We start from the raw sequence: 52387 nt of genomic DNA, 5'->3' as shown, positions 1-52387 counted from the left end.
GGTTCTTGGCCCGCTGCATCCATGCGGGCAGGCGCGCCACCACGGTCATCCTTCGGCCGTGGTCGTGCCAGGGAATCCCTTCACGCAGCGGTGCCTGCACGAATCGTCTGATCAGGTCCAGGTGTTCCAGGTTGTACGCCCATACCCACCCATGCCGGGTCTCGGTCTGCAGCCAAAGGCACACATCGAAGTAAGGGTCTGTGGCCGGTGCGTACCGGTCCCGGTGCAAGGCCACACCGCCACGGCTCCAGTCCTTCGCCATCCCGCAGCTCCGACAAACGAGACGCCTCCGTGCGAAGAGGAAACGCGGTTGAGTGGGCCCGGAGCGCTCGGCGGCCGTCAGGACCTGGTGCGCGGACACCATCTGGTCCGGCAAGGGGCAGGGTCGCCCAGATCAGATCTCGTTGCCGGGCCAGCCGAGCAGCCGGGCGCCGATGACGGCGGTCTGCAGGGTGTAGCGGTGGACGGGGTCGGCCGGGTTGGTGCCGGTGAGCTTGTGAATGCGTTCCAGGCGGTAGGTCAGTGCGCGCACGCTCAGGCGCAGGCGGCGTGCCGCCTCGGCCGCGATGCATCCGGAGTCGAAGTACGCGGTGAGGGTGTCGAGGAGGGGCTGGGCGCCGCCGCGCGGCCTGGAGTGGGCCCAGGGCGCTGCGTACGAGGTCGGCCATGGCCTGCCGGTCGCGGGTGAGGACCGGGTAGAACAGCAGGTCGGCCGAGCGCACCACCGGCTCCTCCAGCTCCAGGCGGTCCGCCAGGTCGAGGGCGTTGAGGGCCTCCTCGTAGGAGTGGACGACCCCGCCGGCGCCGGGATGGACGCGGCCGAGGGCGACCCGGCCACCGTCGGTGGCCACGTGTGCCTGCTTGGCGAAGAACGCGAGCACGTCGTCCTGGTCGCCGGGCAGCCGGTTTGTCGTCGCGGCGCTCAGGGGCGGCGCCGGCGGCCGGCGATCCGTACGACAGCCCCCGTGGCCGTGACGATGAGGCCCAAGACGACAATCGAAGACCGGGGCCCAAGAGGACGTACATGAGAGCTCCGGTCACGGTGGCGGCGGCGCCGACCGACATGAGCGCGACGCCGAGAGAGGAGGGCCAAGGCCATCAGCCGCCGGCACGGCCAGATCCTCGAGCGCTCGGGTTGCACCATGTCGTCCTGCCCGAGCGCGAGATGGGTGAGCGCGTCGCCCACCCGGTCACCGGCCGGATGCTGAACTTCATTGAGTTCGACGACGACTACGCGCTTGTGAAAACCGTCGCCCCGGACATCGCCACCGGGATGCCGCTCGGCCAGAGCCAGGTCCGCAGCCGGTACGGCGTCACCGTGGTCGGCATCAAACGGCCGGGAGCGGGCTTCACCTACGCCGCCGCCGAGACGGTCGTCCAGAAGGGCGACGTCATCGTCGTCACCGGCAAGACCCGTGCGGTGGAGGCGTTCGCCGAGCTCACCTGAAGCCCCGTTCCGGGGGCTACTTGTCCGCGCGATAGAGCTTGAGGTCCCTGTTCACGAAGAGGTGCACGAATCCGCACCGCCAGCAGATCAGCCCGGTCGCCGTCTCGTCCGCCCACGCCATCTTCATGAATTCCAGGCCGACGCTGTTCAGCAGCACGTCCCGTTCCCGGAACACATCACTGCCGCAGACCTGGCAGGTGATCCGCATCTCCCCGATCGCTGCCCGGACCGGCTTGGCTGCCATGGCGGTCTCCTCTTCCCCCGGTGGTCACCAGCCTGGTCGAGGCCGGTGACTACGGAGGCTATCCCGCACGTGGGTGCGGCGGCTCTGCGGATCCGCCGGCTCATCAGCCGTTGATGTCGCGGTGGTTGAAGCGGTACGTCCCTGCGGCCATCAGCACACGGCGGCTGCCGCGAAGATGCCCGCGTCGGCCCACTGAAAGCCGTGCTTGAGCGGCTCTCCGCCGATGTAGTAGTGGAACGGTGACAGGTACGCGGCCCAGCCGGCGCCCAGCTGGTCGGCGAAGGTGTGCGCGGCGTAGGTGAGGACGCCGACGCCTGCGGTCGCTGCGAAGACCACGGCACGGCGGCCGGTGGCGGCGCCGAGGCCCATGGCGAGCGCGCCGAATGCCACAGCCAAGAGGGCCAGGTTGAGGCACTGAGCCAGGAAATCGGCCGGACTGATGGAGGTGAGGTCGGCACTCTCCCTGATGGCGAGCATCGCGACCACACTGCGGCGGCGATTCCGCAGGCCCCGGCGGTCAGGGCCCCCAACCGCCGCAGGATCAGACGGGTCCGGGTGACCGGGTGGGCGAGGAGAAGGTCGAGGGTGCCGGAATCCTCGCCTCCCGCCGTGGCGCGCGCTCCGGTCGCCGCCCCGTAGAAGAGGGCGGGCAGCGGAAGGAGGACTGCAGATATCCCGCGGCCGAGGTCAGATCGTCGAGGTGGAACGCCTCGCGCATCGCTTCGGAAGTCCTGGACGGACTCGGCCCCGCCGGTGGCCATCTGGGGGTAGAAGCTCGCGTACATGGCGGCGGCCAGGTCGTGCCGATCGTCCAGCCGATGAGCAGGCGGCGGTTGTCCCGGAGGTTCTTGGTGAACACGGTGGTGCGCATGGCGGGTTGGCTCCTCGGTGAGACGGCTGAGCAGGTGATGGTGCGGCAGGTCAGATGGTCACGGCGGTCGGGCGGGGCGCGGCCTCCGCGTCGGCGTAGTAGGCGTGGAAGAGGTCGTCGAGGGCGGGCTCGGTGGCCCGCAGCGCGGTGACGTGGTGCTTGGCGGCGGCCTTGACGGGGGCGTCGGGCTCGCCGGTGAGCTGTCCGCGCAGGGAGGTCCCGTCTGGGTCGAGCACGAGGTCGTGTACGCCGGGCAGCTGGACGAATTCCTCGGCGGTGACCGGCTCGGCGAAGCTGATCTCGATCTCCCGGACCGCTCCGGCACGCAGCAGGGCCACGGTGTCCAGTGCCACCAGACGCCCGTCCCGCAGGATGCCGACCCGGTCGGCGACCGCCTCGACCTCGTCCATGATGTGGCTGGACATGAACACCGTCTGGCCGTTCGCGGCAGCCTCCGCGACCAGCTCCAGGAACGTCTGCTGCACCAGCGGGTCGAGTCCGGAAGGCCCCGAGCTGCGCTGCGTTCCCCGGCCTGCTGAGAACGTCCAGCCCGTGCTGGAAATGGAGCATCTTGAGGCGTACGCGTGGGCCATCCTGAAGAACCGCATCAAGTACCAGCAGCGCAAGCGGCAGCGGCGGCCGGAGCCGATGCCGCGCAGCAGCGGGCCGAGCGGGAAGCCCGCCGCCCCGCGTGCGCCAACTGCGGCACCCGGTTCACCGACGAACGGTGGAAGGCCATCGAGCCCGCCGGGTGGGACGCCCCACGTGAGACCCACCCGCACCTGTGCGAGGACTGCAAGCAGCGAGCGATCACCGCCGAACGCCAAGCCGAGCACACCGAGCAAGGGCACCAGGAGCACGACCAGGCCCTGCCCGAGCTGAAGAACGGCGGCACCTGGATCTCGCGCTTCCGTAGCTGACACGACCGGACCCGAGCTGACACGACCGGACCCGGCTGTCAGTGGCGGCTGCAAGGCTGACCGGATGGGCCGTGACGACGACCAGCTGCTGCGCCGCCGGGTCTACGGCGCCGATCACGACCACCTGGGCCCGCGGCCGGTGCGGCACGTCGTACTGGGGCTGGGGGAGGGGTGTAGAGCATCGCGGCGCGGTGGGCGATGTCGGGTGGCTGGGGTCCGGTGGTTTGGAGGCGCAGGTTCCACTGCTCACCGGGCCCCAGCTATGAGGCCCGGTTCCCGGGAAGGTGGTAGTTACACCGTTTGACCGGAGAGATGTCCTGATCCGGACATGCTTGTGGGCTCCGGATGCATCCGGAGCCCACAAGCATGCTGCAGCTTGGCTTACCAGCGATACCAGCGTCCCTTGCGGCCGCCTGTGCCCGCGGAGCGCATGACGAAGCCGAGCAGCCAGACGACCAGCACGATGACGGCGATCCACCACAGCGCCTTCAGCGCGAAGCCCGCGCCGAAAAGGATCAGAGCCAGCAGAAGAACGAGAAGCAGGGGAACCATAGTTATCAACCTCCGTCGCTCCTCGTGCCCGGCGAATGCAAGAACACACGGTCGATTTCCCTGGTTTCTCCACTGCTCTTGCGGGCACTGAACTCAGTTCCTCCGCGGCGTTCACCTCACCGCCGGGTCGGTGGGCGGCTGTCGGTTCAGTTGAGTTCCACGCAGAGTGGCCGCAGGAGGCCGGATGGTGGGGCACTGGCACGGTCGGCCCTGGGGCGTGTTCTTCGTGCTGCGCGTCAGGCTGCGCGGGGCGGTGCCGTAGTCGTCCCCGAGCCGGCTGCGGCACCCGCTTTGGCTGCCAGTCCTTGCCTGTACCGACCGTGAGGGGTGTGAGCGCGGGCACGGTGGCCACTCGGGTGGACAAGGGTTGGGTCTACAGCCCTTGGGGGCTCTTCACCGTCCCTTTGGGCGGCGAAGAGCCATTCCCCTTGTGTTGATCTTCACGCCTCGGTGGGGGTGTCTTGCCGTTGAGGTTGGGGGCAGGCGTACAGGGATGCCTTGCCCCTGTATGGAGACCAGCATGACGACTTCCCGCGTGCCGCGGTCCTTGCCCGGCGGGACACGTGACGACGCCAGAAACGCCCGCCTGGAGGAGGAGAACGCGCAGCTGCGGCAAGCCGTCAACTCGCACGCGACGGTGGATCAGGCCATCGGTGTTCTTGCCGCGATCCACCGGCTTGCGCCAGCTGCCGGGTTCGAGGTGCTGCGTGAGGTGTCCCAGCGCACCAACATCAAGCTGCACACGGTGGCCGAGTCGGTGATTGCCCGGACGCTGGGGCAGACGCTGCCGGAGCCGGTGATGCGGGAGCTGGACGCGGCTGTGCACCGGCGGTCACGCCAGTAGGAGGCCTCAGGGAAGCAGGCTAGAACGCCGGGTCCGGGCACGCCCCGGGTCAGGCGGTCAGGGCCTGTGCGACGGTGGGATGGCAGCCGATGACCTGGTCCAGGCCGACGAGCTGAAGGAGCCGCAGTACCGGCGCATGGGCGCCGGCCATACGCAGCCACCCCTGAGCGTCGCTCATGCTCTTGTGGGCGGCGACGAAGACGTTGATGCCGCTGGAGTCCATGAAGGTCACGCCACTGAGGTCCACCACCGTCCGTGGCATCGCGCCGTCAAGGGACAGCAGCGCCTCACTGAGCACATCCTTGACATCGTGGTCGATCTCGCCGCGCACGGTGAGCACCCGGATGCCATCGACGGCGGTGTGGTCGATCGACAGGCCGGACCGGGCCGCTCCGTGGGTGTCTGTCACCGTGTCCTCGGCTGCGCTCGATGGTGGGGGACCTCAAGGCTCCGACGCGATAGTGCGCCGGTACCCCGCCTCGATGCTACGGCGAACGCGTGTGCGGCACGTTACCCGGTCCTCACGGGACATGTGCGGCATAGTGCGGGGTACGCGCGGCGTGTGAACGGGGGGAAGCAAGGGTGGACCCGGCGAGAGCAGTCCCCGATGGCGAGGGTGGCGTGATGTCTGACGCCGATCCGATACGGGACACCATCGCTCTGGATGGTGACGGGTCCTGCATTGCCGAGGCGCGTCACCGCGCGGTGGACTTCCTTGCCCGTGTCCAGGCTGAGTACGGCCTGCCGGTGTCCGCGCGCGCCTTGGACCTGACGCAGCTGGTGGTCAGCGAGCTCGTCACCAATGCCCGCAAGTACGCGCCCGGACCGGTGCTGATGGAGCTGCGCATCGTCGGGGACCTGGTGGAAGTGGTTGTGTGGGACAGCGATCCGGTCCTCCCGGTGGCCCGGGGCGCTGATGCGGGCAGAGTCGGCCAGCACGGCCTGGAGATCGTCATGGCCGTCGCCCAGAGCTACGAGGTCCACCGGGAGCCGGTCGGCAAACGCATCACCGCCCGCATCGCCCTGCCCGACGACCCGGGCGGTGACATCACCGGACGCCGCCCCCAGTAGCAGCCGGCGTTCCCCCTGTCCTCACCGGCCTTTCCTGGCGGGCCTGCCGTGAAGCGGCGGCCTACACGGGGCGACGACGGCCCGCTGGGACTGGGGCGGCGACAGCCCCTGATCACCCGCACTCGGTCGGGTGAAGACACTGATGCGGCGGAACCCTCAGGACCCGATCAACGAGACGCACGTAAGCCGGCCTGGCCTGGTCGTCGTCGACGTCGCGGCAGCGGACGATGACACCGCACTCGCCTTCCAGGCGGCGCTCGCCGGACGCTGGGCAATCGCGACAGCCGACCGGACTGCTCGGACGCCCGGCGAGCCCGGTGTCCGGGTGCGCTGCTACCTGGACCTGCGCCAGTAACTCGGTGCCGTAGCGCGACCGACCACGGATCCAGCCGCGGCTGAAGGCGACTCATGAGGAGGCGTTGCTGCTGTCCTCGCCGAACAGCGGCACCTGGTGGCGCGCAGCCCGCCTCCTGAAAGCGGGAGGCTAACGACCTCGTGCACGGTTGGCCGTGGCTCGGTGCTTGGGTGGCTCGTTGCACTGTGCATGGTGGGGGCTGGGGCGCGTGAGTTGATCGTGGCGGAGTGCCGAATCACCGGGCTGTCGCTGGATGTAGTCGCTGAACTCATCGCGGAGGTGGGGCCGTGGTGGCACGAGCAGCATCACACTCGCCTCACGGCTCGGCAGCGGCGGCGGGCTGTAGGAGCCGGAGCGAAGCACAAGCTCGTCTTCGTCGACCGGCTGCTGGCGACACTGGTGAATCTGCGGCATGGAACCACTCATGACGTGCTTGCCTGCTGGTTCGGCGTGGACCGCTCCACGATCACACGTGCCATCGGCGAGGTGCGGCCGCTGCTGGCGCAACGAGGCTGCACCGTCGCGCCGGGCCTTCGGCTGTGCACTCTCTCCGAGGTCATCGAGCACCTGGGCGCCGACAGCGGGACCGGGGTCATCGACGGCACGGAGATCCGAGTGCGCCGCCCGGCCGCAGGCCGCAAAGACCGGGACAAGTTCGTCTCCGGCAAGACCAAGCAGAACGCCGTGAAGTCCATGGTCCTCACGGACGCCAAGGGGCGGATGCTGTTCTGCAGCCCCGTCCAGCCGGGCAGCTGCGCCGACATCACCCAGGCCCGCCAGCTCGGACTGGTCAAGCTCCTGGCCGACGGCCCGTTCATAGAGATCCTCGCCGATGCCGGCTATCAGGGCATGGGCACGCAGACCGGCGGACGGGTGGTGACACCGCCCCATCGCAAGTTCAGGAAGAACGCCCCCGCCTGCTACGAGGAGCGGCACGAACTCCAGCGCAAGGCACACTCCTCACGACGCATCCCCGTCGAGCACGGCATCGCACACCTGAAGAACTGGCGGGCCGTCACCCGCCACCTCGGCCGTCGCGAACACATGAGCGACATCGTCCAAGCCGTCGCCGGACTCCTCTCACACCAGCAGACCGCCACCCGGTTCAGCGGCTCTCGGGTGTGAACCCGAGGCGGATCCGCGGGCTTCGACGTGACACGGCCAACCGTGCACGAGGTCGTTAGCCGTTGTGTGGAGTGTTATCAAGGAACGACACGCTGGCAGCGGTGTGAAGGAGCGTCAGCCCGGCCCCTCGGGTGGCTCAACTTCCTTGCCAAGTCGCTCTCATTTTTGGCTTTCTGATGGGTCATCACAAGAGGGGCCCTGGGTCTTTCAAACACCCGATCGGCCCCTTTTTGTCACCCCTCCGTCATTTCTGAAGTGGCGTCATAAATAGGGCTTGAGTATGTTCATTTCTGGTCGGCCGCTCAGTTGGCATCCCTGAGAGATGGAGAAACGGAATGTATCAGAGAAGGAGATACGGAGCGCGTAGGTGTGCCGTTGTCGCGATCGCAGCGTCGGTAGGAATTACAGCCCTGGCTGCAACCTGTGTGCACAATGCCTCGGCATCCGCTCCGAAGTCCGCCCCGTCCGTGCAGGATGCCGCTGCCTCTGTTCCCCTCGGAGGCGACGGCCAGACGAACTTCGGAGGTGACGGCCGGACGGATCACCACGACAGGAACGACGACGATGGACGGATCCATGTCAACGAGCGAACGTATTCAACAGAGCCGGGTGTGTGCACCGCTGTGATCAGTAGTCCCGCCAGCAGCTTCAACGTCCGAAACGAGAGTGACAAGACCGTCGAATTCTTCAATGGGATTACCTGCGACGCCGGCGCTCCAATTGCGACTATTGGGCCCCGAGGCTCCAGCAGCGCAATCCCCGGCACGACGGTCTTCGATGGGGCCGTGGTGCCATTCGCGCTTGTAGGCAGCTTCCGAGCAATCGACAAACACCACTGACCCCACGCGGACCAAGGGCAGCGACAATCCTGCCTGTGGCACTCGGAGCCCGGCCCGCCGCAATCGGGCCGGGTCTGTGCCCATCGAGCAGTGGCTGGCAGTGGATGCGATCCTCCGATGTGGGCCGCTCCATCCAGATTTGAAGCGACCTGGCCGCAGTGTGTCGACGCAGCCTTTCCCGGAAGGCCTTCATGGGAGTAGTAATCAAAGGCCTTTTCTCGGCGTTTCCCGCGGGCTGGTTGCCGGCCCGTACAGGCCCGCCTCCCAGGAAGAGGCTGACCTCCTGCTTCACGCGCTTAGAGGTGATCTCAGTTGGCGTTGCGCAGGGCTGGGGTCGCCAGGCGGAGGCCACGGGCTGGGCCGGTGGCCTCCCAGCCGAAGGTGGTCAGCGAGAGTCGTTGAGGAGGTTGCTGATCTGTTCGTGAAGTTCGCGCGGCAGGTGGGTGGTCCAACGATCGGCTGCCTCGGCGGCCAGGTCGCGGCTCCAGCGCCAGCTGTTGAGCGCTGCCGTGCGCACGTCCTGGTCGCGGACGGCGGCCGTGGTGGCGGCGTAGCGGTGGCGGTCGGTGTCGGGCAGGTCCTGTTCGAGCGCGCGGCTGGGGGTGAGCCAGTGGGCCGCGCTGTTGCGCAACAGGCGGCAGAGCTGGGGTTGTTGGGGTGCGATGACGGTGTGCAGCAGGGCGTGGGCGGGCGATCTCGCCGCGGGCCAGTACGTGGGCGAGCATGAGCGTCCAGTTGGTCAGCTCGTTGGTGAGCTGCTGGGCGGTGGTCACCGGCTCGGGCGGCTGGAAGGTGTCCAGCTACTCGCCTCTGGCGCCGAGCTCGTCCAGGACCAGGCGGTGGAGTTTGCTCCACACTCGGGCCCGGCTCCACTCGGTGAAGCGGCGGTGAGCGGTCGGCTCGGACGGGCCGAAGCCCGGCGGCAGATGCCGCCATGTGCAGCCTGTCGTGGCCACGAACACGATGGCCGCCAGCACCTGCCGGTCCCCATACCGACGCCGGCCCCCGCCCTGCGGCCTCACCGGAGCGGCCGGCACAACCCGCTGGAACAACTCCCACAACGCGTCCGGTACCAGACGCTCCACCATCGCCATCACGGCACCCAACCTAACGATCACGCCAGTTGAGACGACCTCTTAGTTGCCGCCCTTCCCACGGAGAAGCCCTCGGCCACTGATGCGGTGGCCGAGGGCTTCGGCTGGTTATGGTCCGGCGGTCGGCGGTGCCGGAAGGGGCGCCGTGTCCGGAGCGCTGTCGGTGGGCTGCGACTTCAAGCCGCCGGTGCTCGGACTGGGCCTGACATGCTGCTGCTCCTCCACGGTGGGGTGGATCGTCCACCACACCACGGCCACCAGACCAACGGCGCACACACCACCGACGAACAACCCAACCGGCGGGCGTCGCGGTAACCGCACCAGGCGCAGGCCCAGCCAGCCGACGCATGCCCCTGTGAAGACTGCGATCGTCGGGGTGAGGTCGCCGTTCTTGTAGGTGACCAGCAGGGCGTCGTAGTCGGTGAACAACGTCAAGAGCGTGGCATAGAGCACCGCGATGACCGCGCACGCTCTTTCCAGCAGGCGCACGCGCGTACTCCTTTGCTGTTCAGGTGAGTTGCTGTGACCGCAGAGACACTAGGTGGGCGAGAGGTTCTGAACGAGCGAAACCCGTTCCGGAAGGGCTCATTTCGGCGTCCGTGGAATCGAGATGCCGCATCTTCGAACACAACATCCAGTAACTTCTTTCGAATCTTCTCCCTGGACACCCTCACGTCGCAGAAACCAACCGCCCTGTGGCGAGCCGTCGCCCGCCAGGTGCGCGAACTGGCCGCAACGGTATCCACGCATCCGGATGCCGGACATCGCCGGCCATGGGACAGGCCGAGGAGACACCGTCAGCGCCGACCGCGGCGAAGTCGAAGTCGCAGGTGCCGGTGTGGCGTGAGGGGCTGGACAGGTCGGTGCTGTCGGTGGACTACCAGCGCATCCTGCAGGCGCTCGCGGACCGTTTCCGGCTCCATCAAGGGTCGCTGACCTGCCAGGAGATGGCCGTCTTGTTCGGCCTGGACGTGGTGCCGGCGCGGGTGGAGGCATTCATTGGACGCCTGCCGTGCCTGTCGTCATTCGATCGTTTGCCGACACTCAGGCAGTGGTTCCGGCGACCACGTCGACGGCGTGGCGCCGGTGTGCTGCGAAGAGGTCGAGGGCGGTGTCGGTGTCCCGGGCGCGCAGTGCGGTGACGAGTCCGTGGTGCTCGCGCGGGATGCAGTCGAGGTAGCCGGCGGTGCTGCGGCTGATCCGGGTCAGCAGGAACAGGTGGACCTGGCACCGTATGCCGTCCCAGGCGTCGGCGAGGCGCTGGTGCCCTGCGGCGGCGAACACCGCGTCGTGGAAGGCGATGTCCAGGCGCACCATCTCGTGCGCATCGCCGGCCCGTTCCATCATGTCGGCCGTCTTCGCGATGGACGCGAGGTCCTCGTCCGAGGCGTGGGCGATCAGCTGGCGGACGGCGAGGTCCTCCAGTGCGCCGCGCAGGCTGTCGAGCTCAGCCACGTCCTCGGCGGACAGCGTCGTCACCGTCGTGCCCCGGTGCCACGCACAGTGCACCAGACCCTCACGCTCCAGCAGCCGCAGCGCCTCGCGCACCGGGCCGCGGCTGACGTCCATCTCGCCGGACAGCTCCACCTCGCGCAGCTGCTCGCCGGGGGCGTAGGCCCCGTTGAAGATGGCCTCGCGGATACGGTCCGCAACCTCGTCGGCCAGACCTCGGCGGCGAGCCGGGGCCACCTTGCCCTGATCACTCATGCCCGCATTACACCTCCTCCACCAACGACCTAATGTTAACATTCAGACGTTGTCGTGATGTCAACATTAGGACAAGTCGAGCAGGATCGCCCACGGGCCGCTCCGCTCCCCGGCAGGAAGGCAGTGCCATGACCGTTCTCGACTCCCCGATCCCCCGCTTCCACCTGGCCGTGCCGGTCGACGACCTGGCTGCCGCGCGCCGCTTCTACGGCGACGTCCTGGGCCTGGAGCAGGGCCGCAGTGCGGACACATGGGTGGACTGGAATCTGCACGGCCATCAGTTCGTCACGCACCTCGCGCCGGAGCGCGCGCAGCGCATACACAACCCGGTCGACGGCCACGACGTACCCGTGCCGCACTTCGGTCTGGTTCTGACGGTCGAGGCCTTCCAGGAGTTTGCCGAGCGGCTGCGGGCGGCGGGCACCGAGTTCGTCATCGAGCCGTACGTGCGTTTCGCGGGCCAGAAGGGCGAGCAGTGGACGATGTTCCTCCTCGACCCGGCCGGCAACGCGCTGGAGTTCAAGGCGTTCGCCGACGACTCGCAGGTGTTCGCCGCCTGACCGGCGGCCGGCACCACCCACCCCCACACGCGAAAGACGGGATGAGCTCATGAAGGTGTTCCAGATCGGCGCCGCCGGAGGAATCGGCCGCCGCCTCACTCAACTCCTCACCGTACGCGGTGACTTTGTGACCGGCATGCACCGCGGGCCCGCTCAGGGTGAGACGGTGCGGGCGGCCGGCGGGACTCCGGTGGTCGGTGATCTCATCGCCGACTCGGTCGAGGATCTGGCCGGCAAGATGCGCGGCCATGACGCCGTGGTCTTCTCGGCCGGCGCACATGGCACCGGTCAGGACAAGACGACCCTGATCGACGGCCGTGGCCTTCAAAAGGCCGCCGACGCGGCCGCGCTGGCCGGGGCGGCGCGGTTCGTCCTCGTCTCGGTGTTCCCCGACGCGCTGCGCGACGGGACACGGAGTGAGGGCTTCGAGCACTACATCAAGGTCAAGAAAACCGCCGACGTCTATCTGACGCGCACCGATCTGGACTGGCTGATCGTCCGTCCCGGAACCCTTCTGGACACCCCCGGCACCGGCCGGGTCACCGCCGGTCCCGCCGTTGAGTACGGCGACGTGCACCGCGACGACGTCGCCGCGTTCCTCGACGCCGCCCTGCACGCACCGGCCCTCAGCCGCGTAATCGTCGAACTCACCTCCGGTGACACCCCCGTCACAGACGCCGTCACCCGCCTCGCGGCCGCCTGAGCTCACACTCACGCCTCAACCGCAGCACCATCAGCAAGGAGAAGCACCATGACCGCCATCGATTTCTACAGCCACGACGTCTCCGGTGAGAAGGAGTTCGGTTTCGCCCAGGCCATCAAGGTCGGCGACACGATCTACGTCTCCGGGCAGCTCTCGCACGACGAGCAGGGCAACTTTCTCTACCCGGGCGACTTCGACGCCCAGCTGTAGCAGTCCTACGCCAACTTCGAGAAGGTGCTCGCCCCACTACGGCGCCACCCGCAACCAGGTCGTCTCCGAGGCCCAGTTCATCGTGGACCTGCCGCGGTACAACATGGCGATGGCCGCGGCGAACCTGGCCTACTTCGGTGACCACCGCCCCACCAGCTCCACCATCGGCGTCGCGTCGCTGTGGAGGAGGCCGGGGCCCAGGCCCGGCCCGTGGATCTGGAGAAGGCCACCGGCGACGAGGTCGCCCGGCATCTGACGGGTGCCGACACTGTGGTGTTCGCCGACGGGGCGGGTCCCGGGAGTTCGGTGGGCCGTAAGGACAGCGTGGACCGCGGCGCGGCGATCCTGCTGGCAGACGCCGCCGAGACCGCCAGAGTCGGACGCTACCTGCTGCTCTCCGCCATGGGCGCCGATCTGCGGGCCGTCGAGAGCCTCGACCCGGTCTTCCGTACCTATCTGCGGGCCAAGCTCGCGGCCGAGAACGCCATCCGGTCCCGGACCGCGCTCCAGACGACGATCGTCCGCTCGACGACACCCCCGGAACCGGCCGGGTCACGCTCGCCGAGCAGACCGGCCCGGGCCCCATCTCCCGGGCCGATGTCGCCGCCATCCTGCTGGCGCTGCTCGACGAACCGCTTCTGGACGGCCGGACCGTCGAGGTCATCGGGGGCGCCCCCCCATCGCGGACGCCGTGGCAGCCCACGCCGCCCGCTGAACCGGCGCTCCGCATCTCAACTCATCTCCCCGTCGACGGCGTTGTCCCGGCCGGCGATGCCCCACCTGAAAGGAAACACCGTGAGCACTCTGTTCACCCCCCTCAAGCTGCGCTTCCTCCAGATACCCAACCGGGTGTGGATGTCGCCGATGTGCATGTACTCCGCCGCCCCCACGGGCCCGGAGACCGGCGCGCCGACCGACTTCCACCTCGCCCACCTGGCCTCGCGCGCCGCCGGTGGCGCGGGCCTGGTCATGGCCGAGGCCACCGGGGTCCGTCCCGACGGGCGGATCAGTCCCTGGGACCTGGGCCTGTGGAATGACCACCAGCAGGAGGCGTTCTCCCGGATCACCGCGGCCATCAAGGCGCACGGCGCCGTCCCGGCGATCCAGCTCGCCCACGCGGGCCGTAAGGCGTCGGTGGACAAGCCCTGGCTGTCCGACCGGTGCGTACCCGAGAGCGAGGGCGGCTGGCAGACGGTGGCGCCCAGCGCGGTCGCGTACGACAGCCTGCCCGCCCCGCACGAACTGACCGTGGCCGAGATCCGGCAGCTGGTAGCTGACTTCGCCGATTCCGCCCGCCGCGCGCTGGCCGCCGGCTTCGAGGTCGCCGAGGTGCACGGTGCCCATGGCTACCTGATCAATTCGTTCCTCTCCCCGGCCTCCAACCACCGCACCGACGCCTACGGCGGCAGCTTCGAGAACCGGATCCGCTTCGCCCTGGAGGTCGTCGACGCGGTGCGCGCCGTGTGGCCCGCCGAGCTGCCGGTCTTCTTCCGCACCTCGGCCACCGACTGGCTGACCGAGAACCCCGAGGACAAGCGCGAGGGCTGGACCGGTGAGGACACCGTCCGCCTCGCCAAGGAGTTGACCGCTCACGGCGTCGATCTGCTCGACGTGTCCACCGGCGGCATGGTCCGCGACGCCAAGATCGTCGCCGGGCCGAGCTACCAGGTGCCCTTCGCCGCCCAGGCCCGCCAGGCCACCGGCATCCCCACCGCCGCCGTCGGCATCATCACCGACCCCCACCAGGCCGAAGAGATCATCACCTCCGGGCAGGCGGACGCCGTCCTACTCGGCCGTGAACTGCTGCGCGACCCCTACTGGCCGCAGCACGCCGCCCTCGCACTCGGCGCCGAGCCGCGCTGGCCCGACCAGTACGCCTACGTCGTCAAGCGCCGCAAGCACTGAACCCTGCCCCGGCCTGCTCCGCACCCGGCCGTCCAGCCCTCAACAGGGGCGACGCGCTGCCCTCCCACTGGGAGATCCCCATGATCCACCTTGAAGGCAAGGTCGTCATCACCGGCGCCTCCTCCGGTATCGGTGCCGTCAGCGCCAAGTCCCTCGCCGCCCGCGGCGCAAAAATCGTCGCCGCAGCCCGCGGCCAGGAAGCCCTTGACCAGCTGATCACCGACGGGAACTCCCATCCCCCGCACGACAACCAGAGAAGACGGCGGGCGGCCGCCACACGGTCGCCCGCCACCCTGAAACGTGAGGACTACCCCGCCATGGCACAGGCATACTGGAGCTCGGCCTTCACCAGCTCCGCAGATGCCATATGGGCCGTCGTACGACGGTTCAACGGGATGCCCGACTGGCACCCGGGCGACCCTAAGGCTACTGGCGGGTTACTTGTCACTTGGTTCGCCGCTCGTTAACGGCACCCCGGGGCTGAGCGTCCTGTGACATCGCATCTTGAGCGTGTGCCACCGAACCTCCCCCGATCCCGGAGAAGGACCTAGGGAAGTCTGAGCGATAGACGACACCGAGGGGCGTCAGGGGGTGAGCGTGCTGACCGCCCACGACCACGCGGCTGCCCGAGGCCGTGTTCCGCGGGATAGGTAGGTTTGGGGCACCGTCTAAGGAGATGCACGATGCCCGAGCGCCGCAGAGTCCTGTTCGTGACCGACCTCGCCTACCAGGCCCGGGGGCGACGCTACTGCGACGAGGACATCTTCCTGGCCTCCCGACTGCGTGACGCCTTCGACATCGCCCTGTGCCACCCGCTGGATGCCGCCGCCCTGATGGACACCTTCGACGTGGTCGTGGTCCGCAACAGCGGGCCCGTGCTGCACTACCAGAAGGAGTACGACGCCTTCCGGGAGCAGGCCGTGACCCGTGGCATCCGGGTCTACAACCCGCTGTCCGGCCGGGGCGACATGGCCGGCAAGCAGTACCTGCTGGACCTGACCGCCGCCGGATACCCGGTCATCCCCACCATCGACCGGCCCGAGGACCTGCACCTGCTGCCCGAGGCCGGCCAGTACGCGGTCAAGCCGAAAGCGGGCGCGGACTCCATCGGCCTGACCTTCGTGCCCCGAGAGCAGCTGAGCGACCTCGCCTACGGTGACGTCCTCGTCCAGCCGCGCATCGACTTCCGCTACGAGGTGTCCTTCTACTACGTCGACGACACCTTCCAGTACGCCCTTCACGCCCCCGACCCCGAGCGGCGCTGGGTCCTCGAGCCCTACGAGCCCACCGACACCGACCTGGCCTTCGCCCGGCGCTTCATCGACTGGAACACCCTCGACCACGGCATCCAGCGCGTGGACGCCTGCCGCACCCGGGAAGGCGAGCTGCTCCTCGTGGAGTTGGAGGACCTCAACCCGTACCTGTCCCTGGACCTGGTCTCCGACCGGACCCGTGGGTCGTTCGTGGCGAGCATGGCGGCATCCCTCCACCGGTTCCTGGACGCTCAGCCCCGCGTCTGAGGTGGCATACCAGCCCTCAAGAGCGATCGCTCAGACTTCGATGGCACGCGCTCAAGATTCGTTGTCACAGGACACTCTGACCGCCACGGCCGACTCGCTCCGCAAACGGGCCGGGGCCAGGCTGGAAGGCGTGACCAGCGCGCCGATCGTCGTGCACCGGCCGTCCATCTCGGGCGGCCGGAGGGTCACCGTGCACAGCGGCGGCCGGGACGAGATCCTCGACACCGCGTACAGCGACCACGACCTGGTCGTGTTCCTCGAAGACGCCGACGTCGCCGACCCCGAGGCCGTCCTCGACGACCCGCAGTGGGTGGAATGGCGCGGCGGCCCCACCCACGAATGCCCCGGTGCGACCGGAACCCGCACGGCAGTGCGGTCGGGGCGTCAGAACGAGTGGTCCGCGGTGACGCCCCGGGTGTCAGCGCACGGCGTGACTGCCGGGTGCGTGCCCGACGGCGGTCACGACGCGCGCGGCCGCGGTGCCGGATACGACTCCGCAGGTTTTCCCGTTGAGGGTGAAGCTCTTCGGTGCAGGGTTGGCGCCGTTGTAGGCGGCGTTGAAGCCGATCGTGGTGGAGGCGCCGGTGGGCAGGGCCGCGTTCCAGCCGGCGTCTTTGACGGTGACCGCCGCGGCGTTCTGCGACCAGGTGCCGTTCCAGCCCTGGGTGATCTTCTGGTTGCCGGTGAAGGAGAAGCCGAGCTGCCAGCCGTTGATCGGGGCGCCTTGGTTGGTGATCTTGATGTTTCCGGTGAAGCCGCTGTCCCAGTCGGTGTTCACGCTGTAGCCGACGGTGCAGCCGGTGGGGGGCGCGCTCGCGGTGGTCAGCGATACCGGGGCCGACGCCGGCGAGCTGCGGCCGGCGGTGTCCTTGGCCACGACCCGGAAGGTGTAGGCGGTGCCCGGGCTCAGTTCGGTGATCGTGGCGGTGGTGGCCGGGGCGTTCACCGTGGCGATCGGGGCGGATCCGGCGGGGTCGCCGGAGAACACCTGGTAGGACGCTACCGGGGCGGACCCGGCGGTGGAGGCGGCCCAGGTCAGGGTGGCCCGGTCGGTGCCGACCGCGGAGGCCGCCGGTGTGCCGGGGGCGGAAGGCGGCGTGGTGCCGGTCGAACCGGCCGGGATGACGTACTCGGTGATCGAGTACGCCGGGAAGGTCCCGGTGAAGGCACCGCCCGACAGCGGCTGGTCGGCGGCGTGCTGAACCTTGGTCAGGTCGCTTTGGCCGTAGCGGTAGACCTGCGCGGTGGCGGGGAGGGCGGTGCGGCCGGTGACGGAGACGGGTGCGGTCAGGTCGCCGGTGGTCTTGTTGATCACCATGATCGTCGTCGCGTGGTCGGAGCTGCGCTCGGCAGCGTAGACCGAGAGTGTGTCCTGGTCGGCGCTGGCGGCCTGGACGGCGGTGTCGCCGAAGGCGCCGCCGTTGCCGTCGTAGTTGAGGAACATCCGGAAGGCGTAGGCACCGGGGTCGGTCGCCTTCGGCGGTGACCACAACGTGGCCAGGTCCAGGCCCTCGCGTCCGAAGATGCCCAGGACGTCGGCCTGCGCCAGAGCGCCGTTGATGTGGTTCAGTGCACCCCAGTTGTACTCGGTGACGGCCAGCTTGGTACCCGGGTAGTTCTGGTCGACCAGCGAGCGCATTCGGGGGATGAACTGGATGGGCTGGTTGATCCAGCTCTCGTCGACGTAGGACGGGTCCCACAGCTGCCTGGTGGAGCGCAGCCGCAGCGCCTGGGTCGTGGCGTCACCGGCGTCGGCCAGCGCCACCCCCGTCTGCTGCGGGTAGATGTGCTCGTCGAAGTAGTCCAGGATCCGGCGGCCGTGGGCTTGGTCGTACGCCTTCATCTGTTGCAGGTACCAGGGGGCGAACTGCACGCCGCCGTGGGCTGCCCGGTCCGGCGGGTCCGACCAGCAGTTGCCGCCCTGCTTGCTGCAGACGTCCTGGTCGAGGCCCGAGTAGATCAGGGAGTTGAAGCCCCAGCCGACCGGGCCGAGGGTCTGTGCGCCGGCGTCGGCGTCCTTGATGGCGGCGCCGGTGGCGTAGGTGCTGTCCCGTAATTCGTCGTAGCTCGCGCCGGTCGGGTGCACGTCGCGGTGGGTGGCATGCCATAGGTCGGGTTCGTTGTCGAGGTTGTAGAAGCGCACTCCGCCGTTGCCGGCCTTGCCGTAGGCGCCGTTGAGGTACTGCACCCAGCCCTTGGTGAAGTCCGCGCCGATGGGGATGCTGGTGTCCGCCGGGTTGTTCCCGGTGATGTCGGTGCCGTCGGGCTTCTTGCCGTTGCCGCAGTCGGGCCGCCACTGGGCGTCGCTGCCCTGCTGGGGACCGTACTTGGCGATGCTGAAGCCGCAGGCGTCGTTGCGGGCCGCCGTCGTCCGGCCGATCAGCGGCACGGTGAGCACCGAGTCGGTGCCGGTCCTGTGGTTCTGTTCGACGAACTTGTCGGCCTGGGACCCGGCGGGCAGAGTCGCCGGGTCGTTGTTGTAGTGCAGGTTCTCGAAGTACCAGTCGGAACCCGCGTTGTAGGCGTCGAGTTTGTAGTTGTACCGCGTCGTGGCGTTGCCGCCCCAGCGGCTGAGTGGCAGGCGCAGTTCCTGGGCCAGCGCTTCGTCGGCGAAGTTCATGCCGTAGATGTGCGGATCGATGGCATGCCGTCCGGTGGTGGCGTCCACGCTGATCGCCGGACCCGCGGCGTCGGTGGCGGCGATGGCGCGGGCGCGGGCGGCCTGGTCGGTTTCCGGTCGGGCCACGCCCGCCTGCGCGGGACCGGCCAGGCCGGCGCTGGTCACCAACAGGGACAGCGCCGCGAGAGCGGCTCTCGGTGCTGTACGCATGGTCTCCTTCTCAACGGCCATGCGGTGCTCGCCCGTTGGCCGCATGGCGCACGTGGACGTGCGACGACGTACCCGGTGATGGCACCGAGCGGGAGAACACGGAACGGCCTGACGTGGGGGATGGCTCGCGGTGGTGCGGCGGTGCGGTCGTGCTTGGTCGTCGTGGCCCGGCGCGACAGCGAGGTGCGATGTACATGCGCGGGCGCGCGGCTGTGTGATCACGGGCACCGGCGAGTGGGAGCGCTCCCACTTCTCACCGGACGGGTCCGCCGATCCTCTTTTTTGCCGGACGGGAGCGGTACGAAGATCGACCGGCATGGGTCCCGCGCGGCCCGCGGTCGAGCCGGGCCAGGTATGAACCACACCGATCCGAAACGTTCTCATCACTGGGTGATGATTTCTGCTCCGGGACTCTAGGGTCGACTTACGAGGGGCGTCAAGAAGCCGTGCAGCCTGGGATGAGACGAGGTCGCGGACGAGGCTCTGTGCGGCGGGCGGCGGGACGACGGCTCCGAAAAGTTCGGACCGGCGGCCGCAGACTTTGTTCATGAACACGACCGGCGAGGCTCGCCCGTCCGGTGCCACGGCCGCCGGACCGCTGACCGTCGCACAGTTCGCCGAGCCGGCCGGGACCTCGATGGCCATGGTCTCCAAAGTCGTCAACGGGCGGACCGATGTCGCCGGCGAGACCCGGGCCGGCCGCCCTTCGGCGGACGGGGCTCAGGGCCCGGACCGCAAGACGGTCCGCCGCTACGCGCACGCGGCCCCCCCGAGGACGTGATCAGACCCGACGATCACAGGAGCCACAACTTCCATGAACGCGATCACGAGACACTAGACCGTCCTCCGGAGCCACTCCGCGCACAGGGACGTCCAGGCGCCGACGGGCGTCATGCCCTCGGCCAGCCCGGCGCCGTGGCCGCCGGTGGGGAAGACGTGGAGCTCCACCGGGATCTCCATGGAAGCCAGGCGCTGGGTCAGGGACAGGGCATGGTCAACCCCGACTATGTCGTCGTCCGCGCGGATGCGGCGCGCACGGAGGGCCGCATGGAACCTAGGCCGCGGGCCCGGCTGGAGGTGTCCGACCAGGCGTGGGAAGTGCTGGCGCAGGCGGGCGGGAACGTGGCGGCGCTGCACCGGCATCTGAAGGAGGCCGGGGGCGAGGTGCCCTCGCCGGCGTCGCTGCACGGGGTGGTGTGCCGGGACCTTCTGGCCGGCAGGGTTTTGCCGGATCGTGCGGTGGTGCGGCGGGAGCGGGATGAGCAGCAGACGAGGAAGGCGCTGGCTGACCTCGCCCTGGCCGGGCCGCCAATGAGCGGGCCGTCCGGCCAGGGCGGCGCGGCGAAGGCGGCTGCGCCCCGGCTGTCGCGCCGGTGGCAGGCCGGGGTCCGGAATGCCGTCTGCCCGGACGGAGTTGGGTTGCCCGCCGTACTGCCGCCGTCACGCACGCGCGAGCGAGAGCAGACCGCACCGCCCGCCGTAGTTGCTGGGGAGCAGCAGCTGCCGCGATGTGGCCCAGCCCGTCGTGGGCGCTCCGCTCAGCGCGCCGCCGCCGTGGTGACCCGCCCGGCGAACTCACTGCAGGGGCGAGCGCGCCGGCGCTTCCTGCTTTCCGCCCTCAAATGGGGGCCCGTTCCCATTACTGTGACAGTGCAGGTCAGAGCGATGGAGGCGACCAGATGCGGTTGGCGGTGACGCCAGCGAAGTTCTGGTCATGTTCTGGTCGAACATCAACCCGTACGACACCTTCCGCCTCGCAATGGCAAGCGGCTCGATCAGGGGCTTTTTGTCAGCTTGCCTCGGCAGCGGCCGGCTGAGGCGGCCTCAGTGTCCCGGGGCCCCCTGAGGGCGCGGCGGCGATGATGGTGTGGAGGATCGCGCGGGATGCCTGTAGATCTTCGATGGCGCGGGTGATTCGCTCGCTCTCCCGGCGCAGTTGGGCGAGCAGGTCCGGGCAGGTGGGCACGAGGTGCTCGTCGTCCGCCCGGATGCAGGGCAGGACCTGGGCGATCAGAGCGGTCGGAAGGCCTGCTGCCAGCAGACAGCGAATGCGGCGCACTGTCTCGACGTCCGACTCGCCGTAGATGCGGTAGCCGCTGGGCAGCCTGTCGGGCGTCAGGAGTCCTTGCTGTTCGTAGTAGCGCAGCAGCCGCTCATGGACCCCGGTACGCCGCACCATCTCCTTCATGCGCATGCCGCTCGCCTCATTCCTGCCTCCTTGCCCACGCCGCGACTTGACTCTGACACTGATGTCGGAGTTTAGCTTCGGCTGCATGAACACCGATCACTCACTTCCCACCCCTCACCTCGACGTCATCGTGAAGGGCAGTGGCCCCGCACTGCTGCTTGCGCACGGCGCCGGCGGCGGCATCGAGGGGAACTTCGGCCTGGTCCTCGACGACCTCGCTCGCGACCACACTCTCGTCGGCCCGCACTATCCGGGGGCCGGTGGCTCTGCCGTAGCCATCGAACCCCTGGACCTGGACGACCTCGCCGACCGCCTGGTCGCGGCCGCCGTCGCGGCCGGCCAGGACTCGTTCGCCGTCCTCGGCGAGTCCCTCGGCAGCGCCGTGGCCGTCCGGATCGCCACACGGCACCCCGACCGTGTCCGGGCCCTCGTCCTCACCGCCGGCTTCGCTGCCGCCGACCCCGTCCTGGCGCTCGCCGCCCAGCTGATCAAATCCCTGGCAGCCGCGGGTCAGTGGGAGGACGTGGCACGGCTCGCCCTTTTGTCCTGCATGTCCCCGGCGGACCTGGCGGACCTCGAACCGGCCGCCCTCGACGAACCGGTCGCCCAGACCCTGACCGCGATGCCGCCGGGCATGCTGGACCACTTCGACCTGGTGTCCCGCGTCGACGTCCGGGCCGACCTGGCGAACGTGTCCGCCCCCACCCTGGTGGTGGCGCCGACCGGCGACCGACTGGTGCTGCCCGAGAGCTCGTACCGTCTGGCGGCCGGCATCCCGGGCGCCCAGCTGATCGAACTGCCCGGCGCCGCCCACATCCTGAACCCGGCAGACCGGGCGACCTGGCTCCGCCACGTACGCGAGTTCCTCGCCGCGCTCCCCGCCACGTCGGCGTGAGCGCACCACTCCTCACGGAACAGGCCGGTCCGCCCACGACGTTGCCGGCCCGGCGCCGGGCCGGCCTGCTGGTTCTCGCCACCACGACCTTCGTCGTCGTCACCACAGAGCTGCTGCCGGTCGGGCTGCTGACGCCGATCAGCGACGATCTGGGAGTCGCGCGATCACGGGTGGGGCTGCTGGTCACCGTGTACGCCTTCACCGTCGGCCTGACGGCAGCTCCGCTCACCCACTGGACCGCCGGCTGGTCGCGCAAACGTCTCTACATGACCGTGAGTGCGGTCTTCTCCCTCGGCACCGTGCTCTCCGCGGCCGCGGAGAGCTACCCGATACTGGCGATCGGCCGGTTCCTGTGCGGAATGGCGCACGGAGTCTTCTGGTCGATCGTCGCCGGATACGCAGCCGCGCTCGCCAAGCCCGGCCGCTCGGGCCGCACAACAGCTGTCGTCTTCGCCGGCAACTCAACGGCCCTTGTTCTGGGCGTCCCCATGGGCACAGTCCTCGGCGGCGTCGTCGGATGGCGCGGTGCCTTCTGCGCCGCGGCGGCCCTCGGTCTCGGGGCACTGGCCGCCGCCCAGCGACTCTTGCCCGACATTCCCAACCGCCCCGCCCCGCCGCAGTCGGCAGGACTCGGCGGCGCGCTGCGCCTGCCCGGCCTACGACGCATGGTGACAGCAACCGCGCTGCTCATCCTCGGACACTTCACCGTATACACCTACGTGACCCCCCTCCTGCACGACGCCGCTGCCTTCAGCGAGGCCGCCACCAGCATGCTCCTGGCCTTGTACGGACTGGCGGGCTTCCTGGGGACATGGCTCGGCGGTGTCCTGGCGGACCGTCGCCCGCACACCGTCCTGCTCGGCACCATCGCCCTGATGGCCGGCTCACTGGTGCTGCTCGGTGCGAGCATCCGACTGCAGCCACTCGCAGTGGCGGCCGTGGCCCTATGGGGCGTTGCCTTCGCTGCGCTACCGGTGACGTTGCAATCGAGCGTTCTCCGCCTGGGAGCCACCGCGCCCGACGCCGCGTCCTCCTGGTACGTCTCCGCGTTCAACCTGGGCATCGGAGGAGGAGCCCTGGCCGGGGGGCTGCTGAGCACCTTCCCGGTAGGGATGCTCCCGTGGATGGCACTGATCCCTGTGGTACCGGCCTTCGTCTTTGCCTGGACCACACGGGCAGAGATGTGACCGTCAGCGAGATAGAAGCAGGATTGCGCGCCGACGGCCGGCGTGACAGTCGTCAGCGTCCATACGGTCTGTCGGCGCCGCAATCTGGCCCGGGCGGGATTATCACTTCTGGCGCTTGGTGTCGAACGGGGATGAGTGGCTTTGGGGTCACAAGCCAGGTGGCACTCGCTACGCCCAGCTCGCTGCCGGGTTCGGTAGAGGAACCACCACCGCCTACCGGTGCGTCGTCGAGGCCGTCGACGTCCTGTCCACCTTCGCTCCGACGCTCGCCGAAGCGGTGAAGACCGCCTCCACCAAGGTCGTTCGTGGTTCCCTACTCGGCTTCCTGCTCAGCGGAGGGGACGGGGATGAGAGTCCATCCGTGGTAGATGGTGGGCTGGTTGTTCCACATGCGGATGAGGCGCATCTCGGCGTCGAGGCTGAGGACGTTGTCCACCATGCCGATGGCGTAGGAGGTGCCGCGGGCGACGACTGCGCGCACCGGTGCCTGTCCGGGCGTGTCGGCGAGGCCGGGGATGGGCACCAGGTCCCAGTGCTGGCTGGGGGAGCCGTCCTCCTTCGGGTACAGGCGGATGGGGGTGTTGCGGGCGGCTTCGCCGACGCGTGTGACGTGCTTCCTGTCATGGGTGCTGCTGATGCGGTAGGCGCCGTTTCGCAGGCGCGTGAAGCGCCACAGCACCGCCGCGTTGTCCCACAGGGGGTCGGCGGTGAAGTTCTGCAGTTCGTCCCTGTCGTTGGTGTCTTCGTCGTTGACACGGTCGGGCATCCAGTAGGAGTTCGTCACGGCGTGGACCACCATGACGTGTCCGTCGGGCACCGGGATCGGTGCAGGGTACTCGACTTCCTGGTTGGAGGTGGGCATGACAGATCGACCTCTCTGTGTGTGTGCGGGCTGAATGCGCGGAAACGGAATCGGCGATCGTCTGCTTGAAGAACGGCCACTGGGCGAAGTGGACAATCAGGCCGCTGCCCAACCTTTCCCCGCGACTGCGCCGAGTACCGGGGAAGCTACGCTCAGCTACCAATGGTCTGCCCGGCCTCAGATGCCGACACTCGCATCCCACCCTTGTGAGCGACAAAAGACAGATCATCACCATGCCCAGCGTCGGCCCGGCCAGCATCCTGCGCACGGTGCTGCCCAATCTGCGACCTTGGTCTGCGTAGTGCGTTGACCTGCATGGCCGGGGCTGTGATCGGAGTCGTAGCGGTCGTAGTCGGGGTGGGGCGCACTGAGGTGCGAAGGTGCTGCTGTTCCGGGTTGCCCGTGCGCAATGCGTGCTCCTCCGGCGCGTGGGGCGGGTGATTGCGCAATCCGCTGCACTGGTCTGCGCACTGCGCTGGCCTGCTTGGTTGGGGTCGTGGTAACCGTGGTCGGGGCCGTGGTTGGGATCTGCGCAACGCCTGGTCGGCATCCTGTCGCGACGAAGGTGATCGCGAAGGTGGCGGTCACTCCGCATGAGCCGGCACGTGACGCGGTGCTGGTGGCGCTGCGGACGGGGATCAGCCGCGCCGGGCCTTACGGGCCGTGTGGTGGTCTGCCCACCAGGGTGCGGGTCGACCGTGGCAAGGAGTTCCTGTGTAAGGCGGTGTCGCGGGCGCTGGGCGGCTTCGCGGTGCCGGTGGAGGATCTGCCGGCCTACAAGCCCTACCGAAAGGGCACTATCGAGGCGCTGAACAGCGTGGTGGAGGAGACGTTCCTGGTCTCCCTTCCCGGCTACACCCGCCGCGCCCGGCCCGCGGGCGCCTACCGCCCCGACGGCCCCCGCGTCACCCTTTCCACCGCCACCTTCGAAGGACGCCTCCGCGTCACCGACCCCGACACACTGCGCGCCTCCCTCCTCGGCGGCATCGGCCCCGCCAAGGGGTACGGACAGGGCCTGCTCACCCTCGCCCCGCTCCACACCACCGAGGCGGACCATGGCTGCACCCTGGTGGCGGACCGCGTCGTACGTGAAGACGACATCGGCCGGCGTCAGCGGCTCGCCGTCGCTGAACTTCACGCCGTCGCGCAGGGCGGCTCTCAGCTCCTCGAGTCTCAAGTCCGACCGCACGCACGTCGCAGACGGCGGCTGGCGCAACGAAGACGTGATCGAGGTCCAGCCTTTCGAGGACAGCGGGCTGCGATCGTTCATGAGCCGACTCTCCGACGGCATCGAGCGCCATACGTCGGAGAACGACGAGGCAGGTCCTGCCCGACGCGGCCGCCGTCATCCTCACCCGTGACACGCTGGAGCTGACACGCCTGGTCTCCGACGATGTGGAATACCACGGGAACTGGGCTGTGGCGGTCGGGGCCAACAGGCTCCGAGGCCGCCGCAGGTACACCGGGCAGTCACTCTTCCCCAGCAACCACAGGTACAGCGCCGACACGTACGAGGAAAGCACCGGCGTCACCCTGGTGGAACTGCGTGACGCACCCGGCACGGTGCCCCGCAGGCTCTTCGGTCCCCTGCTGCGCTCGCTGGACTCCGAAGAGCTGTTCGCCAAGGCCCTGACCGACGAAGGATGAGCCTCGCTCGACGAGACGCCACGGGTCCCGGGGGACCGACCATGACATCCTCGGAGCCCGGCGTTGAAGGCGGCCCCGGCCCTGCCCCAGGTCCGGGGCCGGGGCCGGGGCCGGACGCCATCCCTTGCACCGGGCGCCCTCGACCCTTCGCGGCGTGCTCTTCGCCGTCAATTTCGGTATGGCCGTCTTCGACGAAGGCACGCAGCGGCTCCGGCCACCTCACGGGATATCTCTCCCTCCTGCTCCCGTAGAGCGCGATGTGAAGGTGGCCGCCCCTGGTGCCGTGGCGGTTTGCGGAGGGAGTCAACCTGCTGGGCTACTTCCCGTTGACGGTCCTGCTTCGCCTTGCCTCTGCGTCGTTGACCGCTCCCTTCCGCCTTCCTTCCGCGTGGTGTGCCCTGTACCGGTGGCTTCCCTGAGGGAGCTGGCGACGATCTCGCCCACCTGCGTAGGGGAGAGATCCATAGTTGGCAGGACAATGTTGATCTCTGGCCGTCCATGCCCTTCGGGTCTGACCCCAGCGACGATGCCGCCGTCAGCGTTCTGCCATGAGTGCTCGTAGTCAGTCGTAGCGGCCGACCTCAGCTCAGGCTGGTTCAACCCGGAAGGTTCGGGTCCACCAGCGTTGTAGTTGGGTTCGGGCATGGCGTAGCCGCTGGTTTGGGAACCTGCAATGGCAGCCTGTGGGGCGAGTGTCAGCTTGATCCGGTGGACCCGTGAGTCACCCTTCTTTGCTGAGACTTCACCAGCTGCCTCAGCCCCGGTGAGCCACGGGAGCACCTGGAACTTCAGTCTGCCCTCGCCCTTGCCACTCCGCTCCTTTGTGACCGTGACCGCGAGCTCAACTTCCGCCCATTTGACGACCAAGCCATAGCTTTCCTCCTCGGATGCTGTATTACGAGCGGCGACGAGGTCGTGACCAAGCTGACTCAGTACTTCGTCCAGCCCGAACCCTGGTTCGTCGTTCTGCTGTCTAGATGCCATGAGGACGACGCTACGGGCCCAGGAGCTCCTCAACGGCTCTGCCATGCGGCCCTATTGCTTGGCTTCACTCACCTGCGGATTGATTGACTTAGACCGTGTCCTACGTGATGGGGCGGACGTTGACCCGGCATGGGGAGGGGAACGTGGAGTTGGATCGTGCCGGACGGCTTGTGGGAGATCGCGAGGCCGCTGATCCCAGAGCAACGAGCACGGCCACAGGGTGGCGGAACATCGAACACGCCTGATGAGACGCTGTTCGCAGCCATCATCTACGTCCTGGTCAGCGGCTGCCCATGGCGTCAACTACCTCCGTGGCGTCGAATCGGGCCGGACGTCCTGGTACGCGCTGCTCGACGCACGCTTGGAGAAGCGTAGGACAAGACAAGCTGAGCAGGACGGCAACCGCAACAGAGCGATCGTGATGGAGCGGAGGCCGGCGCGGGGCTCAGGGGTCCGTCCGGTCCAGCGACGCCCCGCACCGTTCCTCATGAGCTGGCGATCAGTTCTTTCACCTCGGGCGGCAGTTCGTTGCCGGAGTAGACAGCGACGAACTGCACGTCGTCGGGTGAGTCCCCGACGGCGATGGCCATCCTGGGAGAGATACCGTCCACGCTGTAAGCGGTCTCCTTCGTGGCCGGCTCCTCGTCCTGGCCGCCGGTGTCGTCACAGGGCGGTTTCGTCGCTGTCCCGAGTTTGCTGCCGACCGTGAACTCCACGTTGGCGACATCCCGGTAGGTGCGCCCGTCGTAGGTCACCTGGTAGACGCATGACGCAGCGTCCTCCGCGCTGTTGCCCTCTGACGTGCAGGCGGCAACTGACGCCGCTACAGCTGCCGTCAGTACCGCGGTCACGGATCGCTTGGCCCAACTCATGAACGGCCTCCTCAGTAGATGCTGCGAAGGGCGAGGACGTCGCCCTTGCCGAGCGTCCTGGCCTTCGTGTTGCAGGTGGACGAGTTGGTGTACATGGTGAGGTTTTCGTGTCCCGAACCGACGTGTCCCAGTCCGAAGACGTGTCCGGCCTCATGAGTACCGACGGAGCGGACGTCGTATTTGTTCGAGCATTTGCTGGTCGGCTGTTCGTGAAGTCCTGATCGCGTGTGTTGAAGCGGACGTCGGCCTCACGAAGGTCGTTCTTGACGCCGGCCATCGGCCAGGTCCATGAGCAGATCACGGCGACGTGGTTGCCCTTGAGGTCGCCCGCGTCCCAGGTGCTCAGCTCGTCCCGGTCGGTGCACTGGGAGCTGCTGTTGATCGCGGATGTAGGTGATGACCCCGGCCCGGTTCCACCTCCAGAAGAAGCCGTAAACCGTCTCCCACGGGGGAAAGTCCGCAGGCAGGGCCGCCACTTTGCGCCGTTGTCGACGATGTAGCGGATGCCGTCGACGATCTCCCGCCGTGGCCACTTCTCCGGGTGGCCGCCGGTCTTCGTCTGGCAAGCCGGGACAGGCAGGGTGCAGGTTCAGTGGTCGTTGGTATGAGGCGGCGTTTGGACGCGCCGCCCTGTTTGAACTGGACCTCGACGCCCAGACGCTGACCTCTGCTTGGCCCTGGGTTCGCTGGGGGCGCCGCCCTGCCAACGCTGCTGCCTCCGTGCCCGCGGCTACGGATCTGGGCTGGTCACGACTGGTCCGCAGTCGCCTTGGGTTACGGGTTGTGGGCCCATGAGGGGACGGGGTAGGTGTGGACGTCGCCGAGTGCGAGGCGGAGTGGTCCGAGGAGGCGGTGGGCGAGGCTGGGGGAGAGGTCTTCGATTGCGAGGGCCGTGGCGGCGAAGCACACGGCTTTTTGTTCGTCCGAGAAGCCCTGTACGCGTTTGCTGTGGGAGCGGGCTGTTCGGTCCAGTGCTGTTTCGGTGTGCTTGATCAGGGCGTTCTTCAGCGTGGCTCGGTCGGCGTTCGCGGCGAGGTCCTGTGCCTCGTACCAGGTGGGGTCTTCGCGGTCGGTCGGCCATGCCTTGTTGTAGGAGCGGCGCAGGGTGAGGACTTCGTCCCAGGTCAGCTTCTCCAGTCGGGCGAGGAGTGCTGCTGCTGCTGTTCGCCCTTGGGGTCCCAGCGCCCACCAGGCCGGTACCCGCACACAGCCGATATTCGCTTGCGCACCATCGTCACGCGGGTCAACGTCGCCTGACACCTTACGAAGGCAGAGCAGATGACCACGCAGACCCAAGATGTCGACCACGAACTCATCGAGGCCGCAGCCCACATCGCACGCACTCGCTGCCGGGGCGACAACCACACCATGGCGGCCGCAGCCCGTGCCCAGGACGGCCGGATCGTCACCGCAGTGAACGCCTACCACTTCACCGGCGGCCCCTGCGCCGAGCTGGTTCTCCTCGGCACTGCAGCCGCCCAGGGCGCTTATGAGCTGGACACGATCGTCGCCGTGGGCAACCGCAACCGAGGAGTCGTCCCCCCGTGCGGACGGTGCCGCCAGGTCCTTCTCGACTACTTCCCGGCCCTGCAAGTCATCGTCGGGGCAGGCAAGCGGCTCCGGGCCGTCTCCATCACCGATCTGCTTCCCGAAAGCTACATCTGGGCCGACCACCAGCTCGAAACTGAGGAAAACGAACCACTCAGCACGAGCTGACGCCGCCACACATAAACGGGGCGAACGTTGTCTGATGCGGCACTAGCCGCAGACGGAACTCGAGACCGACCGCGATGTTGTCGGTCTCCCGATTAGCGAGAGCCCGCTCCGCTGCGATGACCTGTACGCCGGACCAGGCCTTACCCGCTTCAGCGAACGCATCCGCAGCCAGACCAGTCTCTCCCTGCGGATCGAGCGCCAGCAAGTCGTTCATGGAGAACGCCGGCGCTTCATCGGCGGAAATGCCCAGCTCCGCCGTGAAGGTTCACCGCGGGTCGAAGTCCCCCGCGATGACACCGAGCTTCCGTTTCCGTGCGGCCGCGACAAGCCCTGCGGACAGGGCGCTCTTACCCACGCCGCCCTTCTCGCTGTACACAGCCAGCACTCTGCTCATGTCAGAACCTTCAGTCGATACGCCCAACTCACGGGGGAAGAGTATCGGCAAGCTGTCCGGTATCCAGCGGCGACCGGCGCCGAGGCCGACGACGTCGACCGCTCGGCGTCGGCGGCCTGGTGCTCGGCGTCGTCCTCCTCGCGGCCGCCGCGGCTGCGGGCCTGTGCCTGCACCGGTCGGTTGCCCGCCGGCGCGGAGGGCGCTACACCGCGGCGGAGCTGGCGCGGCTCGATGACCCCGGCCTGGCGGTGGCGGCCGCGCGGATGCTGCGGCGCGACGGCTGGCAGGTGGTCGACCTGACGGCGCGGGAGGGGCGGCCGCGCCTGTACGCCCGGGATCGCCGGGGCCGCGAACTCGACGTCACGTTCCGTCCGGTGGCGACGGCGGACGAGGACGAGGAGACTGGCGGGCTCGCTCCCCTGCGGGAGGCCGGGCGGCCCGGCGTCGACCGCCTGATCCGGGTCGTCGTCCACCTCGGCGCCTTCAGTCGTGCGGACGTGCTCTGGGCCTCCCGCCAGGGCGGTGTCCACCTCCTCGATCGCCACCAGCTGCAGAGCTGGGCGGACGGCGCCACCTTGGACGACCTGGGCCTTCCTGGCTGATGTTGTCCGGTCTCGCTGAAGGTGAGGCAGCGTGAGTGCCTGACCTCGGGTGCATCAGTTTGAGCGGGATGGGGGCGGATTGGCTGTCTCGCTCAATCCTGTTGGCGTTCTTTGAAGTCCCCACCCGCGCTCGCCGTGTTCCTCCAGACCTGCTCATCTCAGGTCCCCGCGCTGGATGGCAGGTGACTGGCTCGGTCTCGACGCCCCCGCTCAGCTCTCCCCGGGCAGCGGGTGTTCCTTGAGGAAGCGGCGGAGCTCCGCGGTGAGGCCGACCGGGTTGTCGAACTGGACGAGGGTGCGGGCGTCGGGTATCTCCACGTAGCGGGCGTTCGGCAGCAGCTCCGCGAGACGGCGCCCCGTGGCGGGCGGCATCATGCGGTCCTCGGCGCCCCAGGCGACCAGTGCGGGGCGAGTGAAAGAAGGCAGGTTCGCGGCGGCCTTCAGATAGCAGTCCGGGTCCGTGCTGCGGCAGAACTTGGCGAAGTCGCGCCGGATGTCGCGGCTGCTCAGTAGTGGGCCGTACCAGCGGGCGATCAGCTCCTTCGGGAGCCGCTTCTTCGCCATCCCGCCGAGTGACGTCTGCATGCGAGCCAGGGCCGGGAAGCGGAAGGACTGGAGGAGGAGGAAGAGGCCGCCGGGAAGCTTGCTGGCCCGGTGGAGTGTTCTGCCCTGAATGCCCGGTGGGTAGTTGTCCAGGGCCTCGCAGGAGGTGAGGACGAGCCGGGCGATGCGATGGTCTCGTACGCCGACGAGGAGTTGAGCCGTTCCGGTGTCGTTCTGGACGAGGGTGACATCACGGAGGTTCAGGCAGTCCATGAACTCGGCCAGAAGCGACGCGATGCCGTGCGCGGACAGGTCGGCGTCCGGCCGCATCGGCCGCCTGTGGCTGCCGATCGGCAGTACGGGGACCAGCACACGGAAGTCGGGCCGGAGGTCGGAGACGACCTCGCTCCACACCGACTCGTCGAAGCCGAGGCCGTGAGCCAGGACCACGACGGGGCCGTCACCGCCCGTGTCCTCGTAGTCGATCGTCCCTGCGCTCAACTCGATCTCGGGCATGGCACTGCCTCCGGCTCGGTCGCACATTTCCTGACAGATCGTTCTAGTGAAAGATGTGGCTCGGGTGCCGAAATCCGTGTGGCCTGCCTGCATGGGGGCAGCGGCGACCAGCAGCGCGGCGAACACGATGGGGGCGGCTGTCTGGTACCCCATCCAGACTTCACCCCCGGCGCTGCTGCCCTGTCGCGCCATCAGGAGGCCGATCGACGCCGCCAACACCCAGCCACTGTCGTAGGCAATCATGAGCTGCGTGTAGGTGCGCATCGACCGGCTGCGCGTGTATCTGATCTCGATGCCGCCGCCGATCAGCAGGGCCACGCCTGAGACGACCATCAGCCAGGCCGGCGTGCCGAGTAACCGGCCGAGCGGGACAGCGCCGGCGATGTAGACAGCGGCGAGCAACACCTTGAAGGCGCCATCGGCGATGGCGCCCGCCGTCTGGCGGGTCACCCGCGGTGCCACGACCTGGGCCATGAGCGTCCTCCTCAAAGCTCGTCCTGAGCTGGTTCCGTAATGAGATTACTGCAATAATCAAACTATGAGAATGACGAGAGCGGAGGCCAAGGAACGCAACCGCCGGGCCTTGTTGGACGCTGCGTTCCAGGTCGTTTCCCGGGACGGGTACCGGGCCAAGCTTGATGAGATCGCCGAACGCGCCGACTTGACCACCGGCGCCATCTACTCACTGTTCGGGAGTAAGAACGGCCTGGTGGTCGCCTTGGTCGCCGACTACCTGCGGCCGTACTACGAGGAGATCGAGCAGGCGGTTCCCGCTGGACTTGACCTGCTGGAAGCGGTCGACGCCTTTGCCCGGTACTACCGGCGCAGTTGTGACGCCCCGGACGCGCTGTCCCGCCTGTCGCTCCAGATCACTTTGCTGGACATGGCCCTGCACGACCCAGACCTGGGATCCCATCTCGCCACGTCCATCCGGTCGCAGGAGAACCATCTGATCGCGCTGTTCACCGGAAGGTCGCACAACGGAACCGTCGTGACGTCGCAACAGGCGCAACGCCTGACCACCGCGCTCAGGGCACTGTTCGTCGGTCTCAGCCAGGGCGTCCCGCTCGGTCTTGCCCCTGGTGCCGACGAGCAGTACTTCGCCGACGTTGCCCGCGCTCTGGCATCCGGGATGTCCCTCATCGATCATGATGGGGGTGCTTCGTGATGGGCAGTCAGGATGAGGTCTCCTCGGGTTCACCGTCGTGAGTCAGATCTGCGGCGACTTCCACCGGCCGACATCAACAAGGCACGCACCGTCCATGTCCCGGCTGCCGCTCGCCGTCTTCCTCCTTCCTCATCGGACCGGGCAGCCGGATCACCCACCCCGCCATCACTCTGCTCGCCGACTCCGGCACCGCCGTGTGTTGGGTGGGCGAGCAGGGCGTGCGCGCGGCAGCGCCCTGTGGGTTGTCGGTGCCCGTTGTTGGACCAGGCCGGTCAGGCCGGTTGGGTTCGCGGTGTGGGCGGGGCGGGCTGCTGTGCGCGGCTGCGGATCCGGACGGTCACCGTGCTGGCGCAGCCGGCGAGGGTGCCGAAGACGAGCGCCGCCGAAACGCCTGAGCCTACGGAGACGTAGTAGAGCAGGGGCCCACCGGTGCTGCCTTGATAGGAGAGGAGCGAGTGCCAGAGTCCGCTCATCACCACGCCCAGGGTGGTGGCGGCGACGGCGCCGAGCGACTAGGCGGGGTAGGTGACGCGGTCGAGTAGGACGGGCAGCAGTCGCAGCCCCCACCAGACCAGGGCGAGCAGCGCCACGTCGCCGAGCCGGTACAGCAGCCGGCGCCCGGGAGCGGAGCCGGTGGGCAGGGTCCAGGCGCCAAGCTGGATCCACTGCCGCAGCAGATCACCGGGCTCGGACAGCCGCCCGTTGCCCGTGAACCCGGTCTGCACCTGCCCGGCCACCCGGTTGTTGGACAGTACGGCGACGGCGATGGCGACCACGGCGGTGCCCAGGGTCGCGGCGAGCCGCGCGGGAGGGCATGGCCGCCCGACCAGGGGTCCCGGCCCCTGGGGCCAGAGCCAGGCTGGTCCTGCCAACAAAGGCCGGAGCCGCTACTCACGCACGGCCCGCCGACGGCGCCTAAGGGCACGCCAGCGGGCCTCTGGGACTGGCGGCTCCAGGGCAGGGCGCAGCGCCGCGTGGAACTCCTCAAGAACCTGGGCCGTCCGGTCGTCATCTCCGTGGTTCCCCACGGCCGCCTGGTAGACGGCATTTGTCCGGACCTCCGATCGCCGGCATCGACGGGCCCTCTCCGCCTCGGCCCAGGAATGTCCAGTGCTGTCGAAACTCGTGAACATCTTGCGCGGGCCGCGGCCGACGAACGCCTCCCGAACCGCTGCCACAGTGCTGCCCACGGTCGAAACCGCTCTAGGAGCCGAAGTCGTCCGATTCGGCCCCGAGGATGTAGCCAAAGCCAGCACCACCGAAGGGGTTGCTGTCGATGACCCCGTCGCCATCACCAGCAGGGTGGTGTGGCCGTAGGTCTTCATCCAGGTCGGGGCGGCGTCCTCTTTGGCCGAGTGGGCAATCACCAACACCACGCCCAGGTCGACGGTCACCGTCCTGTCCGCATCAGGCGCCCTCTCGGCGGCCAAGTGCCAGACGGGTTAGCGGACTTCGGCCCGGGCGACGCGGATCGCCCTCAACGTCCTTGTCGCCGCAGGCAGCGAGAGGGTTGACCAAGCGGGACACCGTCGGGTCGGAGGCCACGGGACCGAAGACGGCCGGCTCGGCCCGTAGCACGCCGACATCGGCCGGGCAGTCCCCGTTCATCGCGACCGCGAGCGCGACGTCCAAGAGGATCTTGCCGGGATCGTGGGACGCCCGCGGCTTCCGCCAGGGCGTCAGTGCCGCGGATATCGCCTGGCCAAGTCCGCTCTTGCGGACTGTCTTTGCCAGCAGGACTGAACCAGCCTGCGAGACCATGTGCCGGCCGACCCCTTAGACGGTGTCCTATGTGGTGATCGCTCGTTGGTCTGCGTATGGGGCGGGGTACGTGGAGTTGGATTGTTCCGGACGGGCTGTGGGAGATCGCCGAGCCGCTGATCCCAGCATCGAAAGTGCGGCCGCAGGGCGGCGGGACGCAGGACACGCCTGATGAGACGCTGTTCGCGGCGATCATCTACGTGCTGGTCAGCGGTTGCGCATGGCGTGCTCTACCGCCGTGTTTCGGGACATCGAAGTCGACCGCGCACCGCCGGTTCCTGATCTGGTCGCGGGCCGGGGTGTGGGGCCGGCTGCATGAGGCGGTGCTGCACCGACTCGATGACGCCGGTCTCATCGATGTCTCGCGCGTGGTCCTCGACTCCGCTCACGTGCGGGCTAAAAAGGGGGTGAACTCACAGGTCCGAGCCCCGTGGACCGGGGTAAGCCGGGTTCCAAGATGCACGTCCTGTCGGACGCGAACGGACTGCCCCTGGTCGTCGGCGTCTCGGCCGCCAACACCCACGACAGCGAAGCACTGAAGCCCATGGTCGAAGGTCACCAAACGAGACACGACCCCCACCGCGGCCGCTACTTCAAGCCTCAACGCCTCCACGCGGACAAGGCATACGACCTTCCTCACCTGCGGAAATGATTACGAGGCAAGCGCATCGGCGTGCGCATCGCCCGCAAAGGCATCGAGTCCAGCGAACGGTTGGGCCGCCGCACGTGGGTGATCGAGAGGACGATCTCGTGGCTGTCCGGCTACCGCAGACTCAGCCCACGCTACGAACGACACTCCCGCAACTACCTGGCGTTTCTCGGCCTCGCCGCAGCTATCTGCTGCTACAAACGCCTGGTCCGCCTCACCACATAGGACACCGTCTTAGTCTTGCTTGAGGCGTCTGGGGCGTCGAGTGCGGGGCTGCGGGCTCTGCTGACGCAAGGCGCCCGGGTCGGGAGGAGGAGAGGGGCACATGCCGTCCCCAGAGAGAGCACAAGGGGGGCGGGCGGGGCCATGCCCGATCGCTGTGACCCGGTGCCGAAGAACAGAGTGACTCCCTGGAATCATCCGGGAGTTCCGGGCGCTGGCTGGTGCCCGCCTCCACTCGGCTCGAACCCTGCCAGCATCTGCTCCAGCGCTGCCTGGTCCGGCCCGACGAACGCCGGAGCCCCGGCCGCCGAACCCAGTCTGTCGATCATCGCCCCGGTGATCCCCGGTGCCGGCGGCAGATGCGTGGAGAGGATGAGCTCCGGCTCCCTCTCCCGCAGCGGCTGGAAGCTGCCGACGAACTTCTGGGCATCCACGTTCTGCACCCACGGGCTGTCGACTGTCGCCCACAGCAGCTGCGCGGCCCGCAGATCCTCCTCGCCGACTGCACTGACGTCATCGGCTCGTGCCAGTTCGGCGCTGGGCATCGGCCCGCCAAAGCAGTCGGAGCTGAAGCAGGCTCCGGACCGATCGTCGAAGAAGCCGACCGTGCCCGGGTTGTCGAAAAGCGGTGGTCTGAACCCCATGAGGGTACGGTCGCCGACATCCAGGGTCTGCCCTGGGTTGATCAGATAGAGGCGATCAAGCGGCAGTGGCCGCTCACAGGACAGGTACCCCACGGAAAGGAACGTGGTCACGACACGAGCCTCGGGCGCCGCAGCCAGCAAATCGAAGATCCCGCCCGTGTGGTCTCGGTCCGGGTGTGTGAGCCAAATCCATCGCACATCGACGGGGTCGAGCACGGAAGCCACCAGCTCCAGGAAATTCCGGTCGGGCAGTCCGAGGCCGGTGTCGATGACGACGGGCTGGGAGGCGTGTAGCACAAAGGAATTTACCGGGAGATGCCCGATTCCCGGCACCTCGAGGCTGTCATTCAGGACGCTGATGTCCGGTCGGACCTTGTGAACCGGCATGACGCATCTCCAAGCCCCCAGGATGGTGATCGTGTCGCGGCCTACTGGTCCATCCTCGCCCCTTCTCGCAGACGCTGCATCCGGCAAGAGGGCGGGCGCCGTGGGACGACAAGGCGCGGGTGCGTGGGTGCGCTCCCTTGAACCGCTCCCAGGCCGCGCCGCCGCAGTCGAGCGGTGGGCACTTCTTGCGTCCCGCCGTCTGCCTGCCCTGCGTGTGCCTGCGTGATCTGGTCGGCATACGAAGATGACCTGAGCATGCCACAATCCGAACCTCCGTGACATTCTGATCGTCTGGCACGCTGAGGAGAGTAATCCCCCTGTGGGATCTGGGTGCCTGCGCTCCGTGGAGGGGGTAAGCGGGCACCAACGTGGCAGGGGCAGGCTCGTTCATCCCCCCCCGTGGCGGGTCTACTCCTGCTCGCGTCTGCGGCTTCGGTGCCCGAGAGCCACGACCGGGACTCATGGGCGGTCACACATGCCGCGCCCTGACGCTGATCAGATGGCGGGCGGATCGGGCCGTTCGCGTCACGCTCCACCCCGAAAGGCGGCCCGCAACGTCGAACTCCGCCTGCGCTATGTGATGCGACCCGATGCCTCCTTCTTCCGCACCATCAATGTTGGTGGCGACGTTGATGACGTCAGCGACGAAGAACTCCTCCGCCTGAGTCCCACCGCGCACCGAGGCGAACCCGTGCGGCCGTGCTTTCGTTGCGGAGGTGACCTCCTGTGCTGTGGAACGACTGCGGGGGCCAGCGTGTGGATGGAACTCTGCTCGGCCTGCGACGCCGAATACCCCGTCGCCAGCGCACACCACCCGCTCCACCGGCATGTGATCGGGAGAGAACCATGATCATCAAGAAGATGCACGAGGTGGGCATCCGCAGCGAACACGCCTACATGGCCGCTTTCGGCAGCATCGGGTTCTCCGCCTTCATCTGGATGGTCAGCCTCAAAGCCGAGCCCGGCGCCCCCGCAGATCTCGCCCGCGCCCACCGGTGGGGAATCTTCGTCGGCGAATGGGCACCCACCTTGTTCGGCCTCGGCCTTGCTCTCTCCCACTACGAACAGCAAGACGGAACCCTCACCGCCACCGTCCACGACCTCCGCGAGCAGCGGGAGGCCGGCTGAGCCGCGACAACCGAGCCCGCCTATGAACCAAGGGGCGGGCACAGCATGCGCGCACACTGACCCTGCCACACGCTGGTGCCATGGCTAGCGCACAGCCCGTCGTCGTGTACCCGCCCGATGAGGACGGCGGCCGACTGGCACACCACGCGACGGATACCATTCCCCAATGACGATGCCAAGCCGCTGCCGTGACGGCTGGTAGGGCCTCGTAACACTCTCCGTAGCAGAGCATGGCCCAAAGACGTTGGCTCGTCGGCGGGCTGGAGCGAGCAGGGCCTGCTTGTGCCCCTTCCCCGAATTCCGCTTGTGCCCGAAGTAGGCCTGGGAGGCGGAGCAGGTTCTCAGGCTGGCCATCGCGGAGAGGTGGAAGGCACGGAGCAGGCCGCCGGTGGTAGCGGCGCGGGCGGCGCATGTTGCCGCTACGCGGCCGGGCTCCCGCACCTGCGAGAGGTCGGCGAAGGACGCGAGGCGGTCGGCCGTGCCGAAAGCCTCCACATGCCATCGGGTAGGACAAGCTCATGGTCATCACGCGCGCTGGACGGCAACTCGGCCGGGCGAGGTCGCACCCTACGTCGAGGAGTGGTCTGCTGGAAATGTCCATAGGAGGGCACGACGATGCGCTTCACCCGGACCACCGTCTTCGCACCCACGCGGTCGCCCGCGCCGATGGGAGCAGGCGGCGGGTTGCTGCCGAAGCGGGATCTTGCGGCCGCCTGGTTCCTCGTCGTTTTCATCGCGGTGCCCGCGTGGGCGCTCACGATCGGGCAGGCCCGGGACATGGGGGTCGAGCCCGGCACGATGGGGATGGCGCTACCCCTCTTCCTGCTGCTGTGGGTGACGATGATGGCGGCCATGATGCTGCCGTCTATGGCGCCGGTGGCCATCACCTGGGCGCGGGGCATCGGCCGGCTGTCCTCCGGCTGGACCCGGGCCGCACACACCGTCGAGTTCGTCGCCGGGTACCTGACGGTGTGGACCGCCTTCGGAGCGCTCGCTTACACGGGGCTGGCCCTCACCGGTGACCTGGTCGCCGACCACCCGACCGCCGGGCGCTGGATCGGCTTCACCGCATTCCTGCTCGCCGGCCTATACCAGCTCGGCCCCCTCAAGTACGTGTGCCTGCGGCACTGCCGCGACCCTATGAGTCACCTGATGCACTACGCGGGCTTCCGGCCACCGGCCCGCGACCTGCGGGTCGGACTCCACCACGGCGCCTACTGTGTCGGCTGCTGCTCCGGGCTCATGGTCGTCCTCATCCCGCTCGGCGTGATGAACGTGGCGGCGATGGCCGGACTCGCCGTGGTGATCTTCGTGGAGAAGCTGTGGTCCCGCGGCCCGCTGCTCGCCCGGGTCGTGGGCGTCGCGTTCCTCGTCCTGGCCGGGCTCGCGCTGTTCCAGGACTGGTTGCTGCCAGGGCTGCAGGATTCGATGCCCAAGATGGACGGCATGTGACTCATCCGGCATCGTCCGCCAGGCCGCCGGGCAGCAGCTTGAAGAAAGAAGTCCTTCGCTCACGCCTGTGTGCTGATGCGGGGTCTCAGGCGCGTCCCTGGCTGGCTCCTTCGGCCTCCTCGCTGCTGAAGACGTATTCGGCCGTCTCGCCGTAAGACGCCTCGTAACCCAGCCCGAAAGCATCGGAACGCCCTTTAGTCCTGCCGACCTCGAATTCGGGCGCGAACCCGAACATGGCGTTCCTGATCTTCGTCGAACTGCCGTCGGGGCCGGTGAGCGGCTCGTAGGACAGCTCCGTTCTGCCCTCGACCTTAAGGCCGCGCCTCTCCCCGTCCGTGAGAGACACCGTCGCCCGCTCCATTCCCAGGTACTCGCCGTAGAACTGTGAGAGCTGGCCGAACGGACCGCCCTCGCGGCCGGACAGGATGCGCTCCAGTGCGTTCGCCTGCTCGTCACTGGCTGCGCTGTCCACCACGAGACCGACCTTCCAATTGCCGGAGCTCAGGTTGGACGGGAAGTGATTGTAAAAGGCGAAGGCCACACCGGACAGATCCACATCGTCCAAATTCCCGTCCGCGACGTGGAAGACGGCGGTGCCCAGGCAATCGGTCCCGCCTTTGGCGTCCCGGGGCTGGCCGTCATACGGGCAGCTGCATAGCACGGCGCACGAGCAGCCGGCGACGTACGTGCCGGATATCGTCCACGACATGACTGCTCCCTTCTCCGGGGCGGTGGCTGACGTCACTCGTGCTTTCACGCTAGACTCGCCAAACTGGTATGTAAACGTCGTTTCCGGCAAACCGGGCAAGTTGAGCGGTGGCGGGCACGGTACGCCGTTTCGTTTCGTTTGGATCATCTGATCGTTGGTCGGGTGTGGGGTCGGCTCTACGTGCAGTGGGCGCGGATCGAGCCGTTTGGTCCGGACCCCGACGCCGCGGGGTGGCCGGTGGTGGGACCACCGGGAGGTGATCGATACGATCGCCCTTAAGTTCCAGCGGGAACCTAGTGGGTCCACCTGCCAGGCAAGTACGGCAACTGGCGAGGCGTCTACAACCGGCTGAGGATGTGGGCCATGGACGGAATCTGGGAGTGGGTCTTCGCCGCGATGATGGCCCTGGCCGACGCCGAACGAGGACCTCAACTGGGCCGTCTGGACTCCACCATCGTGTGCGCTCATCACCTGCATGCGGTCAGGGCCCGCCAAAGGGGGCCCCAGCAGGCGAACCGGACGCACGCAAATCGCCCGGTCCCGCGGCGGACTGACCACGAAGATCCACCTTGCCGCCGACAGCAACTGCCGCCCGCTGGCCTTCGTCTTTACCGCCCGACAGTCTGGCGATGCGCCCGCTTTCACCGAACGGATGGCCTATCTGCGTGTTCCCCGACGGCGAGGACGGCGCCGCACCAGGCCGGACGTGATTCTGGTCGACAAGGCGTACAGCTCACGCGCATCCCGCGGAGCCCCTGTGCAAGCGAGGCATCCGGCAGTGGTTCCCGTCCCGGCGGACCAGCAGGGTCACCGGCTTCGCCGGGGAAGCCGAGGCGACAGACCACCAGCCTTCGACCGTGAGGCCTTAAGCAGCGCAACACCGTCGGGCGATGCATCAACCGCCTCAAGCAGTGGCGCGGCATCGCCGCCCGCTACGAGAAGACCGCCACCATCTACCTGGCCGGACTCCACATCGCAGGCAATCTTCCTCTGGTCCGCCCGATGATCCAAACGAAACTGGTCTAGCGGGAGACCGGTAATCGCCTCCGAGCTGCGGGGGCGTCACCGCATGCGCGAATAGGGTCGGTGGCCTCGAACCGCACCTACTCCGCTTTTGCAGCCGTGTCGGGGGTGTGGTCAGGTCGGGCCGGTCCAGTCGAATGGGAAGTGTTTGCTTGATTTGCCCGAACGATCCCACGTGAAGCCGAAGGCGTCGGCCTGATCGGTAGTGGCACGGCCCCAGGTCGCGATCTGCCCCGGGCCCACCTCGGCACCGGGGGCGTTGTGCACCTGTACCCGTGCGCCTTCCGGAGTGGTCGGGCCGGTCAGCGCTTCGGCGGTTGCCATCACCCTTCCCGGGATTTCCGCGCGCCAGGCTTCCAGGTTCTCGTCGACCTCGATGCGGATGGGCGCAAAGTCCATGCCCCTCATTTCGGGGCCGAACATCGCGCCGAACTCCGCGGGCCATCCGCCCGCCTCGCCACCGAAGATCGCCTGGAGGGCGGCGCGCTGCTGTTCGTCGGCGCGCTCGTCGAAGAAGACTGCAGCGTAGGAGTCCGTGTGCTCGCGGGTCCAGGCGTTGCCGACGAAGGAGCCGAGCATCAGTACATTGAGGCCCTCGAGCCGCACGTTGCCAAAGTTGCCCTCCCTTATGTGCCAGGCGAGCACACCCTCGCAGTCGCCGTAGGTCGGGGCCTGTGCGAACGTACAAGGGCACGGGATGGCGCACTTGCAGACGTCGAACCAGTCGCCTGCCATATGCCAAGGCGGGGGGCTGGTGGTGGGTTGCTCTGTCATCTGGCTTCCTTCCGCCGCGTCTCGCAAGACATCAATCCCCCTTCCAGCTTGCGCCTCGCTCGCCATGCGGGCGAGGCTGTGCCGCGCGCGTGTGACTGGTGGTGCGGGTGAGGCAGAGGCCGTCGGCTGGGGCATCATCTCCGGATGGACGACACGCCGAGCCGCCTCCCGACCACTCTGCCCATGTTGCGCGCCAAGGCGCGCGACGCGGGTTTCACCATGTCCAGCGAGGACCACACAGGAAGCTTCCTGGCAGCACTCGCTGCCGCCCGTCCTGCGGGCCGGATCCTCGAGCTTGGCACTGGAGTGGGCGAGGGCACCGCCTGGCTGCTCAGCGGCATGGACCGCGCCTCCTGCCTGACCACCGTCGAAATCGACCCCGCCGTCCAAGCCATCGCCCAATAACTGGGCGCCGACCCGCGGATGACCTTCGTCTCTGAGGACGGCGGCGCATGACTGGAGGACTGCGGGTCCTGGAACTCGTGGCTCCCGGCGGATGATCGGCGCCCAGCTCAACGTCACCGAGGCCCGCCACCGCCTCGCCCGGAAGATCTTCTTCGGGCAACGCGGCGAACTGCGCCAGCACTACCGCGAAGGCATGGAAGACCAGCTCGGTGCCCTCGGCCTGCCCCTGAACTCCGTAGAGCTGTTCAACAGCCTCTACAGCGACGCCGCCGTCAAGCAACTGGCCGCCGACGGCTTCCCCGTCACCGACGAGCTGCTCGCCCGCCTCTCCCCGCTCCAGTACGACCACATCAACTTCCTCGGCCGCTACGCTTTCACCCGGCCGGCCGCACCGGGCCGGCGGCAGCTGCGCGACCTGCACAGCGACGACGACACCGACGACGGCGAGGACGAGTAGCCGTAGCCCGTGCAGCGAAAGGGGGTCGGTGATGTCCGACCCAGATACGCGTCAAAGGGGCAATGAGTTGATCTCTAAGCCCTGATGGGGTGCCGGCCCTCCGCTCCAAAGCTGTCACCTGGCCGTGGCATCGGGACCGAACGGCTGATCCGGGCGCGTGGGCGATGGGCGCCACTGCGGGAGCATCATGGCCGTGGTCGCGCGGCGGCGAGGCAGAAGGCGTTGCGGGCGCCGGTGAGTGCGGCGGCGGCCGGGGGGGCGCCGGGCGCGGCGGCATGGAAGAAGAGGCTGCCGAGCAGGGCGACGCCGAGAGTGCCGCCGAGTTGCTGCACCGCGTTGAGCAGGCCGGCGGCGGAACCCGTCTCGTGTGGGCGGACTCGGTGCAGGGCGGCGAAGGCGGGGACGAACTACCACCGCCCGTGATCGGGCCCTGGATGTCCTGCAGCCCTTTTCCTCCCGTTCACCCGATGAACTGTGTGTGCGGTTCTCCAGGAGCGCTGCTCACGCGTAGGTCGGAAAGAGTTCTTCCGGCGAGCCTTCGGGGACCGGTCCGGCGGGGCCTACTCTCCACCCTGACCCATCGACGGGCGCTCGACAAAGTCATGTGTGCGCGGAGCTGTCATCGGCACCACGTACACCTGGCACGGCGCACCCGACGGCGTCCTGCTTCGCCGACGGCACGGGCTGGATCTACGTCTTCGGGCTCCACCACCGACAACTACCGCATCCTGTCCGACAGCACCCGCAACTACGCGGACGGCGCCACCCCCTGGAACACCTGGCTGTCCTGCGAGGAGACCAGCCGCGGCTACGTCTACGAGAGCGACCCGTAGGGCGTGAACGCAGCCAGGCGCCGGGACGCGATGGGCCGGTTCACGCACGAAGCGGCCGCCGCCGACGGGTACGCGGGCCGTCTACCTGACTAAGGACGAATCGGACGGCTGCTTCTACCGGTTCGTCCCGGCCGCCTGGGGCGACCGCCGGTCTTCGCCGCCGACCTGGATCGTCGTCCCCGTCGTTCCCGTTCGTGTGAATGCAATTTTGATGCGGCGATTCGTCGTTCTGGTGACGTGATCATGTGGCTACGCGTCCGTGCGACGCGCCCCGTCGAGGTCAACTCTGCCTCTGCGCAGGCGCGTCCTGCGTTCGGGCCGCGGCACGGAAGACGTACGCCGTTATCGGGGCGGTGACCGGCCCCGGGCCCAGCCGTGCCGTCATCTCCTCGATGACGGTGGCCCGGACAGCCGGTCCGTCGCCGCGCTCCTCAACGGCTGCGCGCACCGGTGTCCCGGTGAGGTACCCGGTGGCAAGGTCGGCGGTCGACGCGGCCCGGCCCTGAAGCGTCAGCTCCTGCTCGTCCTCGACGGCGAACCCGGCGGCCGCCAGATCAGCGGCCACGACAGCGGGGTTGGCATAGCCGTGCGGAACCGTCTGGAAGAACCGTGGCGGGTCGACCGGAAAGGCCCGCTCCAGCCCAGCCTGCAGCGCGACTTCGAAGGCGTGCGTCCCGAGCGGGCCCCAGGTGTTGAACAGGAATCGGCCGCCCGGGGCCAGCACCCGGTGGATCTCGGTGAAGGCCTCGATGCGGTCGGGGAAGAACATCACACCGAACTGGCAGACCACCAGGTCGAAGCCTCCGTCCGGGAACGGCAGTTGCTGTGCGTCGGCCTGCCGCCACACCGCGCCCGGAGCCCGGGTCGACCCGAAAGCGACCATGGCCTCGTTCAGATCGGTGGCCGTCACCTCGGCCGAGGGTGCCGCTGCGAGCAGGTCCGCTGTCAACACGCCAGTTCCCGCAGCGAGTTCGAGGATTCGCCGAGGGCGGAGTGCCGCCGCCCGGGCGGTTAGGTCCTCGGCGAACGGCCGGAAGACCACCGGCACGAGGTACTGCTCATAGGCCGCCGGCATGGATTCGGACCATCGCCGGTCGGCATTGATTCCTGTCACTCTCATGACGCTAGCGCCGCGTCAGGAAACCTCTTCCTTGCCGCGCCGCCATGCACCCGGGAGCTAGCGCGTGTCTCTTTGATGGGTTGGTCAGTTGATCGGATGTGTCCGTCCGGTTAGTGATCACCGATGCGATGTGGGACCGGATCTCGCCTCTGATGCTGGCGGATCCGGTCCGCGGGCGGCGATGGGCCGACCACCGCCGCACCCTTGAGGCCATCGCGTGGAAGTACCGCACCAACTCGCCCTGGCGGGACCTGCCCGACGAGCTCGGCCCGTTCCAGACCGCTCACAAGCGGCTGATCAGATGGGCCGTCGACGGCACCTGGGAGATGGTCCTCACCGCCGTCCTGGCCGCAGCGGACGCCGACGACGACATCGACTGGACGGTGTCGGTGGACTCCACGGTCGTCCGGGCCCACCAGCACGCTGCCGGAGCACTCAAAAAGGGGCGGCACACTCCGGCGAGCCCGCCGATCACGCGCTCGGACGCTCCCGCGGCGGGCTGAGCACCAAGGTCCACCTGGCCGCAGACGGCTACGCACGGCCCCTCGCCTTTACCGTCACCGCAGGCCAGGCCGGTGATGCACCCGCCTTCGAGACGGTGATGTCCCGCATCCGCGTGCCCCGCACTGGTCCGGGCAGGCCCCGGACCCGGCCCCTGGCCGTTCTGGCTGACCGAGCGTATTCCCCGCGCGCCATCCGCAGCCACCTGCGGCGCCGGGGCATCCGTGCGGTCATCCCGCAGCCGTCCGGCCAAGTCGACCATCGTCTGCGGCGAGGCCGACTCGGTGGCCGTCCACCCGGCTTCGACAGCGAGGCATACAAGCAGCGCAACACCGTCGAGCGGTGCATCAACCGCCTCAAGCAATGGCGCGGCCTGGCCACACGAACCGACAAGCTCGCGATCGCCTACCAAGCCGCACTCCACCTCGCCGGCATCCTCATCTGGACCCGACGCTGACCAAAGAGACAGAACCTAGCTGGGATTCCCGGGCCAGAACAGCGCGCCCGATTCGTAGAGTGTCGGCATGAGCTCCCCGACGCAGGCCCCGGACCTGCATGCGATTCTGCGCGGCTGGCTCGCCGGGGCGTACACCCTGCCCGACGGCCAGGAAGTCCGCGGCCGCGCGTGGGACGACGAAGATCCGGCCCTTCGCGGACCCGCGAGCGGAGCCCGGACCAACTGGTCCGGTGGACTGAGCCCTTCAGTTGGCCAGCTGAGCGTTGGCTGGGCCAGCTATCGGCAGACTCAGTCGTTGAGATGCATGGCAAGAGACGCCGACCTCGGGCGCCAGCCAAGCCGCCGCTGTGTGAACTGCGCAGACTTTCTGACCAGACCTCAACGCGCGGGGGTACGTGTCACCTCCCTGGCATTCTCCCAGTGCCGGTCGAAGTACGACTTGAAGTACGCTGCAGCCTCGCTGTCCTCAATGCGCATACCCTGGACTCGGTCGCCGACGGTGAATGCGAGGAACACCGCGCTCGTGTCCATGATGGCCATGCTCATAAGGTCGGCCTTGATGGGCCAGGTCACCTCGCGAATGCTGTAGCTGCGCAGGTGGCGGGTCTGTTCCCGGTGCCGTGCCGTCCAGCTGGCATACCCTCTGGACGAGCCGAGGCAGAACAGACGCCGCACCGATCCGCCGTTCTGCGCCCAGTCGAGTACCGCCTGGAAGTAATCCGAGAAGGCTGCAGACGATGCGCTGAAGTCATCCGGAGTCTCAAGCCGCATGTACCAGGCGTCCAAATGGCTAGGGCAGCGGTTGACGAGATAGTCAACCTCCGCCTTATAGAACGCCGCCGCGTCCGGATAGTGCTCTATACGTGATCGGTTCACCTGATCGAAGTCGCGCCGCAGCAGTTCCACTTCGGTGCGGAGATCGGCCAGCTCTCGCTGCGACGCGGTGATGGGGACGAGGGAGCGCAGGATTGCGTAGACCGCCGTGAACAGGAATGGCATTTGCCAGGCAGCGGACAGTCCGAAGAGCGCAGCGGTCACTGATCCGCAAACGGCGACAAGACAAGCGATGGCCAGCCCCCGCTGATCCCAGCGCTCCAACAAGTTCCCCGGCCCCGACGCGGTCCGCGAACCAGCCATGCACACCTCACAGACTCTCGGCACTACGTCCGTCCAGTGGGTGAGCCCCCGTTGAGTTCAATTCCCTGCGCGTGTCGAGACCAATCGCGCCCGGTTTTTAGAGCGCGAACGCTCTGGTCGCCTGCTACAGGTCGAACTCGAGGTGCTCGATGTCCGTGAACCGGACCTCCTCCAGGCTGCCGGCGCGGCGGCCGCCGTCCTGGAAGTACACCTCCTTGAGCGCCTCAGCGGCGATCTCCTTGAGGCGCTGCTCGGTGGCGCCCTGCTCCTGGGCCTTGAAGAGACGGGCAGCGTAGCGAGGCGTCAGCGCCACCGTGAGGTGGCGGAGGCGGTCTTCGTCGGTGGAGCCGATCGGCGCGGTGTAGCCGATCCGGGCGCGGGTGTCGATGACGATGCCGCCGGTGGTCGCCGCCTGCTGCCGGGCCTTGGCGCGGATCTGCGGCTGCCAGCGCTTCTTCACCTCGCGCTCCAGGCGGGCGGCGAGGTCCGGGCGGGGCTTTTTGATCTGGTCTTTCACGTACCGTTCGACGGTGCGCTGGGAGATGCGGAGCATCTGGGCGACCGGCTTGGTGCCCTTGAGCTGCTTGACCAGGTACCGCATCTGCGCGCCCGCGCTCTTGGGCGCCGGGCGGGTGAACGCCTTCTGCACCGCGGCGTCCAGGCCGTCCCCGAACAGGCTCATCGCCCTCTCCTACTCTCCGTTGTCGACGTCGGTGACGGTGGCCGTCCTTGATGTACCGGGCGAAGCAGAGCTTCTGCTGCTTCAGGACGGTAAGGCGAAGTAATTGTCACAGGCCAGCGACGCGGTCAGCGGGCACCGCTATGGAAGGGGCGGGGCGGTCGGATTCGGACCGACGTCCTCCGAGAGGATGTCGCGTGTCACGTTTGGCGACAAGCTGCGGTGATCAACGCCCGTTTCCCTGCCTTACGCTGGCGTGATGGGTGTGGGGATAGAAGTCCTGATCGTGGACTGGCCGCAAGTTGAGGCGGCCGTGCCCGGCGACCGGGAACGGTTGCTGATCGATGCCGCCTTCGGAGAGGTGTACAGCGACGACCTCTTCGAGCATGGCTGGTCGTGGCCCGCTCAGCCGGGTGATGCCTGGTACGGCAGGTACGCCTTTCGGCACTCACTCGGCTCGTACAAGCCGCACTTTTGGGCCGGCCACCGCTGGGACCACATGCGCGACTTCGTCGAGCCCATGGTGCGCGACCCTTTGGACCGGTTCAACGACGCGCTGTTCTGGCACGGTCTGGAAGACACCACCGGGGTCGGTTCGGATCTCCCGGAGCAGCCGTGCACCTGGGACGCGGATCTGCTGCTGTGGTGCCCGCCCGAACACGTACCGCTGGTCGCCGGATGGTGGCAGCAGGCGGCACCCCACCTGGAAGTTCTGCGCAAGCCGTTCACCCAGCATGCCGCAGATCCCGGCGGCTGGATCACGACCTTCGAATCGTTTGCCGACCTCCTCACCGACTGGGGAAAGGTGGTCACGGAAGCAGAGCGCCGCGGCTGGGGCATCGTCGGCCTACGCTGCTGACCGCTACCACGGTCCGCATCCAGGGTGCGGCCCCGGACGCGTGACGGCGCACCTCGCCGGGCTGGGGGTGTCCGCCTTCGGCGTCGATCTGTCACCGAAGATGGTCGGGCTGGCCCGGCACGCCTATCCGAACCTGCGGTTCACTGAGGGCTCGATGACCGCGCTGGAGATGAGGGACGACGAGCTCGGCGGCATCCTGGCCTGGTACTCCACCCACCACACACCCCGCGGTGGCTGCCGGATGTGTTCGCCGAGTTCCACCGCACGCTCGCGCCCGGCGGCTACCTGCTCTGGGGAGACTACGTCGGCAATGAACACCTGCAGCCGACCCACGGCTATGGCCGTCCGGTGTCCTACGAGTCGTACCTCCTGCCCCTGGACCGCATGGTCGACCTGATGGAACAGGCCGGACTCGTCGTCACCGCGAGACTGGAACAGCAGCCCGCCGGGCAGATGGGCCGGTGGGACCATGCCCGTCAGATGCCGACGGCCCTCCAGCACCTCCGCCTCGATCTGCGGGCGTCTGGCCAGGACGTAGTCGCAGCCCGTGGAGTACGACGCCTGGTCGAAGCCGTACTCCTGAGCAAGACGCTGATGGATTGATCCAGCCCTTGGCCGGATCCAGGACCGTGGCCCCTCGGCGCCGGCTTCTTCCTCGGCGGCAGGACCGCAGAGGTCAGTGCCTGCCGCACCGTCCGGCGGTGCACTCCGTACTTCTCCGCGAGTGCCCGCTGCGACATCTCCGGATCGAGACGCTTGTCCCGCCGGATCGCAGCGAACAGCTCCGCCCGCGACAACCCCATCCCGGCCTCCCCAGGACCGTGATCAAGTAACACGGCCTCCGACATGACCATGATCGACGCACAAACCCTTCCGTCGCCGGGCAGATGGAGCAGTGCATTCATTCCAAAGAGGGCACGTCGCGGACTTGCCTGCCAGCGTATGCACGAGCCTCTCCGGCCTGTGCTGCGGCGCTGCCCGGCGCGCTATTCACCATCGTCGAGGGCCCGATAGTCGCGGCTGTGCGGCAAGCCGTTCACCAACTGCAGGAACTTCTCGTGCAGTCGACCGTTGGTGACCAGCACCGACATGTCGCCTTCCAGTACGGACGCGCCGTCCAGGTCAGTCACTCGGCCACCCGCCTCTGTGACGATGACCGGCATCGGAGCGATGTCCTCATAGCCCATCGGCGGACCGGCAATGACGCGGGCGAGACGACGATCCTGCGCTCGCTCGACGAGGTCGCCGCGCTGAAGGAGACCGAGGGCGGCCCGATCATCGTCCACGGCAGCGCCGCCCTGAACCAGAGCCTTTCGGACGCTGGCCTGATCGACCGCTACCACCTGCTCGTCTTCCCGCTCCTGCTCGGTGCGGGAAAGCGTCTGTTCAGCGCCACGGACAAGGACACCCAGAAGCTGAAGCTGGTCGAGCATGAGGCGTACGCCAACGGCCTGCAAAAGAACGTATTCGAGGTCGTCCGCTGACAAGGCTCCCGCACTCGCCCTGCCGTCGCGTCTCCAGACGTGGCACCCGCTGGAAGTACGCAAGAAAGATCACGACGACATGACAGGCCGGACATCGCACATGACTGCACCAGTGAAGGGCCCCGCCAGCTACTTCTCCTCGATCGAGAAGAAGTACGGCGGCCCGATCGCGGGGTGGAAGGACCTCATCCGCCCCTCGCCCCTGACCCAGCACATGGAACTGGTCACCTGGCTCAAGGCCGAGCACGGTCTCGGCCATGGCCACGCCAACACCCTCGTCGCCCACACTCTCGCCGAAGGCGACGGAAACTGACCCGGATGCAGGTTCCGTGGGACCCATGCTCGGGCCCCGGTGCTGTCAGCTCTTCGTGAACATCGAACATGCCGATCGCGGGGCGCCTCCCACAATGATGAACAACCGCTGTCGGATCTCGTGAACAGAACCAGCTCCCCAATTGGTGGGGGCGGGCTGCGCCCGCCCCCACACCGGCTTTGAAACTTCGCTAGGGCTGGGGAGCCATGTGCTTCGGGTTAGCTTCCGAGCCGGAGCCTCAGAAGTTGGCCAGGGTGCGGTCGAGGAGGGGCAGCAGGCGGTCCCAATGTCGCTGCAGAGCGGCGGCGTTGAAGGCGTCGGTGTCGGCCATGGTGAAGCCGTGGACGGTACCGGGGTAGATCTCGGAGGTGTAGCCGACCCCCGCGGCGTCCAGGGCCTGGTTGAGCTCGCCCAGGGCCTCGGGCGTCAGGTCGCCTTCGGCGTGGCCGAGGTGGACCTGGGCGGTGAGCTTGGCGAGGCTGTCGGGCCCGTCCGCGCCCACGGGGCTGTGGAATGCGGCGAGGGCGGCCACTTGGCCGGGGTGGGCCGCGGCGGTGCGCATCGCCAGGAGGCCGCCTATGCAGTAGCCGGTCACCGCGACCGGTCCGGCGCCGACCTCGGGCTGGGTGGTGAGGAACCTGAGGTAGGCGTCGGCATCGCGCAGGACACGTTCGGCGGTGTGCGCCTCGATCAAGGGCATCAACTGGGCGAAGACCGCGGGCCGGACCTCTTCTCCGATGTGCTTGGGAAGTTCGATCACCGGTGCCGGGCCGTGCCGGTAGAAGAGGTTGGGGACGAGCACGTAGTACCCGTGCTTGGCCAGTTCGCGGGCCATCTCCCGCAGCACGGGCCGGACGCCGAAGCCGTCCGCGTACATCAGGACGCCTGGGTGCCGCTCGCCGTTGTCGGGGAAGGCGGAGAAAGCGTCGGCCTGGCCGTCCTCGGTGGGGATGTGCAGCATCTTGGTGGGCATGAGTTCTCCTGTCGTGGTTGACGTGTCGAGCTGTGATCAACACGACAGGAGGCGGAGCCCGCGCAGCAGCGCCGGATCCTCGATCCAACAGCGGGCCAGCTCCGGCCCGTACGGTGCTCAGAAGAGCGCCGGGTCACCAATCCGTGTGTGGCGCAATGCCGTCCCGGTAGTCATCGCCGCCCAACGTAGCCCACTGGACAGGATCGATGCCAACACTCCCCAGTCCACAGCACTGTTCATGAAAATGATCTTGGTTAGCCCCTGTCGACGCGCTGCCCATGACAGCGATACCGATCTTGTGTCTGCTCGGCCCTCACCACACATCGAAGGCCCTGTTCGAATTCCGAGCTGGGCAAACGGGATCGAAAACAGGCACGAGCTCTGTGCCCTTTTCAGGCCTCGCCGCCCCGAGGCTGCGGCGGTGTGGCATCGGCCACGGATGAACCATCCGGTCAAGGGGTGGTCAACGGTCATAACGGTGCGGCCCATACGCCTCGCGCGTGCGGGCCGGACCTGTCACCGATCCAGCCGTGTACGGCCGGAGAATCCTGAGGACGCGATGACCACCGCACCCTTCCCACCGACCCCGCCCGTCCCGCCGACCGCACCGGCGGGGCCGGACGGCGCTGCGACAGTGAGCCCTGCGGCGAGCCCTGTAGAGAGCCACGCTCCCAGCCCCGCAGCCACAAGCCTCCGTCTGGCGGTTGTCGCTGATCAGATCCCCGTTTCACCGGTCCCGGCTGGTTGCAACTCCTCTTCTCCCAGCACTGATGCGCCTGGAGAAGCGTTTCGGGCCCGGAAGGCGGCGGCGAAGGCCGGCGCGGACATCCGCGCGAGATCCTGCTCGCCTCGCCCGGCTGCGTCTGGCCACGCCCCGCCAGCTCAAGGCACTGCTGCTGCCGCACCAGCCATCATCGTGGCGACCACGACGCTGGCGCAGCTGACCCAGCACGGCCCCGATGAGCCGGTGTGGCGCGTGGCCGGCCGCGGCGCGGGGGAGGAACGCCGCCCTCTGGACGCGTTGCCGAAGGCACGGTGAGCACGGCGGGCCCGGCCCGGCCTGGACGACTTGAGGCAGGGGCCGCGCCCGCCGCCGCGCGGGCGTTGTCGGTGGCGGCTGCGAGGCTGGACGGCGTGAACGCAGACGAGCAGCTGCTGAACGGCCGCGTCTACGGCCACGACCACGACGACCCCAACCCCGGCCCGCTCCCGCACCGGACCTACGCCGAACTGGGTCGGCGGACCGCTGGACGGCCTGCTGCTGGACATCCACGGCTGGCGGACCGCAGAAGTCGACGACGGCGTGGCCCTGTCCACCGAACTCGGGCAGTTCCCCGGCGGCCGCGCCCTGTACGACCCGCGCCCCGACGAGCCGCGCACACCGGGCCCGGGCGTGAGCTGCCGCCTGTACTACTCCGGCGACACCCCCTGGCCACAACCCCGACCACGGCAGGTCAGCGCTGCTCATCCGCCACCGGCCTACTACGGCCTGCCCTCAGTCAGCTGACTGGCGGTGTTCTCGATCCACAGCAGCGTCCACTCGACTCCGGCCTGCCAGCCGGGCTCCGCGCCGGCGTACCGGCCTTCCGCGGCGGCCCGTGCGCTCGGAAAACTTGGCCGTGGCTGGGCTCGCGTTGGCGTAACGGCCCGGGAGTGTGAGCTCAGCTCGCGGTCGAGTTCTTGGTCAGCGCGTCCATGAAGAGGTCGACGAGTGGGCGGGCTTGCTCTTCGGTGCCGTGCTGCACGGAATAGGCGATGCCACCCATGAGGAGCAGGACAGTGTCGGGGGCGAGGTCTGTGCGCAGGCTGCCGTCTCGGGCGCCGGCCGCAAGGAGGGTGGCGACGGCGTCGGTAAGGAGTGCCCGGCTGTCGGAGTACGGGTCGATGCCGGAGGCGATGACCATGTTGAGGGCTTCGGACATTCCGCTCTTGGCCGTGGCGTAGTGGATGAAGTGTTCCATCCACATCCGGGTGGCCTCGGCGGCCGGGTGCTGAGTGAGGAGGTCGTTCACCTTCTCGCACACCTGGGTGAGTTGGCGCCGGTAGGCG

Annotated in this window: 61 protein-coding genes and 16 pseudogenes (2 of these 77 cut by a window edge); 40 read left to right on the top strand and 37 right to left on the bottom strand. The window is 68.2% G+C overall.

Annotated features, from left to right (window positions below; translation table 11 throughout):
* Positions 1-262, bottom strand: partial view of a hypothetical protein gene (locus QF034_RS00715; protein ID WP_307173030.1) — the 5' portion only. Its footprint begins 56 nt before the window's first position; only the first 262 of its 318 coding nucleotides appear in the window; its start codon is at positions 260-262; its stop codon lies off the left edge, out of view.
* A gap of 132 nt (positions 263-394) precedes the next feature.
* Positions 395-899, bottom strand: a pseudogene (locus tag QF034_RS00710) (PucR family transcriptional regulator); the annotation flags it as partial.
* A gap of 125 nt (positions 900-1024) precedes the next feature.
* On the opposite strand from QF034_RS00710, the gene QF034_RS00705 reads away from it, so the two are divergent.
* Positions 1025-1447 carry a TrkA C-terminal domain-containing protein gene (locus QF034_RS00705; RefSeq protein ID WP_307173029.1) on the top strand — a complete coding sequence of 141 codons (423 nt, stop codon included), beginning with the start codon at positions 1025-1027 and terminating at the stop codon, positions 1445-1447.
* A gap of 16 nt (positions 1448-1463) precedes the next feature.
* On the opposite strand, the gene QF034_RS00700 is transcribed toward QF034_RS00705, so the two are convergent.
* The 3 genes from QF034_RS00700 to QF034_RS00690 all read right to left on the bottom strand — a co-directional run bounded on the left by QF034_RS00700 (position 1464) and on the right by QF034_RS00690 (position 3047).
* Entirely contained in the window at positions 1464-1691 is a 228-nt protein-coding gene (locus QF034_RS00700; protein ID WP_307173028.1) for a hypothetical protein, read from the bottom strand.
* A 150-nt stretch (positions 1692-1841) separates the two neighbouring features.
* Entirely contained in the window at positions 1842-2168 is a 327-nt protein-coding gene (locus QF034_RS00695; protein ID WP_307173027.1) for a hypothetical protein, read from the bottom strand.
* A gap of 444 nt (positions 2169-2612) precedes the next feature.
* A complete protein-coding gene (locus QF034_RS00690; protein ID WP_307173026.1) occupies positions 2613-3047 on the bottom strand; it encodes an ATP-binding cassette domain-containing protein in 435 nt (144 codons plus the stop codon).
* A 99-nt stretch (positions 3048-3146) separates the two neighbouring features.
* Between QF034_RS00690 and QF034_RS00685 the strand changes: the two genes are divergently transcribed.
* A complete protein-coding gene (locus QF034_RS00685) occupies positions 3147-3482 on the top strand; it encodes a hypothetical protein (RefSeq protein WP_307173025.1) in 336 nt (111 codons plus the stop codon).
* Positions 3483-3863: 381 nt separating this feature from the next.
* Here QF034_RS00685 and QF034_RS00680 read toward each other — a convergent pair whose 3' ends face one another.
* The gene (locus tag QF034_RS00680; RefSeq protein ID WP_020131495.1) at positions 3864-4034 is read right to left on the bottom strand and encodes a DUF5670 family protein; all 171 of its coding nucleotides are present in this window, start codon (positions 4032-4034) and stop codon (positions 3864-3866) included.
* A 520-nt stretch (positions 4035-4554) separates the two neighbouring features.
* Between QF034_RS00680 and QF034_RS00675 the strand changes: the two genes are divergently transcribed.
* Positions 4555-4878 carry an ANTAR domain-containing protein gene (locus tag QF034_RS00675; RefSeq protein ID WP_307173023.1) on the top strand — a complete coding sequence of 108 codons (324 nt, stop codon included), beginning with the start codon at positions 4555-4557 and terminating at the stop codon, positions 4876-4878.
* Between the two features lie 49 nt (positions 4879-4927).
* Here the strand turns inward: QF034_RS00675 and QF034_RS00670 are convergent, their stop codons facing one another.
* Complete coding sequence (locus QF034_RS00670; protein ID WP_307173022.1) at positions 4928-5287, bottom strand: STAS domain-containing protein; 360 nt, start codon at positions 5285-5287, stop codon at positions 4928-4930.
* Positions 5288-5502: 215 nt separating this feature from the next.
* On the opposite strand from QF034_RS00670, the gene QF034_RS00665 reads away from it, so the two are divergent.
* The 3 genes from QF034_RS00665 to QF034_RS00655 all read left to right on the top strand — a co-directional run bounded on the left by QF034_RS00665 (position 5503) and on the right by QF034_RS00655 (position 7429).
* Positions 5503-5949, top strand: a complete 447-nt coding sequence (locus tag QF034_RS00665; RefSeq protein WP_307173021.1) for an ATP-binding protein — start codon at positions 5503-5505, stop codon at positions 5947-5949.
* Positions 5950-6079: 130 nt separating this feature from the next.
* Positions 6080-6304 (top strand): DUF6207 family protein, encoded by a 225-nt coding sequence (locus QF034_RS00660; RefSeq protein WP_370880753.1) that lies wholly within the window; start codon positions 6080-6082, stop codon positions 6302-6304.
* A 219-nt stretch (positions 6305-6523) separates the two neighbouring features.
* A complete protein-coding gene (locus tag QF034_RS00655; RefSeq protein WP_307173020.1) occupies positions 6524-7429 on the top strand; it encodes a transposase family protein in 906 nt (301 codons plus the stop codon).
* Between the two features lie 1224 nt (positions 7430-8653).
* Here QF034_RS00655 and QF034_RS41365 read toward each other — a convergent pair.
* From QF034_RS41365 to QF034_RS00640, 3 genes and pseudogenes are all read right to left on the bottom strand, one after another.
* Positions 8654-8899 (bottom strand): hypothetical protein, encoded by a 246-nt coding sequence (locus QF034_RS41365; RefSeq protein ID WP_370880752.1) that lies wholly within the window; start codon positions 8897-8899, stop codon positions 8654-8656.
* Between the two features lie 172 nt (positions 8900-9071).
* Positions 9072-9362: pseudogene (locus QF034_RS00645) on the bottom strand (transposase); the annotation flags it as partial.
* A gap of 108 nt (positions 9363-9470) precedes the next feature.
* Positions 9471-9851 (bottom strand): hypothetical protein, encoded by a 381-nt coding sequence (locus QF034_RS00640; RefSeq protein WP_307173019.1) that lies wholly within the window; start codon positions 9849-9851, stop codon positions 9471-9473.
* Positions 9852-10120: 269 nt separating this feature from the next.
* Between QF034_RS00640 and QF034_RS00635 the strand changes: the two are divergent.
* Positions 10121-10357: pseudogene (locus QF034_RS00635) on the top strand (hypothetical protein); the annotation flags it as partial.
* Positions 10358-10406: 49 nt separating this feature from the next.
* Here QF034_RS00635 and QF034_RS00630 read toward each other — a convergent pair.
* Entirely contained in the window at positions 10407-11069 is a 663-nt protein-coding gene (locus tag QF034_RS00630) for a GntR family transcriptional regulator (protein WP_307173018.1), read from the bottom strand.
* 128 nt (positions 11070-11197) lie between these two features.
* Between QF034_RS00630 and QF034_RS00625 the strand changes: the two genes are divergently transcribed.
* From QF034_RS00625 to QF034_RS00590, 8 genes and pseudogenes are all read left to right on the top strand, one after another.
* A complete protein-coding gene (locus QF034_RS00625) occupies positions 11198-11629 on the top strand; it encodes a VOC family protein (RefSeq protein WP_059211329.1) in 432 nt (143 codons plus the stop codon).
* Between the two features lie 49 nt (positions 11630-11678).
* Entirely contained in the window at positions 11679-12332 is a 654-nt protein-coding gene (locus QF034_RS00620; RefSeq protein WP_307173017.1) for an NAD(P)H-binding protein, read from the top strand.
* 48 nt (positions 12333-12380) lie between these two features.
* Positions 12381-12798: pseudogene (locus QF034_RS41360) on the top strand (RidA family protein).
* Positions 12723-13013 (top strand): annotated as a pseudogene (locus tag QF034_RS00610) (NAD(P)H-binding protein); the annotation flags it as partial. The pseudogenes QF034_RS41360 and QF034_RS00610, both read left to right, overlap by 76 nt.
* Positions 13014-13337: 324 nt before the next feature.
* Positions 13338-14447: an NADH:flavin oxidoreductase/NADH oxidase gene (locus QF034_RS00605; protein WP_307179762.1), complete on the top strand. Its 1110-nt coding sequence runs from the start codon at positions 13338-13340 to the stop codon at positions 14445-14447.
* 80 nt (positions 14448-14527) lie between these two features.
* On the top strand, positions 14528-14914 hold the full coding sequence (locus tag QF034_RS00600; protein ID WP_307173015.1) for an SDR family NAD(P)-dependent oxidoreductase: 387 nt from the start codon (positions 14528-14530) through the stop codon (positions 14912-14914).
* 216 nt (positions 14915-15130) lie between these two features.
* Positions 15131-15967 carry an ATP-grasp domain-containing protein gene (locus tag QF034_RS00595; RefSeq protein ID WP_307173014.1) on the top strand — a complete coding sequence of 279 codons (837 nt, stop codon included), beginning with the start codon at positions 15131-15133 and terminating at the stop codon, positions 15965-15967.
* Positions 15968-16097: 130 nt separating this feature from the next.
* Positions 16098-16319: pseudogene (locus QF034_RS00590) on the top strand (hypothetical protein); the annotation flags it as partial.
* A 66-nt stretch (positions 16320-16385) separates the two neighbouring features.
* On the opposite strand, the gene QF034_RS00585 reads toward QF034_RS00590, so the two are convergent.
* A complete protein-coding gene (locus tag QF034_RS00585; RefSeq protein ID WP_307173013.1) occupies positions 16386-18797 on the bottom strand; it encodes a glycoside hydrolase family 44 protein in 2412 nt (803 codons plus the stop codon).
* A gap of 547 nt (positions 18798-19344) precedes the next feature.
* On the opposite strand from QF034_RS00585, the gene QF034_RS00580 reads away from it, so the two are divergent.
* Positions 19345-19578 carry a hypothetical protein gene (locus QF034_RS00580; protein WP_307173012.1) on the top strand — a complete coding sequence of 78 codons (234 nt, stop codon included), beginning with the start codon at positions 19345-19347 and terminating at the stop codon, positions 19576-19578.
* A gap of 53 nt (positions 19579-19631) precedes the next feature.
* Here QF034_RS00580 and QF034_RS00575 read toward each other — a convergent pair whose 3' ends face one another.
* The gene (locus QF034_RS00575) at positions 19632-19757 is read right to left on the bottom strand and encodes a hypothetical protein (protein ID WP_307173011.1); all 126 of its coding nucleotides are present in this window, start codon (positions 19755-19757) and stop codon (positions 19632-19634) included.
* 30 nt (positions 19758-19787) lie between these two features.
* On the opposite strand from QF034_RS00575, the gene QF034_RS00570 reads away from it, so the two are divergent.
* Positions 19788-20492 carry a hypothetical protein gene (locus tag QF034_RS00570; protein WP_307173010.1) on the top strand — a complete coding sequence of 235 codons (705 nt, stop codon included), beginning with the start codon at positions 19788-19790 and terminating at the stop codon, positions 20490-20492.
* Positions 20493-20586: 94 nt separating this feature from the next.
* On the opposite strand, the gene QF034_RS00565 is transcribed toward QF034_RS00570, so the two are convergent.
* Positions 20587-20991: a MerR family transcriptional regulator gene (locus QF034_RS00565; RefSeq protein ID WP_307173009.1), complete on the bottom strand. Its 405-nt coding sequence runs from the start codon at positions 20989-20991 to the stop codon at positions 20587-20589.
* Between the two features lie 79 nt (positions 20992-21070).
* Between QF034_RS00565 and QF034_RS00560 the strand changes: the two genes are divergently transcribed.
* The 3 genes and pseudogenes from QF034_RS00560 to QF034_RS00550 form a co-directional block, all read left to right on the top strand.
* Complete coding sequence (locus QF034_RS00560) at positions 21071-21880, top strand: alpha/beta fold hydrolase (protein WP_307173008.1); 810 nt, start codon at positions 21071-21073, stop codon at positions 21878-21880.
* Complete coding sequence (locus tag QF034_RS00555) at positions 21877-23067, top strand: MFS transporter (protein ID WP_307173007.1); 1191 nt, start codon at positions 21877-21879, stop codon at positions 23065-23067. The genes QF034_RS00560 and QF034_RS00555 overlap by 4 nt, the downstream gene beginning before the upstream one ends.
* A 109-nt stretch (positions 23068-23176) precedes the next feature.
* Positions 23177-23386: pseudogene (locus QF034_RS00550) on the top strand (IS5/IS1182 family transposase); the annotation flags it as partial.
* Here QF034_RS00550 and QF034_RS00545 read toward each other — a convergent pair.
* On the bottom strand, positions 23381-23929 hold the full coding sequence (locus QF034_RS00545) for an RICIN domain-containing protein (protein WP_307180111.1): 549 nt from the start codon (positions 23927-23929) through the stop codon (positions 23381-23383). The pseudogene QF034_RS00550 and the gene QF034_RS00545 overlap by 6 nt on opposite strands.
* A 565-nt stretch (positions 23930-24494) precedes the next feature.
* Here QF034_RS00545 and QF034_RS41355 point away from each other — a divergent pair.
* Positions 24495-25304: a type I-E CRISPR-associated protein Cas6/Cse3/CasE gene (locus tag QF034_RS41355; protein ID WP_370880751.1), complete on the top strand. Its 810-nt coding sequence runs from the start codon at positions 24495-24497 to the stop codon at positions 25302-25304.
* A 44-nt stretch (positions 25305-25348) separates the two neighbouring features.
* Positions 25349-25576: a hypothetical protein gene (locus tag QF034_RS00535; RefSeq protein ID WP_307173006.1), complete on the top strand. Its 228-nt coding sequence runs from the start codon at positions 25349-25351 to the stop codon at positions 25574-25576.
* A 303-nt stretch (positions 25577-25879) separates the two neighbouring features.
* Here the strand turns inward: QF034_RS00535 and QF034_RS00530 are convergent, their stop codons facing one another.
* The gene (locus QF034_RS00530) at positions 25880-26560 is read right to left on the bottom strand and encodes a trypco2 family protein (RefSeq protein ID WP_307173005.1); all 681 of its coding nucleotides are present in this window, start codon (positions 26558-26560) and stop codon (positions 25880-25882) included.
* A gap of 129 nt (positions 26561-26689) precedes the next feature.
* Between QF034_RS00530 and QF034_RS00525 the strand changes: the two genes are divergently transcribed.
* Positions 26690-26935 (top strand): transposase, encoded by a 246-nt coding sequence (locus QF034_RS00525; protein ID WP_307173004.1) that lies wholly within the window; start codon positions 26690-26692, stop codon positions 26933-26935.
* A gap of 110 nt (positions 26936-27045) precedes the next feature.
* Here QF034_RS00525 and QF034_RS00520 read toward each other — a convergent pair whose 3' ends face one another.
* The 4 genes and pseudogenes from QF034_RS00520 to QF034_RS00505 all read right to left on the bottom strand — a co-directional run bounded on the left by QF034_RS00520 (position 27046) and on the right by QF034_RS00505 (position 28638).
* On the bottom strand, positions 27046-27411 hold the full coding sequence (locus QF034_RS00520) for a DUF6281 family protein (protein WP_307173003.1): 366 nt from the start codon (positions 27409-27411) through the stop codon (positions 27046-27048).
* Between the two features lie 32 nt (positions 27412-27443).
* Complete coding sequence (locus tag QF034_RS00515; RefSeq protein WP_370880927.1) at positions 27444-27563, bottom strand: hypothetical protein; 120 nt, start codon at positions 27561-27563, stop codon at positions 27444-27446.
* Positions 27564-27758: 195 nt separating this feature from the next.
* Positions 27759-28012 (bottom strand): annotated as a pseudogene (locus tag QF034_RS41350) (transposase); the annotation flags it as partial.
* A gap of 194 nt (positions 28013-28206) precedes the next feature.
* On the bottom strand, positions 28207-28638 hold the full coding sequence (locus tag QF034_RS00505) for a hypothetical protein (protein WP_307173002.1): 432 nt from the start codon (positions 28636-28638) through the stop codon (positions 28207-28209).
* Positions 28639-28710: 72 nt separating this feature from the next.
* On the opposite strand from QF034_RS00505, the gene QF034_RS00500 reads away from it, so the two are divergent.
* Positions 28711-29148: a cytidine/deoxycytidylate deaminase family protein gene (locus tag QF034_RS00500; RefSeq protein WP_307173001.1), complete on the top strand. Its 438-nt coding sequence runs from the start codon at positions 28711-28713 to the stop codon at positions 29146-29148.
* On the opposite strand, the gene QF034_RS00495 is transcribed toward QF034_RS00500, so the two are convergent.
* Together QF034_RS00495 and QF034_RS00490 are read right to left on the bottom strand one after the other, a co-directional pair.
* Positions 29135-29362: a hypothetical protein gene (locus QF034_RS00495; RefSeq protein WP_307173000.1), complete on the bottom strand. Its 228-nt coding sequence runs from the start codon at positions 29360-29362 to the stop codon at positions 29135-29137. The genes QF034_RS00500 and QF034_RS00495 overlap by 14 nt on opposite strands.
* Positions 29363-29413: 51 nt before the next feature.
* Complete coding sequence (locus QF034_RS00490) at positions 29414-29542, bottom strand: nucleotide-binding protein (protein WP_307172999.1); 129 nt, start codon at positions 29540-29542, stop codon at positions 29414-29416.
* A 119-nt stretch (positions 29543-29661) separates the two neighbouring features.
* Here QF034_RS00490 and QF034_RS00485 point away from each other — a divergent pair, with 119 nt between their 5' ends.
* Positions 29662-30144 carry a hypothetical protein gene (locus QF034_RS00485; protein ID WP_307172998.1) on the top strand — a complete coding sequence of 161 codons (483 nt, stop codon included), beginning with the start codon at positions 29662-29664 and terminating at the stop codon, positions 30142-30144.
* Between the two features lie 210 nt (positions 30145-30354).
* Here the strand turns inward: QF034_RS00485 and QF034_RS00480 are convergent, their stop codons facing one another.
* Both QF034_RS00480 and QF034_RS00475 read right to left on the bottom strand, forming a co-directional pair.
* Positions 30355-31203 carry an alpha/beta fold hydrolase gene (locus QF034_RS00480; RefSeq protein WP_307179761.1) on the bottom strand — a complete coding sequence of 283 codons (849 nt, stop codon included), beginning with the start codon at positions 31201-31203 and terminating at the stop codon, positions 30355-30357.
* Positions 31204-31284: 81 nt separating this feature from the next.
* Positions 31285-31677: pseudogene (locus tag QF034_RS00475) on the bottom strand (hypothetical protein); the annotation flags it as partial.
* 70 nt (positions 31678-31747) lie between these two features.
* Between QF034_RS00475 and QF034_RS00470 the strand changes: the two are divergent.
* A complete protein-coding gene (locus QF034_RS00470) occupies positions 31748-32371 on the top strand; it encodes a TetR/AcrR family transcriptional regulator (protein WP_307172997.1) in 624 nt (207 codons plus the stop codon).
* Positions 32372-32643: 272 nt separating this feature from the next.
* On the opposite strand, the gene QF034_RS00460 is transcribed toward QF034_RS00470, so the two are convergent.
* From QF034_RS00460 to QF034_RS00450, 3 genes and pseudogenes are all read right to left on the bottom strand, one after another.
* Positions 32644-32844, bottom strand: a complete 201-nt coding sequence (locus QF034_RS00460; protein WP_307180110.1) for a hypothetical protein — start codon at positions 32842-32844, stop codon at positions 32644-32646.
* Between the two features lie 39 nt (positions 32845-32883).
* Positions 32884-33147: a hypothetical protein gene (locus QF034_RS00455; protein ID WP_307172996.1), complete on the bottom strand. Its 264-nt coding sequence runs from the start codon at positions 33145-33147 to the stop codon at positions 32884-32886.
* A 521-nt stretch (positions 33148-33668) separates the two neighbouring features.
* Positions 33669-34132 (bottom strand): annotated as a pseudogene (locus QF034_RS00450) (transposase); the annotation flags it as partial.
* A 56-nt stretch (positions 34133-34188) separates the two neighbouring features.
* Between QF034_RS00450 and QF034_RS00445 the strand changes: the two are divergent.
* Positions 34189-35006 (top strand): annotated as a pseudogene (locus QF034_RS00445) (IS5 family transposase).
* A 191-nt stretch (positions 35007-35197) separates the two neighbouring features.
* Here the strand turns inward: QF034_RS00445 and QF034_RS00440 are convergent.
* Positions 35198-36034, bottom strand: coding sequence for an MBL fold metallo-hydrolase (locus QF034_RS00440; protein ID WP_307172995.1), 837 nt, complete (start codon positions 36032-36034; stop codon positions 35198-35200).
* Positions 36035-36880: 846 nt separating this feature from the next.
* Between QF034_RS00440 and QF034_RS00435 the strand changes: the two genes are divergently transcribed.
* On the top strand, positions 36881-37162 hold the full coding sequence (locus QF034_RS00435; protein ID WP_307172994.1) for a hypothetical protein: 282 nt from the start codon (positions 36881-36883) through the stop codon (positions 37160-37162).
* 181 nt (positions 37163-37343) lie between these two features.
* On the opposite strand, the pseudogene QF034_RS41705 reads toward QF034_RS00435, so the two are convergent.
* Positions 37344-37657: pseudogene (locus QF034_RS41705) on the bottom strand (IS110 family transposase); the annotation flags it as partial.
* Between the two features lie 120 nt (positions 37658-37777).
* Between QF034_RS41705 and QF034_RS00430 the strand changes: the two are divergent.
* Positions 37778-38614 carry a DUF2182 domain-containing protein gene (locus QF034_RS00430; protein WP_370880750.1) on the top strand — a complete coding sequence of 279 codons (837 nt, stop codon included), beginning with the start codon at positions 37778-37780 and terminating at the stop codon, positions 38612-38614.
* An 85-nt stretch (positions 38615-38699) separates the two neighbouring features.
* On the opposite strand, the gene QF034_RS00425 is transcribed toward QF034_RS00430, so the two are convergent.
* The gene (locus tag QF034_RS00425) at positions 38700-39323 is read right to left on the bottom strand and encodes a DUF1326 domain-containing protein (protein ID WP_307172993.1); all 624 of its coding nucleotides are present in this window, start codon (positions 39321-39323) and stop codon (positions 38700-38702) included.
* Positions 39324-39485: 162 nt separating this feature from the next.
* Here QF034_RS00425 and QF034_RS00420 point away from each other — a divergent pair.
* Positions 39486-40349, top strand: a pseudogene (locus tag QF034_RS00420) (IS5 family transposase).
* A gap of 111 nt (positions 40350-40460) precedes the next feature.
* Here the strand turns inward: QF034_RS00420 and QF034_RS00415 are convergent.
* On the bottom strand, positions 40461-41120 hold the full coding sequence (locus tag QF034_RS00415; protein ID WP_307179759.1) for a DUF1326 domain-containing protein: 660 nt from the start codon (positions 41118-41120) through the stop codon (positions 40461-40463).
* Between the two features lie 144 nt (positions 41121-41264).
* Between QF034_RS00415 and QF034_RS00410 the strand changes: the two genes are divergently transcribed.
* Positions 41265-41525, top strand: a complete 261-nt coding sequence (locus tag QF034_RS00410) for an O-methyltransferase (RefSeq protein ID WP_307172992.1) — start codon at positions 41265-41267, stop codon at positions 41523-41525.
* A 91-nt stretch (positions 41526-41616) separates the two neighbouring features.
* Positions 41617-41982 (top strand): Tn3 family transposase, encoded by a 366-nt coding sequence (locus QF034_RS00405; RefSeq protein ID WP_307172991.1) that lies wholly within the window; start codon positions 41617-41619, stop codon positions 41980-41982.
* Between the two features lie 185 nt (positions 41983-42167).
* Here the strand turns inward: QF034_RS00405 and QF034_RS00400 are convergent, their stop codons facing one another.
* On the bottom strand, positions 42168-42314 hold the full coding sequence (locus QF034_RS00400; protein WP_307172990.1) for a hypothetical protein: 147 nt from the start codon (positions 42312-42314) through the stop codon (positions 42168-42170).
* 286 nt (positions 42315-42600) lie between these two features.
* On the opposite strand from QF034_RS00400, the pseudogene QF034_RS00395 reads away from it, so the two are divergent.
* A pseudogene (locus tag QF034_RS00395) lies at positions 42601-42969 on the top strand (alkaline phosphatase PhoX); the annotation flags it as partial.
* A gap of 126 nt (positions 42970-43095) precedes the next feature.
* On the opposite strand, the gene QF034_RS00390 reads toward QF034_RS00395, so the two are convergent.
* Positions 43096-43935: a class I SAM-dependent methyltransferase gene (locus QF034_RS00390; RefSeq protein ID WP_307172989.1), complete on the bottom strand. Its 840-nt coding sequence runs from the start codon at positions 43933-43935 to the stop codon at positions 43096-43098.
* A 128-nt stretch (positions 43936-44063) separates the two neighbouring features.
* Between QF034_RS00390 and QF034_RS00385 the strand changes: the two genes are divergently transcribed.
* A protein-coding gene (locus tag QF034_RS00385) for an IS5 family transposase (RefSeq protein ID WP_370880926.1) occupies positions 44064-44893 on the top strand; the annotation gives its coding sequence in 2 pieces (ribosomal slippage) (positions 44064-44381 and positions 44384-44893; 828 coding nt in all).
* 378 nt (positions 44894-45271) lie between these two features.
* Here the strand turns inward: QF034_RS00385 and QF034_RS00380 are convergent.
* Positions 45272-45931, bottom strand: a complete 660-nt coding sequence (locus tag QF034_RS00380; RefSeq protein WP_307172987.1) for a hypothetical protein — start codon at positions 45929-45931, stop codon at positions 45272-45274.
* A gap of 223 nt (positions 45932-46154) precedes the next feature.
* Entirely contained in the window at positions 46155-46712 is a 558-nt protein-coding gene (tpg, locus tag QF034_RS00375; protein WP_307172986.1) for a telomere-protecting terminal protein Tpg, read from the bottom strand.
* A gap of 256 nt (positions 46713-46968) precedes the next feature.
* On the opposite strand from tpg, the gene QF034_RS00370 reads away from it, so the two are divergent.
* The 4 genes and pseudogenes from QF034_RS00370 (at position 46969) to QF034_RS00355 (ending at position 49365) form a co-directional block, all read left to right on the top strand.
* Positions 46969-47568 (top strand): hypothetical protein, encoded by a 600-nt coding sequence (locus QF034_RS00370; protein WP_307172985.1) that lies wholly within the window; start codon positions 46969-46971, stop codon positions 47566-47568.
* Positions 47486-48015 (top strand): annotated as a pseudogene (locus QF034_RS00365) (class I SAM-dependent methyltransferase); the annotation flags it as partial. The gene QF034_RS00370 and the pseudogene QF034_RS00365, both read left to right, overlap by 83 nt.
* A gap of 440 nt (positions 48016-48455) precedes the next feature.
* Positions 48456-49052, top strand: a complete 597-nt coding sequence (locus tag QF034_RS00360; RefSeq protein ID WP_307172984.1) for a dihydrofolate reductase family protein — start codon at positions 48456-48458, stop codon at positions 49050-49052.
* A gap of 100 nt (positions 49053-49152) precedes the next feature.
* Positions 49153-49365 (top strand): DUF4287 domain-containing protein, encoded by a 213-nt coding sequence (locus tag QF034_RS00355; RefSeq protein WP_307172983.1) that lies wholly within the window; start codon positions 49153-49155, stop codon positions 49363-49365.
* A 238-nt stretch (positions 49366-49603) separates the two neighbouring features.
* On the opposite strand, the gene QF034_RS00350 is transcribed toward QF034_RS00355, so the two are convergent.
* Entirely contained in the window at positions 49604-50338 is a 735-nt protein-coding gene (locus QF034_RS00350; RefSeq protein WP_307172982.1) for a dienelactone hydrolase family protein, read from the bottom strand.
* A 916-nt stretch (positions 50339-51254) separates the two neighbouring features.
* On the opposite strand from QF034_RS00350, the gene QF034_RS00345 reads away from it, so the two are divergent.
* Together QF034_RS00345 and QF034_RS00340 are read left to right on the top strand one after the other, a co-directional pair.
* The gene (locus QF034_RS00345) at positions 51255-51377 is read left to right on the top strand and encodes a hypothetical protein (RefSeq protein ID WP_307172981.1); all 123 of its coding nucleotides are present in this window, start codon (positions 51255-51257) and stop codon (positions 51375-51377) included.
* Positions 51378-51472: 95 nt separating this feature from the next.
* Positions 51473-51767 (top strand): annotated as a pseudogene (locus QF034_RS00340) (hypothetical protein); the annotation flags it as partial.
* 232 nt (positions 51768-51999) lie between these two features.
* Here the strand turns inward: QF034_RS00340 and QF034_RS00335 are convergent.
* Positions 52000-52387, bottom strand: partial view of a TetR/AcrR family transcriptional regulator gene (locus QF034_RS00335; protein WP_307172980.1) — the 3' portion only. It continues 188 nt past the right edge of the window; only the last 388 of its 576 coding nucleotides appear in the window; the start codon falls outside the window, past its right edge; it ends in the stop codon at positions 52000-52002.

This window comes from Streptomyces africanus (genome assembly GCF_030816955.1).
In the GTDB taxonomy this organism is placed as follows: Bacteria; Actinomycetota; Actinomycetes; order Streptomycetales; family Streptomycetaceae; genus Streptomyces; species Streptomyces africanus.
This window is presented reverse-complemented; position numbering and strand designations above follow the sequence as displayed.

Bases quoted from the DNA above. Each gene is read 5' to 3' on its own strand.
- QF034_RS00705 (WP_307173029.1), top strand. From the start codon at position 1,025: ATGAGAGCTCCGGTCACGGTGGCGGCGGCGCCGACCGACATGAGCGCG.
- QF034_RS00700 (WP_307173028.1), bottom strand. From the start codon at position 1,691: ATGGCAGCCAAGCCGGTCCGGGCAGCGATCGGGGAGATGCGGATCACC.
- QF034_RS00695 (WP_307173027.1), bottom strand. From the start codon at position 2,168: ATGCTCGCCATCAGGGAGAGTGCCGACCTCACCTCCATCAGTCCGGCC.
- QF034_RS00680 (WP_020131495.1), bottom strand. From the start codon at position 4,034: ATGGTTCCCCTGCTTCTCGTTCTTCTGCTGGCTCTGATCCTTTTCGGC.
- QF034_RS00675 (WP_307173023.1), top strand. From the start codon at position 4,555: ATGACGACTTCCCGCGTGCCGCGGTCCTTGCCCGGCGGGACACGTGAC.
- QF034_RS00665 (WP_307173021.1), top strand. From the start codon at position 5,503: ATGTCTGACGCCGATCCGATACGGGACACCATCGCTCTGGATGGTGAC.
- QF034_RS00630 (WP_307173018.1), bottom strand. From the start codon at position 11,069: ATGAGTGATCAGGGCAAGGTGGCCCCGGCTCGCCGCCGAGGTCTGGCC.
- QF034_RS00625 (WP_059211329.1), top strand. From the start codon at position 11,198: ATGACCGTTCTCGACTCCCCGATCCCCCGCTTCCACCTGGCCGTGCCG.
- QF034_RS00620 (WP_307173017.1), top strand. From the start codon at position 11,679: ATGAAGGTGTTCCAGATCGGCGCCGCCGGAGGAATCGGCCGCCGCCTC.
- QF034_RS00600 (WP_307173015.1), top strand. From the start codon at position 14,528: ATGATCCACCTTGAAGGCAAGGTCGTCATCACCGGCGCCTCCTCCGGT.
- QF034_RS00595 (WP_307173014.1), top strand. From the start codon at position 15,131: ATGCCCGAGCGCCGCAGAGTCCTGTTCGTGACCGACCTCGCCTACCAG.
- QF034_RS00585 (WP_307173013.1), bottom strand. From the start codon at position 18,797: ATGCGTACAGCACCGAGAGCCGCTCTCGCGGCGCTGTCCCTGTTGGTG.
- QF034_RS00580 (WP_307173012.1), top strand. From the start codon at position 19,345: ATGAACACGACCGGCGAGGCTCGCCCGTCCGGTGCCACGGCCGCCGGA.
- QF034_RS00575 (WP_307173011.1), bottom strand. From the start codon at position 19,757: ATGGAGATCCCGGTGGAGCTCCACGTCTTCCCCACCGGCGGCCACGGC.
- QF034_RS00570 (WP_307173010.1), top strand. From the start codon at position 19,788: ATGGTCAACCCCGACTATGTCGTCGTCCGCGCGGATGCGGCGCGCACG.
- QF034_RS00565 (WP_307173009.1), bottom strand. From the start codon at position 20,991: ATGCGCATGAAGGAGATGGTGCGGCGTACCGGGGTCCATGAGCGGCTG.
- QF034_RS00560 (WP_307173008.1), top strand. From the start codon at position 21,071: ATGAACACCGATCACTCACTTCCCACCCCTCACCTCGACGTCATCGTG.
- QF034_RS00545 (WP_307180111.1), bottom strand. From the start codon at position 23,929: ATGCCCACCTCCAACCAGGAAGTCGAGTACCCTGCACCGATCCCGGTG.
- QF034_RS00530 (WP_307173005.1), bottom strand. From the start codon at position 26,560: ATGGCATCTAGACAGCAGAACGACGAACCAGGGTTCGGGCTGGACGAA.
- QF034_RS00525 (WP_307173004.1), top strand. From the start codon at position 26,690: ATGGGGAGGGGAACGTGGAGTTGGATCGTGCCGGACGGCTTGTGGGAG.
- QF034_RS00500 (WP_307173001.1), top strand. From the start codon at position 28,711: ATGACCACGCAGACCCAAGATGTCGACCACGAACTCATCGAGGCCGCA.
- QF034_RS00495 (WP_307173000.1), bottom strand. From the start codon at position 29,362: ATGAACGACTTGCTGGCGCTCGATCCGCAGGGAGAGACTGGTCTGGCT.
- QF034_RS00490 (WP_307172999.1), bottom strand. From the start codon at position 29,542: ATGAGCAGAGTGCTGGCTGTGTACAGCGAGAAGGGCGGCGTGGGTAAG.
- QF034_RS00480 (WP_307179761.1), bottom strand. From the start codon at position 31,203: ATGCCCGAGATCGAGTTGAGCGCAGGGACGATCGACTACGAGGACACG.
- QF034_RS00470 (WP_307172997.1), top strand. From the start codon at position 31,748: ATGACGAGAGCGGAGGCCAAGGAACGCAACCGCCGGGCCTTGTTGGAC.
- QF034_RS00460 (WP_307180110.1), bottom strand. From the start codon at position 32,844: ATGAGCGGACTCTGGCACTCGCTCCTCTCCTATCAAGGCAGCACCGGT.
- QF034_RS00440 (WP_307172995.1), bottom strand. From the start codon at position 36,034: ATGCCGGTTCACAAGGTCCGACCGGACATCAGCGTCCTGAATGACAGC.
- QF034_RS00435 (WP_307172994.1), top strand. From the start codon at position 36,881: ATGATCATCAAGAAGATGCACGAGGTGGGCATCCGCAGCGAACACGCC.
- QF034_RS00430 (WP_370880750.1), top strand. From the start codon at position 37,778: ATGCGCTTCACCCGGACCACCGTCTTCGCACCCACGCGGTCGCCCGCG.
- QF034_RS00425 (WP_307172993.1), bottom strand. From the start codon at position 39,323: ATGTCGTGGACGATATCCGGCACGTACGTCGCCGGCTGCTCGTGCGCC.
- QF034_RS00415 (WP_307179759.1), bottom strand. From the start codon at position 41,120: ATGACAGAGCAACCCACCACCAGCCCCCCGCCTTGGCATATGGCAGGC.
- QF034_RS00410 (WP_307172992.1), top strand. From the start codon at position 41,265: ATGGACGACACGCCGAGCCGCCTCCCGACCACTCTGCCCATGTTGCGC.
- QF034_RS00405 (WP_307172991.1), top strand. From the start codon at position 41,617: ATGATCGGCGCCCAGCTCAACGTCACCGAGGCCCGCCACCGCCTCGCC.
- QF034_RS00390 (WP_307172989.1), bottom strand. From the start codon at position 43,935: ATGAGAGTGACAGGAATCAATGCCGACCGGCGATGGTCCGAATCCATG.
- tpg (WP_307172986.1), bottom strand. From the start codon at position 46,712: ATGAGCCTGTTCGGGGACGGCCTGGACGCCGCGGTGCAGAAGGCGTTC.
- QF034_RS00370 (WP_307172985.1), top strand. From the start codon at position 46,969: ATGGGTGTGGGGATAGAAGTCCTGATCGTGGACTGGCCGCAAGTTGAG.
- QF034_RS00360 (WP_307172984.1), top strand. From the start codon at position 48,456: ATGGAGCAGTGCATTCATTCCAAAGAGGGCACGTCGCGGACTTGCCTG.
- QF034_RS00355 (WP_307172983.1), top strand. From the start codon at position 49,153: ATGACTGCACCAGTGAAGGGCCCCGCCAGCTACTTCTCCTCGATCGAG.
- QF034_RS00350 (WP_307172982.1), bottom strand. From the start codon at position 50,338: ATGCCCACCAAGATGCTGCACATCCCCACCGAGGACGGCCAGGCCGAC.